The organism is Geodermatophilus sp. SYSU D00684 (assembly GCF_054050455.1).
Genome location: NZ_JBJGZI010000001.1, coordinates 225,843 through 283,513 on the forward strand (window position 1 = coordinate 225,843; position 57,671 = coordinate 283,513).

General features: G+C 75.4%; 49 protein-coding genes (1 of these 49 only partly in view). 18 read left to right on the forward strand and 31 right to left on the reverse strand.

All coding sequences use genetic code 11. From position 1 onward, the window contains the following. The 8 genes from sufU to ACI79L_RS01140 all read right to left on the reverse strand — a co-directional run. Positions 1–381: the 5' portion of a Fe-S cluster assembly sulfur transfer protein SufU gene (gene sufU, locus ACI79L_RS01105; protein WP_456929768.1), read on the reverse strand. 87 nt of this gene lie to the left of the window's left edge; the window shows 381 of its 468 coding nt (coding positions 1–381); the start codon lies at positions 379–381; the stop codon falls past the left edge of the window. Beyond that, on the reverse strand, positions 381–1,706 hold the full coding sequence (locus ACI79L_RS01110) for a cysteine desulfurase (protein ID WP_456934997.1): 1,326 nt from the start codon (positions 1,704–1,706) through the stop codon (positions 381–383). Before ACI79L_RS01110 ends, sufU begins: the two co-directional genes overlap by 1 nt. Beyond that, entirely contained in the window at positions 1,703–2,476 is a 774-nt protein-coding gene (sufC, locus tag ACI79L_RS01115) for a Fe-S cluster assembly ATPase SufC (protein WP_456934998.1), read from the reverse strand. Before sufC ends, ACI79L_RS01110 begins: the two co-directional genes overlap by 4 nt. A gap of 15 nt (positions 2,477–2,491) precedes the next feature. After that, positions 2,492–2,845, reverse strand: a complete 354-nt coding sequence (locus tag ACI79L_RS01120) for a non-heme iron oxygenase ferredoxin subunit (RefSeq protein WP_387992930.1) — start codon at positions 2,843–2,845, stop codon at positions 2,492–2,494. A gap of 3 nt (positions 2,846–2,848) precedes the next feature. Further along, entirely contained in the window at positions 2,849–4,168 is a 1,320-nt protein-coding gene (gene sufD, locus ACI79L_RS01125; RefSeq protein WP_456934999.1) for a Fe-S cluster assembly protein SufD, read from the reverse strand. After that, the gene (sufB, locus tag ACI79L_RS01130; RefSeq protein ID WP_456929773.1) at positions 4,168–5,610 is read right to left on the reverse strand and encodes a Fe-S cluster assembly protein SufB; all 1,443 of its coding nucleotides are present in this window, start codon (positions 5,608–5,610) and stop codon (positions 4,168–4,170) included. The genes sufD and sufB overlap by 1 nt, the downstream gene beginning before the upstream one ends. Continuing rightward, entirely contained in the window at positions 5,607–6,425 is an 819-nt protein-coding gene (locus ACI79L_RS01135) for a helix-turn-helix transcriptional regulator (RefSeq protein ID WP_456935000.1), read from the reverse strand. Before ACI79L_RS01135 ends, sufB begins: the two co-directional genes overlap by 4 nt. A 106-nt stretch (positions 6,426–6,531) precedes the next feature. Beyond that, complete coding sequence (locus tag ACI79L_RS01140; RefSeq protein ID WP_456935001.1) at positions 6,532–9,060, reverse strand: ATP-dependent Clp protease ATP-binding subunit; 2,529 nt, start codon at positions 9,058–9,060, stop codon at positions 6,532–6,534. Positions 9,061–9,271: 211 nt separating this feature from the next. Here ACI79L_RS01140 and ACI79L_RS01145 point away from each other — a divergent pair, with 211 nt between their 5' ends. Continuing rightward, positions 9,272–10,216 (forward strand): COX15/CtaA family protein, encoded by a 945-nt coding sequence (locus tag ACI79L_RS01145; protein ID WP_456935002.1) that lies wholly within the window; start codon positions 9,272–9,274, stop codon positions 10,214–10,216. Positions 10,217–10,453: 237 nt separating this feature from the next. Here the strand turns inward: ACI79L_RS01145 and ACI79L_RS01150 are convergent, their stop codons facing one another. Beyond that, on the reverse strand, positions 10,454–11,368 hold the full coding sequence (locus ACI79L_RS01150; protein ID WP_456935003.1) for a heme o synthase: 915 nt from the start codon (positions 11,366–11,368) through the stop codon (positions 10,454–10,456). Positions 11,369–11,696: 328 nt separating this feature from the next. Between ACI79L_RS01150 and tkt the strand changes: the two genes are divergently transcribed. From tkt to ACI79L_RS01195, 9 genes are read left to right on the forward strand one after another with little or no spacing between them, the layout of a single operon-like run. Continuing rightward, positions 11,697–13,922, forward strand: coding sequence for a transketolase (gene tkt / locus ACI79L_RS01155; RefSeq protein WP_456935004.1), 2,226 nt, complete (start codon positions 11,697–11,699; stop codon positions 13,920–13,922). 29 nt (positions 13,923–13,951) lie between these two features. Next, a complete protein-coding gene (gene tal / locus ACI79L_RS01160) occupies positions 13,952–15,055 on the forward strand; it encodes a transaldolase (RefSeq protein ID WP_456935005.1) in 1,104 nt (367 codons plus the stop codon). Beyond that, complete coding sequence (locus ACI79L_RS01165) at positions 15,052–16,662, forward strand: glucose-6-phosphate isomerase (protein ID WP_456935006.1); 1,611 nt, start codon at positions 15,052–15,054, stop codon at positions 16,660–16,662. The genes tal and ACI79L_RS01165 overlap by 4 nt, the downstream gene beginning before the upstream one ends. A gap of 24 nt (positions 16,663–16,686) precedes the next feature. Continuing rightward, a complete protein-coding gene (zwf, locus tag ACI79L_RS01170) occupies positions 16,687–18,204 on the forward strand; it encodes a glucose-6-phosphate dehydrogenase (RefSeq protein WP_456935007.1) in 1,518 nt (505 codons plus the stop codon). A 25-nt stretch (positions 18,205–18,229) separates the two neighbouring features. Beyond that, entirely contained in the window at positions 18,230–19,375 is a 1,146-nt protein-coding gene (locus ACI79L_RS01175) for a glucose-6-phosphate dehydrogenase assembly protein OpcA (protein WP_456935008.1), read from the forward strand. Next, entirely contained in the window at positions 19,372–20,232 is an 861-nt protein-coding gene (gene pgl / locus ACI79L_RS01180) for a 6-phosphogluconolactonase (RefSeq protein ID WP_456935009.1), read from the forward strand. The genes ACI79L_RS01175 and pgl overlap by 4 nt, the downstream gene beginning before the upstream one ends. A gap of 10 nt (positions 20,233–20,242) precedes the next feature. Continuing rightward, positions 20,243–23,335 carry a BTAD domain-containing putative transcriptional regulator gene (locus ACI79L_RS01185; protein ID WP_456935010.1) on the forward strand — a complete coding sequence of 1,031 codons (3,093 nt, stop codon included), beginning with the start codon at positions 20,243–20,245 and terminating at the stop codon, positions 23,333–23,335. After that, positions 23,332–24,183 (forward strand): PIG-L deacetylase family protein, encoded by an 852-nt coding sequence (locus tag ACI79L_RS01190; RefSeq protein WP_456935011.1) that lies wholly within the window; start codon positions 23,332–23,334, stop codon positions 24,181–24,183. The genes ACI79L_RS01185 and ACI79L_RS01190 overlap by 4 nt, the downstream gene beginning before the upstream one ends. Before the next feature lie 40 nt (positions 24,184–24,223). Further along, positions 24,224–24,646 (forward strand): HIT family protein, encoded by a 423-nt coding sequence (locus ACI79L_RS01195; RefSeq protein ID WP_456935012.1) that lies wholly within the window; start codon positions 24,224–24,226, stop codon positions 24,644–24,646. Here the strand turns inward: ACI79L_RS01195 and ACI79L_RS01200 are convergent. From ACI79L_RS01200 to uvrC, 11 genes are all read right to left on the reverse strand, one after another. Continuing rightward, positions 24,643–25,023 carry an RNA polymerase-binding protein RbpA gene (locus ACI79L_RS01200; RefSeq protein WP_456929787.1) on the reverse strand — a complete coding sequence of 127 codons (381 nt, stop codon included), beginning with the start codon at positions 25,021–25,023 and terminating at the stop codon, positions 24,643–24,645. The two genes, ACI79L_RS01195 and ACI79L_RS01200, sit on opposite strands and share 4 nt — an antisense overlap. A gap of 86 nt (positions 25,024–25,109) precedes the next feature. Continuing rightward, a complete protein-coding gene (gene secG / locus ACI79L_RS01205) occupies positions 25,110–25,343 on the reverse strand; it encodes a preprotein translocase subunit SecG (protein ID WP_387992967.1) in 234 nt (77 codons plus the stop codon). A gap of 35 nt (positions 25,344–25,378) precedes the next feature. Continuing rightward, the gene (locus ACI79L_RS01210) at positions 25,379–27,187 is read right to left on the reverse strand and encodes an ABC transporter substrate-binding protein (protein WP_456935013.1); all 1,809 of its coding nucleotides are present in this window, start codon (positions 27,185–27,187) and stop codon (positions 25,379–25,381) included. Between the two features lie 25 nt (positions 27,188–27,212). Next, on the reverse strand, positions 27,213–28,022 hold the full coding sequence (tpiA, locus tag ACI79L_RS01215; protein WP_456935014.1) for a triose-phosphate isomerase: 810 nt from the start codon (positions 28,020–28,022) through the stop codon (positions 27,213–27,215). 12 nt (positions 28,023–28,034) lie between these two features. Next, positions 28,035–29,228 carry a phosphoglycerate kinase gene (locus tag ACI79L_RS01220; RefSeq protein ID WP_456935015.1) on the reverse strand — a complete coding sequence of 398 codons (1,194 nt, stop codon included), beginning with the start codon at positions 29,226–29,228 and terminating at the stop codon, positions 28,035–28,037. Next, positions 29,228–30,235: a type I glyceraldehyde-3-phosphate dehydrogenase gene (gene gap / locus ACI79L_RS01225; RefSeq protein WP_456935016.1), complete on the reverse strand. Its 1,008-nt coding sequence runs from the start codon at positions 30,233–30,235 to the stop codon at positions 29,228–29,230. Before gap ends, ACI79L_RS01220 begins: the two co-directional genes overlap by 1 nt. Positions 30,236–30,348: 113 nt before the next feature. Further along, complete coding sequence (locus tag ACI79L_RS01230; RefSeq protein ID WP_456935017.1) at positions 30,349–32,034, reverse strand: diguanylate cyclase; 1,686 nt, start codon at positions 32,032–32,034, stop codon at positions 30,349–30,351. Between the two features lie 229 nt (positions 32,035–32,263). Continuing rightward, positions 32,264–33,238 carry a DNA-binding protein WhiA gene (gene whiA, locus ACI79L_RS01235; RefSeq protein ID WP_204263308.1) on the reverse strand — a complete coding sequence of 325 codons (975 nt, stop codon included), beginning with the start codon at positions 33,236–33,238 and terminating at the stop codon, positions 32,264–32,266. Between the two features lie 112 nt (positions 33,239–33,350). Further along, on the reverse strand, positions 33,351–34,316 hold the full coding sequence (locus ACI79L_RS01240; protein WP_456935018.1) for a gluconeogenesis factor YvcK family protein: 966 nt from the start codon (positions 34,314–34,316) through the stop codon (positions 33,351–33,353). Continuing rightward, complete coding sequence (rapZ, locus tag ACI79L_RS01245) at positions 34,316–35,281, reverse strand: RNase adapter RapZ (protein ID WP_456935019.1); 966 nt, start codon at positions 35,279–35,281, stop codon at positions 34,316–34,318. The genes ACI79L_RS01240 and rapZ overlap by 1 nt, the downstream gene beginning before the upstream one ends. Beyond that, on the reverse strand, positions 35,278–37,338 hold the full coding sequence (gene uvrC / locus ACI79L_RS01250; protein ID WP_456935020.1) for an excinuclease ABC subunit UvrC: 2,061 nt from the start codon (positions 37,336–37,338) through the stop codon (positions 35,278–35,280). The genes rapZ and uvrC overlap by 4 nt, the downstream gene beginning before the upstream one ends. 166 nt (positions 37,339–37,504) lie before the next feature. Here uvrC and ACI79L_RS01255 point away from each other — a divergent pair, with 166 nt between their 5' ends. Next, on the forward strand, positions 37,505–38,845 hold the full coding sequence (locus ACI79L_RS01255) for a hypothetical protein (RefSeq protein WP_456935021.1): 1,341 nt from the start codon (positions 37,505–37,507) through the stop codon (positions 38,843–38,845). A 13-nt stretch (positions 38,846–38,858) separates the two neighbouring features. Beyond that, complete coding sequence (locus ACI79L_RS01260; RefSeq protein WP_456935022.1) at positions 38,859–39,734, forward strand: alpha/beta fold hydrolase; 876 nt, start codon at positions 38,859–38,861, stop codon at positions 39,732–39,734. A 39-nt stretch (positions 39,735–39,773) separates the two neighbouring features. Here the strand turns inward: ACI79L_RS01260 and ACI79L_RS01265 are convergent, their stop codons facing one another. From ACI79L_RS01265 to ACI79L_RS01290, 6 genes are all read right to left on the reverse strand, one after another. After that, complete coding sequence (locus ACI79L_RS01265; RefSeq protein WP_456935023.1) at positions 39,774–40,709, reverse strand: alpha/beta fold hydrolase; 936 nt, start codon at positions 40,707–40,709, stop codon at positions 39,774–39,776. A gap of 71 nt (positions 40,710–40,780) precedes the next feature. Next, the gene (locus tag ACI79L_RS01270; protein WP_456935024.1) at positions 40,781–41,059 is read right to left on the reverse strand and encodes a hypothetical protein; all 279 of its coding nucleotides are present in this window, start codon (positions 41,057–41,059) and stop codon (positions 40,781–40,783) included. Positions 41,060–41,145: 86 nt separating this feature from the next. After that, complete coding sequence (locus ACI79L_RS01275) at positions 41,146–41,613, reverse strand: hypothetical protein (protein WP_456935025.1); 468 nt, start codon at positions 41,611–41,613, stop codon at positions 41,146–41,148. Between the two features lie 56 nt (positions 41,614–41,669). Continuing rightward, complete coding sequence (locus tag ACI79L_RS01280; RefSeq protein WP_387993008.1) at positions 41,670–42,092, reverse strand: VOC family protein; 423 nt, start codon at positions 42,090–42,092, stop codon at positions 41,670–41,672. Between the two features lie 10 nt (positions 42,093–42,102). Then, entirely contained in the window at positions 42,103–42,537 is a 435-nt protein-coding gene (locus ACI79L_RS01285) for a helix-turn-helix domain-containing protein (RefSeq protein ID WP_456935026.1), read from the reverse strand. 102 nt (positions 42,538–42,639) lie between these two features. Continuing rightward, a complete protein-coding gene (locus tag ACI79L_RS01290) occupies positions 42,640–42,786 on the reverse strand; it encodes a hypothetical protein (RefSeq protein ID WP_456935027.1) in 147 nt (48 codons plus the stop codon). A 215-nt stretch (positions 42,787–43,001) separates the two neighbouring features. Here ACI79L_RS01290 and ACI79L_RS01295 point away from each other — a divergent pair, with 215 nt between their 5' ends. The 3 genes from ACI79L_RS01295 (at position 43,002) to ACI79L_RS01305 (ending at position 46,067) form a co-directional block, all read left to right on the forward strand. Beyond that, positions 43,002–44,462: a hypothetical protein gene (locus tag ACI79L_RS01295; RefSeq protein WP_456935028.1), complete on the forward strand. Its 1,461-nt coding sequence runs from the start codon at positions 43,002–43,004 to the stop codon at positions 44,460–44,462. Positions 44,463–44,591: 129 nt separating this feature from the next. After that, positions 44,592–45,479: an alpha/beta fold hydrolase gene (locus ACI79L_RS01300; protein WP_456935029.1), complete on the forward strand. Its 888-nt coding sequence runs from the start codon at positions 44,592–44,594 to the stop codon at positions 45,477–45,479. Between the two features lie 18 nt (positions 45,480–45,497). Beyond that, positions 45,498–46,067 carry a copper resistance CopC family protein gene (locus ACI79L_RS01305; protein WP_456935030.1) on the forward strand — a complete coding sequence of 190 codons (570 nt, stop codon included), beginning with the start codon at positions 45,498–45,500 and terminating at the stop codon, positions 46,065–46,067. An 18-nt stretch (positions 46,068–46,085) separates the two neighbouring features. Here ACI79L_RS01305 and ACI79L_RS01310 read toward each other — a convergent pair whose 3' ends face one another. The 3 genes from ACI79L_RS01310 to ACI79L_RS01320 all read right to left on the reverse strand — a co-directional run bounded on the left by ACI79L_RS01310 (position 46,086) and on the right by ACI79L_RS01320 (position 51,358). After that, on the reverse strand, positions 46,086–46,892 hold the full coding sequence (locus ACI79L_RS01310) for an MBL fold metallo-hydrolase (protein WP_456935031.1): 807 nt from the start codon (positions 46,890–46,892) through the stop codon (positions 46,086–46,088). Positions 46,893–46,902: 10 nt separating this feature from the next. Next, positions 46,903–49,800 carry an excinuclease ABC subunit UvrA gene (uvrA, locus tag ACI79L_RS01315; RefSeq protein ID WP_456935032.1) on the reverse strand — a complete coding sequence of 966 codons (2,898 nt, stop codon included), beginning with the start codon at positions 49,798–49,800 and terminating at the stop codon, positions 46,903–46,905. A 136-nt stretch (positions 49,801–49,936) separates the two neighbouring features. After that, positions 49,937–51,358 (reverse strand): amidase, encoded by a 1,422-nt coding sequence (locus ACI79L_RS01320; RefSeq protein WP_456935033.1) that lies wholly within the window; start codon positions 51,356–51,358, stop codon positions 49,937–49,939. A 48-nt stretch (positions 51,359–51,406) separates the two neighbouring features. On the opposite strand from ACI79L_RS01320, the gene ACI79L_RS01325 reads away from it, so the two are divergent. Then, the gene (locus ACI79L_RS01325; protein WP_456935034.1) at positions 51,407–52,066 is read left to right on the forward strand and encodes an MBL fold metallo-hydrolase; all 660 of its coding nucleotides are present in this window, start codon (positions 51,407–51,409) and stop codon (positions 52,064–52,066) included. Between the two features lie 20 nt (positions 52,067–52,086). On the opposite strand, the gene ACI79L_RS01330 is transcribed toward ACI79L_RS01325, so the two are convergent. Further along, positions 52,087–52,710 (reverse strand): hypothetical protein, encoded by a 624-nt coding sequence (locus ACI79L_RS01330; RefSeq protein ID WP_456935035.1) that lies wholly within the window; start codon positions 52,708–52,710, stop codon positions 52,087–52,089. Positions 52,711–53,027: 317 nt separating this feature from the next. Between ACI79L_RS01330 and ACI79L_RS01335 the strand changes: the two genes are divergently transcribed. Continuing rightward, positions 53,028–53,270: a hypothetical protein gene (locus tag ACI79L_RS01335; RefSeq protein ID WP_456935036.1), complete on the forward strand. Its 243-nt coding sequence runs from the start codon at positions 53,028–53,030 to the stop codon at positions 53,268–53,270. Between the two features lie 58 nt (positions 53,271–53,328). Here the strand turns inward: ACI79L_RS01335 and ACI79L_RS01340 are convergent, their stop codons facing one another. Next, a complete protein-coding gene (locus tag ACI79L_RS01340; protein ID WP_456935037.1) occupies positions 53,329–54,339 on the reverse strand; it encodes a TerD family protein in 1,011 nt (336 codons plus the stop codon). Positions 54,340–54,435: 96 nt separating this feature from the next. On the opposite strand from ACI79L_RS01340, the gene ACI79L_RS01345 reads away from it, so the two are divergent. After that, a complete protein-coding gene (locus tag ACI79L_RS01345) occupies positions 54,436–56,142 on the forward strand; it encodes an Hsp70 family protein (RefSeq protein WP_456935038.1) in 1,707 nt (568 codons plus the stop codon). Positions 56,143–57,671 lie beyond the last annotated feature (1,529 nt).

Genomic DNA, 57,671 nt, shown 5'->3' on the forward strand with positions numbered 1-57,671 from the left:
GCGGGCGGGGTACTTCGACACCCCGGCGAAGGCGACGGCGTCCTCGAGCTCGTCCTCGAGCCGCTCGGCCACCGCCGCGTCGCCCTTGGACTGCATGAGCGTCATGAAGTGCTCGCCGGTCGCCAGCGCGTCGGTGACCGGGCGCCCGACGACGAGGTCGTACATCGCCGAGACCGACGCCTGGCTGATCGAGCAGCCCATGCCCTCGTAGGACACGTCGGCGATCGTCTCGCCGTCCAGGTGCACCCGCAGGGTCACCTCGTCCCCGCAGGTCGGGTTGACGTGGTGCACCTCCGCGTCGAACGGGTCGCGCAGGCCGCGGCCGTGGGGGTTGCGGTAGTGGTCCAGGATGATCTCCTGGTACATCGACTCGAGCTGCATCAGGCGGTTGCCTCCTCCGGCGTCACACCGAAGAAACGCTGCGCGGCCCGCACGCCTTCCACGAGCGCGTCGACGTCGTCGTACCCGGTGTGCACGTAGAAGGTGGCCCGGGTGGTCGCCGGGACGCCGTAGCGGCGGACCACCGGCCACGCGCAGTGGTGCCCCACCCGGACGGCGATGCCGAGGTCGTCGAGGACCTGGCCGACGTCGTGCGGGTGGATGCCCTCGACGGTGAAGGAGACCGCCCCGCCGCGGGCGACGGTGTCCGGCGGGCCGATCACGGTGACGCCGGGGACCGCCTGCAGCTGCTCGAGCGCGTAGGCGGTCAGCGCCTCCTCGTGCGCCTGCACGGTCGCCATGCCCAGCGCCTGCAGGTAGTCGACGGCGGCGCCGAGGCCGATGGCCTGCGCGGTCATCGGGACGCCGGCCTCGAACCGCTGCGGCGGCGGCATGAAGGTGCTGCCCTCCATCCGCACGACCTCGATCATCGAGCCGCCGGTGAGGAACGGCGGCAGCGCGTCGAGGACGTCGTAGCGGCCCCACAGCACGCCGATGCCGGTGGGCCCGAGCATCTTGTGGCCGGAGAACACCAGGAAGTCCGCGCCGAGCGCCGCGACGTCGACCGGCTGGTGCGGCACCGACTGCGCGCCGTCGACCAGCACCAGCGCGCCGACCTCCCGCGCCCGCGCCGTGATCGGCCCGAGCGGGTTGATCGTGCCCAGGATGTTGGACTGCTGGGTGACCGCGACGAGCCTCGTCCGCTCGTTCACCACGGTGTCCAGGTCGGACAGGTCCAGCCGGCCGTCGTCGGTGAGCCCGAGCCAGCGCAGGGTCGCGCCGGTGCGCTCGCACAGCTGCTGCCAGGGCACCAGGTTGGCGTGGTGCTCCATCTCGGTCACGACGATCTCGTCGCCCTGGCCGACGGCGTAGCGGCGGTGCGCCGGGTCCTTGGCGGTGACCGCGTTGGACAGCGAGTACGCCACGAGGTTGATCGCCTCGGTGGAGTTGCGGGTGAAGACGACCTCCTCGGCGGAGGCGCCGATGAAGGCCGCGATCCGCGCCCGCGCCGACTCGTACGCGCCGGTGGCCTCCTCGGCCAGCTGGTGCGCGCCGCGGTGCGGGGCGGCGTTGATCCGCTCGTAGAAGTCGCGCTCGGCGTCGAGGACGCTGCGCGGCTTCTGCGAGGTGGCGCCGGAGTCGAGGTAGACCAGCCGCTTCCCGTCGCGCACGGTGCGCGACAGGATCGGGAAGTCCGCCCGGATCGCCTCGACGTCCAGGGGCAGCGGGGCACGCGTCCCCGTGGGACGCGAGGCGGTCGAGGTCATGCCTTCGCGGTCTCCTTCGAGCCCTTGACGTAGGCGGCGTAGCCCTCCGCCTCGAGCTTGTCGGCCAGCTCCTGGCCGCCCTCGTCGACGACGCGGCCGGCGACGAACACGTGCACGAAGTCCGGCTTGATGTAGCGCAGGATCCGCGTGTAGTGGGTGATCAGCAGGACGCCGACCTCCCCCTCCTCGCGGGTGCGGTTGACGCCCTCGGAGACCACGCGCAGCGCGTCGACGTCGAGGCCGGAGTCGGTCTCGTCGAGGATCGCCATCTTCGGCTTGAGCAGCCGCATCTGCAGGATCTCGTGGCGCTTCTTCTCACCGCCGGAGAAGCCCTCGTTGACGTTGCGCTCGGCGAACGCCGGGTCCATCTCCAGCGCCGACATCTCGTCGCGGACGTCCTTGACCCAGGTGCGCAGCTTCGGGGCCTCGCCCTTGACCGCGGTGGCGGCGGTGCGCAGGAAGTTCGACACCGAGACGCCGGGGACCTCGACCGGGTACTGCATGGCGAGGAACAGGCCGGCGCGGGCGCGCTCGTCGACGCTCATCGCGAGGACGTCCTCGCCGTCGAGGGTCACCGTGCCGCCGGTGATCGTGTACTTCGGGTGCCCGGCGATCGAGTACGCCAGGGTCGACTTGCCCGAGCCGTTGGGGCCCATGATCGCGTGCGTCTCGCCCGACCGGACGGTCAGGTCGACGCCGCGGAGGATCTCCTTGGTCTCGTCGCCCTCACCGACCGTGACGTGCAGGTCGCGGATCTCCAGAACCGACACTTCTTCTCTCGCTCCTCAGTTGCCGGCCGCGAGCGGGAGGCGCCCGTCGGACTCGGTGTCGACGTAGACGTCATCCCCCTCCACGCGGACCGGGTAGACGTCGACCGGCTCGGTGGCCGGCAGGTTGGTGGGCTCGCCGGTGCGCAGGTCGAAGCACGACCCGTGCAGCCAGCACTCGATGGTGGGGGCGCCGTCGAACTCCTCGACGTCGCCCTCCGACAGCGGGACCTCGGCGTGCGAGCACACGTCCTGCACCGCGTAGACGTCGCCGTCGTACCGGACGACGGCGACGTCGACGTCGGCGAGCTCCACCCGCAGCGCCCCGTTCTCGGGGACGTCGGAGAGCCCGCAGACCCGCTCGAAGGCCATGGGTCAGGCCACCTCGACCGGCTGCTCGTCGAGGCCGGGGAGAGCGCCGAGGCGCGTCTCGATGGAGCGCATCAGGCGGTCCTGCAGCTCGTCGACCCCGATGTGCTGGACGACGTCGGCGAAGAAGCCGCGCACCACCAGGCGGCGGGCGGTCTCGGCGTCGATGCCGCGCGAGCACAGGTAGAACAGCTGCTCGTCGTCGAACCGGCCGGTGGCGCTGGCGTGGCCGGCGCCGACGATCTCGCCGGTCTCGATCTCCAGGTTGGGCACCGAGTCGGCGCGGGCGCCGTCGGTGAGCACCAGGTTGCGGTTGAGCTCGTAGGTGTCGGTGCCGGTGGCCTCCGGGCGGATGCGGACGTCGCCGATCCACACCGTGCGCGCGCCTTCGCCCTGCAGCGCGCCCTTGTAGAGCACGTTGCTGGTGCAGTTGGGCACCGCGTGGTCCACCCAGAGCCGGTGCTCCTGGTGCTGGGTCTCGTCGGAGAAGTAGACGCCGAACAGCTCCGCGGTGCCGCCGGGGCCGGCGTACTGCACGTTGCTGACCAGCCGGACGAGGTCGCCGCCGAGGGTGACCACGACCTGCTTGAAGGAGGCGTCCCGGCCGACGACGGCGTCGAGCTGCCCGCCGTGCACGGCGCCGGGCGCCCAGTCCTGCACCGAGACGACGGTGACCTGCGCGCCGTCGCCGACGAGCACGGCCACGCCGCCGGAGTACCGGGCGAGGCCCGCGTGGTCGAGGACGACGGTCGTCTCCGCGAACGCGCCGACCTCGATCACGAGCTGGCCCCACACGACGTCGTCCGAGCCGGTGCCCGACAGCCGCAGCGTGACCGGGCGGTCGGGCCGGGCCTCCGCGGGCACGCGGACGACGGCCGCGCCGCCGCTGCGCTGCCGGGTGAGCGCCGCCAGCCGGTCGACCGGCTCGGGCAGGCCCTTGAGCAGCGGGTCGTCGGCGTCGACGCGGGTCAGCTCGACGCCCCCGGGCAGGTCGGTGTCCCACTCCAGGTGCGCGTCCGAGGGGGCGCCGTCGAGCAGCGGGCGGATCCGGCGCATCGGGGTGAAGCGCCACATCTCCTCGCGGCCGGTGACCGTGCCGAAGGCCTCGGGGTCGGTCGAGGTGAACCGCTCGGCCGGCGAGCCGGTCGGCGTCGTCCCGCCGTGCGAGTGGGCGCCGGGCGCGGCCTGGCCGGCGGTGCCGGTGCCCGCCGCCGGGACGGCGGGCGGGCCGGCCTGGGTGCCGACGCCGTCGCCGAACAGCTCGCCGGCGAGGGTCGCGGACTCCGTGGTGAGGCCGGTGGTGCTGGGGGTGTTCTGCTCCGGCATCAGCCGACGGCACCTTCCATCTGCAGCTCGATCAGGCGGTTCAGCTCGAGGGCGTACTCCATGGGCAGCTCGCGGGCGATCGGCTCGACGAACCCGCGGACCACCATCGCCATGGCCTCGTCCTCGGACAGGCCGCGGCTCATCAGGTAGAAGAGCTGGTCCTCGCTGACCCGCGAGACGGTCGCCTCGTGGCCCATGGCGACGTCGTCCTCGCGGACGTCGACGTAGGGGTAGGTGTCCGACCGGCTGATCGTGTCGACCAGCAGGGCGTCGCACTTGACCGTCGACTTCGAGCCGGACGCGCCCTCGTCGATCTGCACCAGGCCGCGGTAGGACGTGCGGCCACCACCGCGGGCCACCGACTTCGACACGATGGTCGAGGAGGTGTTCGGGGCGGCGTGCACCATCTTGGCGCCGGCGTCCTGGTGCTGGCCCTCGCCCGCGAAGGCGATGGACAGGACCTCGCCCTTGGCGTGCTCGCCGGTCATCCAGACGGCCGGGTACTTCATCGTGACCTTGGAGCCGAGGTTGCCGTCGATCCACTCCATGGTCGCGCCCTCGTGGGCGATCGCCCGCTTGGTGACCAGGTTGTAGACGTTGTTCGACCAGTTCTGGATGGTCGTGTACCGGCAGCGCGCGTTCTTCTTGACGATGATCTCGACGACCGCGGAGTGCAGCGAGTCCGACTTGTAGATCGGCGCGGTGCAGCCCTCGACATAGTGCACGTAGGCGCCCTCGTCGACGATGATCAGCGTCCGCTCGAACTGGCCCATGTTCTCGGTGTTGATCCGGAAGTAGGCCTGCAGCGGGATCTCGACGTGCACGCCCTTCGGCACGTAGATGAACGAGCCGCCCGACCACACCGCGGTGTTCAGCGCGGCGAACTTGTTGTCGCCGGAGGGGATGACCGAGCCGAAGTACTCGCGGAACAGGTCCGGGTGCTCCTTGAGGGCGGTGTCGGTGTCGAGGAAGACGACGCCCTGCTCCTCGAGGTCCTCGCGGATCTTGTGGTAGACGACCTCGGACTCGTACTGGGCCGCGACGCCGGCGATCAGCCGCTGCTTCTCCGCCTCGGGGATGCCCAGCTTGTCGTAGGTGTTCTTGATGTCCTCGGGCAGCTCGTCCCACGAGGCCGCCTGGGCCTCGGTCGAGCGCACGAAGTACTTGATGTTCTGGAAGTCGATGCCGGAGAGGTCCGACCCCCAGTCGGGCATCGGCTTGCGCTCGAAGAGCTTGAGCGCCTTGAGGCGGCGCTCGAGCATCCACTCGGGCTCGCCCTTGCGCGCCGAGATGTCCCGGACGACGTCCTCGTCGAGGCCGCGGCGGGCGGAGGCCCCGGCGACGTCGGCGTCGGCCCAGCCGTACTGGTAGCGGCCGAGCTGCTCGATCTGCTCGTCCTGCGTCAGCGGCGTGCCGCTCACCGGCTGCTGGGTGCTGGTCATGCGGGCGTCCTCTCCCGGTCGCTCGTGGGGGTGCTGGTGGACGGTGCGGGGCCGGGTCGTGGGGGGACGACCCGCGCCGCTCGCTCACCGGGTACAGGGCGTGCGGGGGTGGTTCTGTTCCCCGCACCGGTGTGAGCCCGGGCGCGTGAGGGCCCGGGGATGTGGGTGGTGCAGACGCCGTCGCCGTGGGCGATCGTGGCCAGCCGCTGGACGTGGGTGCCCACCAGCCGGCCGATGACCGCCGTCTCGACCTCGCACAGCTGCGGGAACTCCGCCGCCACGTGGGCGACCGGGCAGTGGTGCTGGCACAGCTGCCCGCCGCTGGAGATCGCCGAGGCCGTGGCAGCGTAGCCCTCGGCCGTCAGCGCCTCGGCCAGCGCCCGGGCCCGCTCGACCGGCGCACCGTCCGCGCGGGCGACGGCGTCGGAGGCCCGCTGCTCGAGGCCGGCCAGCTGCGCCTCGGCGACGGCGCGGACGGCGTCGGGACCGCCCGAGGCCGCGACGTACCGCAGCGCGGTGAGCGCCAGGTCGTCGTAGGCGTGGGCGAACCCGGACCGGCCGGCGTCGGTGAGGTGGAAGTGCCGGGCGGGCCGGCCCCTCCCCCGGTGCGCGCCCGCGGCGGCCCGCTCCTCGACCCGCCCCTGGGCGGCCAGGGCGTCGAGGTGGCGCCGGACGGCGGCGGGGCTGACGCCCAGCCGGCCGGCCAGCTCGCTGGCGGTCTGCGGACCGTGCTCGAGCAGCAGCGCGAGCACGCGGTCACGGGTGCGGACGTCGTCGACCCGCACCGTCCCCGCCTGCGTCGCGCTGCTTTCCACAACACGATTGTGTCCTATTTCGGGAGCCCCGCAAGCAAGGGCCCCCTAAGTCACCCGGCCCCCGACCGCGCAGGTCAGGGGCCGGGTGGCGCAGGTCACGGCGGGCTCAGGCCTGGACGGCCGCCGCCGGCTCGCGGTCCTCGACGCGCAGGTCGAGGGCGCCGTCCCGGACGTCGGCGACGACGTGCCGGCCGGCCCCGACGCGGCCGTCGAGCAGCAGCCGGGCCAGCGGGTTGTCGACCTCCCGCTGGATCGCCCGGCGCAGCGGGCGCGCCCCGAACGCCGGCTCGAAGCCCCGCTCGGCGATCCAGGCGACCGCCTCGTCGGTGAAGGTCACCTCGATGCCCTGCGCCGACAGCCGCCGGCGGGTCTCGTCGAGCAGCAGCCGGGTGATCTGCTGCAGCTGCTCGCTCTCCAGCTGCTGGAACACCACGATCTCGTCGATCCGGTTGAGGAACTCCGGCCGGAACGACTCGCGCAGCCGCCGCATGAGCCGGTCCCGCAGGCCGGCGTCGGCCGCGGCGCCGTCGCCGGCGCCGAAGCCGAGCGGGGTGTTGCGCCCCTGGATGAGCTCCGACCCCAGGTTGCTGGTCATGATCAGCACGGTGTTGGTGAAGTCGACCGTGCGGCCCTGCGAGTCCGTGAGCCGGCCGTCGTCGAGCACCTGCAGCAGCGTGTTGAACACGTCGGGGTGCGCCTTCTCGATCTCGTCGAGCAGCACCACCGAGTACGGCCGGCGGCGCACCGCCTCGGTCAGCTGCCCGGCGTCCTCGTACCCGACGTACCCGGGCGGGGAGCCGACCAGGCGGCTGACGGTGTGCCGCTCCTGGAACTCGCTCATGTCCAGCCGGACCATCCGGTCGGAGTCGCCGAACATGGCCTCGGCCAGGGCCCGGGCCAGCTCGGTCTTGCCGACGCCGGTCGGGCCGAGGAACAGGAAGCTGCCGATCGGCCGGTCCGGATCGCCCAGGCCCACGCGGGACCGGCGGATGGCCTCGGAGACCACGCGGACGGCGTCGTCCTGGCCGACCACCCGCTCGTGCAGGCGCTGCTCGAGGCCGAGCAGCCGCGCCATCTCCTCCTGGGTCAGCTGGGCCACCGGGATGCCGGTGGCCCGGGACACCACCTCGGCGATGTCCTCGACGCCGACCTCGGGCACCCCGGGCTGGCCGCCGCCGGTGCGGGCCTCCTCCAGCCGCCGCTGGGCCTCGGCCACCTGGTCGCGCAGCTGGGAGGCGCGCTCGTACTGCTCGGCGGCGACCGCCTGGTCCTTCTCCCGCTGCAGCCGCTCGACCTCCTGCTCCAGGCCGCGCAGGTCCGTCGGCGGGGTCTTCACCCGGCGGCGCACCCGGGCCCCGGCCTGGTCGATGAGGTCGATCGCCTTGTCCGGCAGGTGCCGGTCGGCGATGTAGCGGTCGGAGAGCTCCACGGCCGCGACGACGGCCTCGTCGGTGAACCGGACCTGGTGGTGGGCCTCGTAGCGGTCGCGCAGGCCGCAGAGGATCTGCACGGTGTCCTCGACGCTCGGCTCGGTCACCAGGATCGGCTGGAACCGGCGCTCCAGCGCCGCGTCCTTCTCGATGTTGCGGCGGTACTCCTCCAGCGTGGTGGCGCCGACGATGTGCAGCTCGCCGCGGGCCAGGGCCGGCTTGAGCATGTTGCCCGCCCCGCCGGAACCCTCGGACGCGCCCGCGCCGACGACGGTGTGCAGCTCGTCGATGAAGACGATCACCTCGTCGGAGTGCTCGCGGATCTCCTCGATGACCTTCTTCAGCCGCTCCTCGAAGTCCCCGCGGTAGCGGGTGCCGGCCACCAGGCCGGTGAGGTCGAGCTCGACCAGGCGCTTGCCGCGCAGCGTCTCCGGGACGTCGCCCTCGACGATCTGCGCGGCGATGCCCTCGACGATCGCGGTCTTGCCGACGCCGGCCTCCCCGATCAGCACCGGGTTGTTCTTGCGCCGCCGGGACAGCACCTCGACGGTCTGCTCGATCTCGGACTCCCGGCCGATGACCGGGTCGATCCGGCCGTTGCGGGCCAGCTCGGTGAGGTCCCGGCCGAACTCGTCGAGCGTCGGGGTGCTCGAGGCCGGCTGCCCGGGGCGGCCGCCGCCGGGGGTGCCGCCGCCGGTGGCCGCCTGCTGCAGCGCCTCGGGGGTGACCCCGTGCTCGCGCAGCACCCGCCCGCCCGGCGACTCGGCGTCGACGGCGAGGGCGAACAGCAGGTGCTCGGGGCCGATGTAGGTGGAGCCCAGGGCCCGCGACACCTGGTGGGCGTCGAGCAGGACCCGCTTGGCGGCGGGGGTCAGGGCCGCCCGCTCGGCCTGCGGCGTCCCCTGCGGCATCCGCGCCTCCAGCTCGGTGCGCAGCCGGTCGGGGTCGGTGCCCGTGCGGGACAGGAAGGCGCGGGCGGTCTCGTCGCCGGTCATCGCCCACAGCAGGTGCTCGGTGTCGAGGTCGGCGCTGCCGGTGGCCAGCGCCTGCCCGGCCGCGGCGTTGACCAGCTCGCGGGCCTGCTGGCTGAGGAACTGCATCGGGCTCACCCGCTGCCGCGGCGTGCGCTGCTCGCCGCCCAGGTAGCGGGCGAAGAAGTCGTCGAACGGGCTCCCGTAGGGGCCCGGGAAGAAGGGGCTGGTCATACCTCACGTCCAAGGGGAAGTCGGGGCGTCGGCGCGGCTCGCTCGGAGGGCTCCCGGGTGGGGCTCCCGTACCCGGGAGTGCGCACCGACACCAGGTCGGCGCGTCGGCCGCCTGCGCCTCCTACAGCGCGGCCGGGCACCCCGTCCTTCCCCGTCCGTGATCGCCCTGGGCGAACCGGGGGAGGTGGCCGGCCGCGACTAGCATCGGGCCGTGCCGGTCCTGCCCACCGCCTTCTCCCCCGCCGTCATCACGCGCCTGGCGCTGGCCAACGTGGTCGCCAACGGCGCCATCGTGGTCACCGGCGGCGTGGTCCGGCTGACCGGCTCGGGCCTGGGCTGTCCCACCTGGCCTCGGTGCACCGCCGACAGCTTCGTGACGACGCCGGAGATGGCCGGGCACGGCCTCATCGAGTTCGGCAACCGGCTGCTCACCTTCGTGCTCACCGCGGTGGCCATCGCGGTGCTGGTGGCGGTCTGGCGCTCCCCGCGCCGGGACCTGCGGCCGCTGGCGGTGCTGACGTTCCTCGGCATCCCGGTGCAGGCGGCGATCGGCGGCGTCACCGTGCTCACCGGCCTCAACCCGTGGACCGTGGCCGTCCACTTCCTCGTCTCCACGCTGCTGGTCGCCGTCTCGACCGTGCTGTGGCTGCGGTCCCGCGAGCCGGGGGTCGGCCGGCCGGTGGTCCGCCGTCCGCTCGCGCTGCTGGCCGGCGGGATCGCCGCGGTCACCGCGGTGGTGCTCGCGCTGGGCACGGTCGTCACCGGCAGCGGCCCGCACAGCGGCGACCTCGACGACGCCGGCGTCCCCACCGGCGACCGCATGGGCTTCGACCCCGAGACGGTGAGCCAGCTGCACGCCGACGCGGTGTTCCTCCTCGTGGGCCTGACGATCGCGCTGCTCGTGGCGCTGTACGCCACCGACGCCCCCGGCCGCGTCCGCCGGGCCGCGCGCGACGTGCTCGTCGTCCAGCTGCTGCAGGGCGTCGTCGGGTTCGTCCAGTACTTCACGCACCTGCCGGTCGTGCTGGTGCTGCTGCACATGCTCGGCGCGGTGCTGGTGACCGCCTACACCGCGCGGCTGGTGTGGTCGGTCCGCGGCCCGGCGACCGGGCAGCCCCTCGACGCCCCCGCCGTCCCCGCGACCGCCGCCCGCTGACCCACCGGGGTCCGTCGGGGCCCCGCCGCCGACTGGTCACAGGGCGGGTCACCGCGCGTCGACGACCCCTGCAGCTGCTCACTCGGCGCCCCTGCCCCGACCGCCCGGTGTCGACCTGCGGCTGCCTCGGCAGCCCTGAGGCAGCGGCAGGTCGACACCCGGCGCACGGGAGCCAGGCCCCCGAACGGCGCGAGCCCGGACCCAGGCGGGTCCGGGCTCGCGGCGGAGCGGGGCGGGTCAGACGAGGACGTCGATGGCGATGGCGATCGACAGCAGCGTCATGTGCGTGATCGACACCGAGAACAGCTTCATCGGCCGGTCGGGCACGCCGGTGCGGATGCGGTCCAGCCACTGGTGGGTCTCGGCGACGTACCAGGCGCCGAGCAGCCCACCGCCGATGGCGAAGGCCCAGTTCAGCACCGGGGTGATCGACCCCATCAGCAGGGTGGCGCCCAGCGTCGCCCACGCCCAGGCGACCGACTGCCGGCCGACGCTCTCCGGGCCCGCGACGACGGTGAGCATGGGGACGTTCGCGCGGGCGTAGTCGTCGCGGTAGCGGCTGGCCAGCGCCCAGAAGTGCGGCATCTGCCAGCAGAAGACGACGGCGAAGAAGGCGAGCGCCGGCCAGTCGAGCGAGCCGGTCACCGCCGCCCACCCGATGAGCACCGGCGCCGCCCCCGGGAACGCCCCGAAGACCGTGTTGTGCCGGGTCCGGCGCTTGAGCACCATCGTGTAGACGACGGAGTAGGCCAGGATCGCGAGCGCCGCCAGCGCGGTGGCCAGCGGCGTGGTCTCGAACCACAGGATCGCCAGCGACGCCGCGGCGAGGGCCCCACCGAAGACCAGGGCCGCCCGCGGGGACACCACCCCGGAGGGGATCGGCCGGTTGCGCGTGCGGGACATCAGCCGGTCGATGTCGCGGTCGTACCAGCAGTTGAACACGTTGGCCGCGCCGGCGGCGAACATCCCGCCGACCATGGTGGCGGCCACCAGCCGCCAGGACGGCCACCCGTCGGCGGCCATCATCATCGCCGGCAGCGTCGTCACGAGCAGCAGCTCGACGAGCTTCGGCTTGGTCAGCGCGACGTACGCCCCGACCACGCCTGACAGCCGGCGGGCCGGGACGGCGGGCCGCTGGGTGAGCGCCGTCACCGGGCGACCTCTGCCGCGCGCACGCACGGACGGCAGGGAGCCACCGGGCACGAAGACAGCACGATGGTCCCTTCGAACCGGGGATGGAACGGGCCCACTGTAGCCCTCGGCCACCCCGCCCACCGGTGCGGATGACTAGGGTTGATCACGTTGACGCCGCGGGAACTGCGGGTAGGGCCGTCGCCGACGACGGTGGGTCACGGGTCGAGGGAGACCAGGGACACGGCCGATCCGCTGCCCCGCACCCGACGTCGTCCGCCCGGGAGCACCGGACCACCGCTCCCCGGACGGCCCCACGCACGGCCGACCTCGAGGAGTTCCGCCCGACATGACCCAGGCTGACGACACGAAGAGCACGGAGTCCGAGGCCCCCGCCGAGGCCGCGACCGACTCCCCCACCGGATCGCCGCGGCAGCCGCACCCCACGCTGCCGGAGGACTTCGGCGACCTCGACCGCCGCGCCATCGACACCGCCCGCGTGCTGGCGATGGACGCCGTCCAGAAGGTCGGCAACGGCCACCCCGGCACCGCGATGAGCATGGCGCCCACGGCCTACCTGCTGTTCCACAAGTGGCTGCGGCACGACCCCACGGACCCGAACTGGGTGGCCCGCGACCGCTTCGTCCTGTCGATGGGCCACTCGAGCCTGACGCTGTACGTCCAGCTCTACCTGTCCGGCTACGGGCTGGAGCTCGAGGACCTGCAGGCGCTGCGCACCTGGGGCTCGAAGACCCCCGGCCACCCCGAGGTCAACCACACCCCCGGGGTGGAGACGACGACCGGCCCGCTCGGCCAGGGCGTCGGCAACGCCGTCGGCATGGCGATGGCCGCCCGCCGCGAGCGCGGCCTGCTCGACCCCGACGCCCCCGAGGGCGAGAGCCTGTTCGACCACACCGTCTGGTGCTTCGCCTCCGACGGCGACCTGGAGGAGGGCGTCAGCGGCGAGGCGTCGTCGCTGGCCGGCACCCAGCAGCTGGGCAACCTGGTCCTCGTCTACGACGACAACCGGATCTCCATCGAGGACGACACGAACGTCGCCTTCACCGAGGACGTCGGCAAGCGCTACGAGGCCTACGGCTGGCACGTGCAGCACGTCGACGACGGCGAGGACCTGGCCGCCGTCGACGCCGCCTTCGCCGCCGCCAAGGCCGAGACCCGCCGCCCATCGATCGTGGTGCTGCGGACGATCATCGCCTGGCCCGCACCGAACAAGCAGAACACCGGCGCCGCGCACGGCTCGGCGCTGGGCGACGACGAGGTCCGCGCCACCAAGGAGCTCCTGGGCTTCGACCCGGGGAAGACCTTCGAGGTCGACGACGAGGTGCTCGCGCACGCCCGCTCGGTGGTCGACGCCGGCGAGAAGGCCCACGCCCAGTGGCAGGAGCGCTTCGACGCCTGGGCGCGGGAGAACCCCGAGCGCGCCGCCCTGCTGGAGCGGATGCGCGAGCGCCGGCTGCCCGAGGGCTTCGCCGACGGCCTGCCGACCTTCGACGCCGACCCCAAGGGCGTGGCCACCCGCAAGGCGTCGGGGAAGGTCCTCGCCGCCCTCTACCCGGCGCTGCCCGAGCTGTGGGGCGGGTCGGCCGACCTCGCGGAGAGCAACAACACCGCCGTCGAGGGCGAACCGTCCTTCCTGCCGGCCGACCGCCAGACGAAGATGTGGAGCGGTGGCCCCTACGGCCGCACGCTGCACTTCGGCGTCCGCGAGCACGGCATGGGCGCGGTCATGAACGGCATCGCGCTGCACGGCGGCACCCGCGTCTACGGCGGCACGTTCCTCACGTTCTCCGACTACATGCGCGGGGCGGTCCGGCTGGCCGCGCTGATGCAGCTGCCGGTCACCTACGTGTGGACGCACGACTCGATCGGCCTGGGCGAGGACGGCCCCACGCACCAGCCGATCGAGCACTTCGCCGCGCTGCGGGCCATCCCCGGCCTCGACGTCGTCCGCCCGGCCGACGCCAACGAGGTCACCGTCGCCTGGCGCACGATCCTCGAGCACAACGACCGCCCGGCCGGCCTGCTGCTGTCCCGGCAGAACCTGCCGGTGTTCGACCGCTCGGAGTTCGGCTCCGCCGAGGGCGTCGCGCGCGGCGCCTACGTGCTGGCCGACGCCTCGAACGGGCAGCCCGAGGTGATCCTGCTGGGCACCGGCTCGGAGGTGCAGATCGCCGTCGCCGCCCGCGAGCGGCTGGAGGCCGACGGCGTCCCGACCCGCGTGGTGTCGGTGCCCTGCGTCGAGTGGTTCGCCGACCAGGACCAGGCCTACAAGGACGAGGTGCTGCCGCCCTCGGTCCGCGCGCGGGTCAGCGTCGAGGCCGGCGTGCCCATGGGCTGGCGCGAGTTCGTCGGCGACGCCGGCCGGATCGTGGGGCTCACCCACTACGGCGCGAGCGCCGCCTACTCGGTGCTCTACGAGGAGTTCGGGCTGACCGACGAGGCCGTCGTCGCCGCCGCCCGCGAGTCGATCGAGGCGGCCGCCGCGGGGAACGCCGTCCCGGCCGGCCCGGTTGCAGCCACCGGGGGCCTCCCCCACCCCACCGGCGACCGCTGAGCCGTCGGACCCACCGGAAGGGCAGAGACATGGCACAGAACGAGAAGCTGGCCGAGCTGTCGCAGGCGGGCGTCGCCGTCTGGCTCGACGACCTGTCGCGGGACCGCATCCGCAGCGGCAACCTGCAGTCGCTGGTCGACGAGTACTCCGTCGTCGGCGTCACCACCAACCCGACGATCTTCGCCGCGGCGATCAGCGGGTCGGACTCCTACGACGACCAGCTGCACGCCCTCGCGGTGCGGAAGGTGAGCGTCGAGGAGGCGCTGCGCACCATCACCGCCTCCGACGTGCGCGACGCCTGCGACCTGCTGGCCCCGGTGGCCGAGCGGCAGCCCGGCGACGGCCGGGTGTCGCTGGAGGTCGCGCCGGGCCTGGCGCACGACACCGACGCCACGGCCGCCGAGGCCGCGCACCTGTGGTGGCTGGTGGACCGGCCGAACCTCTACATCAAGATCCCGGCCACCGTGGAGGGCCTGCCGGCGATCACGACGTCGATCGCCCGCGGGATCAGCGTCAACGTCACGCTGATCTTCAGCCTCGAGCGGTACCGCGCCGTCATGGACGCCTACCTGTCCGGGCTGGAGCAGCGCCTCGAGCAGGACCCCGACGCCGACCTGAGCGGCATCGCCTCGGTCGCCTCGTTCTTCGTGTCCCGCGTGGACACCGAGATCGACAAGCGGCTGGAGAAGGCCGGCGCCGACCAGCTCAAGGGCAAGGCCGCGCTGGCCAACGCCCAGCTGGCCTACCAGGCCTACGAGGAGGTCTTCTCCTCCGACCGCTGGAAGGCGCTGGAGGCCAAGGGCGCCCGGCCGCAGCGGCCGCTGTGGGCCTCGACCGGGGTGAAGAACCCCGAGTACTCCGACACCCTCTACGTCAGCGAGCTCATCGCCCCCGGCACCGTGAACACGATGCCGGAGAAGACGCTGCAGGCCTACGCCGACCACGGCGCGGCGGGCACCCCGGTGCAGAAGACCTACGACGACGCCGCGGCGACCATGCAGGCCATCGCCGACGCCGGCGTCGACCTCGACGACGTCTTCCGCGTCCTCGAGGAGGAGGGCGTGCAGAAGTTCGTCGACTCGTGGGACGAGCTCACCGACTCCGTGCGGGGCCAGCTCGAGGACAAGGCATGACCCTGGAGTTCTCCTGCTCCGGCCTCGACGTCCCGGAGGTCGTCCGCACCCAGCTCGCCGACGACGACGTCGCCGCGCGGCTGGTGGCCAAGGACGCCACCCTCTGGGGCCCCGAGGCCGAGAGCGAGGCCTCGATCCGGCTCGGCTGGCTGGACCTGCCCGCGTCCTCGCGCGAGCTGGTGTCCCGGCTGGCCGAGCTGCGGGCCGAGCTCGCCGGCGAGGGGATCGACCGCGTCGTCCTGTGCGGCATGGGCGGCTCCTCGCTGGCGCCGGAGGTCATCTGCCGCACCGCGGGCGCGCCGCTGGTGGTCCTCGACACCACCGACCCCGGCCAGGTCCTCGCGGCGATGACCGACCTCGACCGCACCGTGGTCGTGGTCAGCTCCAAGTCCGGCGGCACGATCGAGACCGACAGCCACCGGCGGGCCTTCGTCGCCGCGTTCGCCGAGGCCGGGCTGGACGAGAAGGAGGTCGGCCGGCGGTTCGTCGTCGTCACCGACCCCGGCTCGCCGCTGGCCGACACCGCCGCCGCCATGGGCGCCCGCGCGGTGTTCCTCGCCGACCCGAACGTCGGCGGCCGCTACAGCGCCCTGTCGGCGTTCGGGCTGGTGCCCGCGGCACTGGCCGGGGTCGACGTCGGCGCGCTGCTGGACGAGGCCACCGACCTCGCCGAGCACCTGGCCGAGCCGGGCAACCCCGCGCTGGAGCTCGGCGTCGCCATGGGCGCGGGCTTCCGCACCGGCCGGGACAAGGTCGCCCTCGCCGAGGGCACCGGTGGCAGCGGCCCGCGCATCGAGGGCTTCGGCGACTGGGCCGAGCAGCTCATCGCCGAGTCCACCGGCAAGGAGGGCCGCGGACTGCTGCCCGTCGTCCTGGAGTCGGTGGACGCGCCGGGCGCCCAGGCGCCGGACGCGCTGCTCGCCGTCGTCGACGGCGACCCGGTCGACGGCCGGCCCTCGGTCGGCGTCACCGGCCCGCTGGGCGCGCAGTTCCTCGGCTGGGAGTACGCGACCGCGGTGGCCGGGCGGGTGCTGGGGATCAACCCCTTCGACCAGCCCAACGTCACCGAGTCCAAGCAGAACACCTCGCGGATCCTCGAGTCCGGCCTGCCCGAGGAGCAGCCGGTCGCCACGATCGGCGCGGTGGAGGTGTACGCCTCCGGCGGCGTGCTCGACGGCGTCGACCTCGCGCAGTCCGACGGGCTGCGGCTGGCGCTGGACGCGCTGCTGGGCGCCGTCCCGCCGCGCGGCTACCTCGCCGTCATGGCCTACCTCGACCGCGAGGCCGACGCCCGGGCCGGGGAGCTGCGCGCCGCGCTGGCCCGCCGCACGGAGCACGCGGTGACCTTCGGGTGGGGCCCGCGCTTCCTGCACTCGACCGGCCAGTACCACAAGGGCGGTCCGCAGGTCGGCGCGTTCCTGCAGCTCACCGGCGCGGTGACGCAGGACCTCCCGGTGCCCGACCGGCCGTACTCCTTCGGCACGCTGCAGGCCGCCCAGGCCGCCGGCGACCGGCAGGCGCTGGCCGACCGGCACCGGCCGCTGCTGCACCTGCACCTGACCGACCGGGCCGCCGGCATCGGCCAGGTCCTCGCTGCCCTCGACTGACACCGCACCCCTCGAGGAGGGCACGTGATCCCCAACCCGCTGCGCGACCCGCGGGACCGGCGGCTGCCGCGGGTCCCCGAGCCCTGCGCCCTGGTCGTCTTCGGCATCACCGGTGACCTGGCCCGCAAGAAGCTGCTGCCGGCCGTGTACGACCTGGCCAACCGCGGGCTGCTGCCGACCAACTTCGCGCTGCTGGGCTTCGCCCGGCGGGACTGGGGTGACCAGGACTTCGCCGAGCTGGCCCGGGACGCGGCCCGCAACGCGGCCCGCACGCCGTGGCGGGAGGAGGTGTGGGAGCGGCTGGCCAACAGCGTCCGGTTCGTCCAGGGCTCCTTCGACGACGACAACGCCTTCGACGAGCTCGCGCACGCCCTCGCCGACCTGGAGAGCAGCCACGGCATCGGCGGCAACGCCGCGTTCTACCTGTCGATCCCGCCGGCGATGTTCCCGGTCGTGCTCAAGCAGATGCAGCGCACCGGCATGGCCGAGAGCACGCCGGACCGGTGGCGGCGGGTCGTCGTCGAGAAGCCCTTCGGCACCGACCTGGCCTCCAGCCGGGAGCTCAACGAGCTGGTCGACTCGGTGTTCAGCGCCGAGGACGTCTTCCGCATCGACCACTACCTGGGCAAGGAGACCGTCCAGAACCTCATGGCGCTGCGGTTCGCCAACGAGCTGTTCGAGCCGGTCTGGAACGGCCACCACGTGGACTCGGTGCAGATCACCATGGCCGAGGACGTCGGCATCGGCGGCCGGGCGGGGTTCTACGAGAAGACCGGCGCGGCCCGCGACGTGCTGCAGAACCACCTGCTGCAGCTGCTCGCGCTCACCGCGATGGAGGAGCCGGTCGAGTTCTCGGCCGACGAGATCCGCACCGAGAAGCTCAAGGTGCTGCGCGCCATCTCGCTGCCCGAGGACCTGCGCACCTTCGCCGTCCGCGGCCAGTACGAGCAGGGCTGGCTGGCCGGCCAGCGGGCCAAGGGCTACCGGCAGGAGGACGGCGTCGACGCGCACTCGACGACCGAGACCTACGCCGCGGTCCGGCTCGGGGTGGAGACCCGCCGCTGGGCCGGCGTGCCGTTCTACCTGCGCACCGGCAAGCGGCTGCCGCGGCGGGTCACCGAGATCGCGCTGGTGTTCAACCGGGCGCCGCACCTGCCCTTCGCCGACACCGACACCGAGGAGCTGGGCAACAACCAGCTGGTGGTGCGCGTGCAGCCCGACGAGGGGGTCACCCTCAAGTTCGGGTCGAAGGTGCCCGGCAGCGTCATGGAGGTCCGGGACGTGTCCATGGACTTCCTCTACGGCGAGCAGTTCACCGAGGCCAGCCCCGAGGCCTACGAGCGGCTGCTGCTCGACGTGCTGCTCGGCGACGCCACGCTGTTCCCGCGCAACGCCGAGGTCGAGGCCTCCTGGGCGGTCATCGACCCGCTCGAGGAGTTCTGGGCCGGCAGCACGCCGCACGCCTACCGGGCCGGCGAGTGGGGGCCGCGCGCCGCCGACGAGATGCTGGCCGCCGAGGGCCGCCGGTGGCGGCGTCCGTGAGGCGCCCCCGCGGAGAGGAGACGCGATGACGACGCTCTGGGACACCACCGGCTCGGCCGTGGTCAAGGAGCTCGCCGCCCAGCGGCGGACCGGCGGCGCGGTGTTGTCGGGGGTGGCGCTGACCCTGGTGGTCGTCGCCGACGAGGGCCGGGTGGCCGAGGCCGAGGAGGCCGCGACGACGGCCGCCGAGCAGCACCCCTGCCGCATCCTCCTCGTCGTCCGCCGGCAGATCGAGGCCCCGGTGCCGCGGCTGGACGCCGAGGTGTCCATCGGCGGGCGGCTCGGCCCCGGCGAGGCGGTCGTCATGCGCATGTACGGGCGCCTGGCGCTGCACGCGGAGTCGGTCGTGCTGCCGCTGCTGGCCGCCGACGCGCCGGTGGTCACCTGGTGGCACACCGAGCCGCCGCGGCAGCTGAGCACCGACGCGCTCGCGGTCATCGCCGACCGGCGGATCACCGACAGCGCGTCGGCGTCGGACCAGCTGGCCTCGCTGCGCATCCGGGCGCACGACTACTCCCCCGGCGACACCGACCTGGCCTGGACCCGCGCCACCGGCTGGCGGGCGACGCTCACCTCCGCGCTGGACTCGGTGTCCGGCCGCCGCGGGGACGCGGTCAAGGTGCTCGGCGCCCGCGTCGAGGGCGACCCCGGGGCGGCCACCGCGCAGCTGCTGCGCGGCTGGCTCGCGTCCCGCACCGGCAGCGCGGTCGAGGTCGTGCAGGCCACCCGGCACCCCGGGCCCAGCGGCATCGACTCGGTGCTGCTGTCCCTGGACCAGGACGAGGAGGTGCGGGTGCACGCCGACCGCCGCGGCGGCGCGGTGATCAGCCAGCCGTACCGGCCCGACGCCACGATGGCGCTGCCCGACCGCACGCTCGGCGACCTGCTCGGCGAGGAGCTGCGCCGGCTGGACCCCGACGAGCCCTACGCCGAGGCGCTGGAGGCCACCACCGGGGTGACCGGCCTGGCCGGCCGGGCGCCGGTGCGCGCGCACGTGTGGGTGGACCCGGCCGAGCAGGCCGGCGCGCCGTTCGCGAAGGACGACGTCGGCGTGGACAGCCCGCACGGTGAGGCGCCGACGGTGCCGCCGGACTCCGAGGGCACCGACGAGGTGGCCGAGCACGGCGAGCACGACACCCCGGACCCGACGGCGCCCGAGGCCGTCCGGTGACGCTGCCCCCCGGGGACCGGATCGCGGAGGCGCTCGCGGAGCGGATCGAGGGCCCTCCGCCCGCGATCGTCGTCGAGCCCGACGCGGAGCTGCTGGCGCGGGCGGTGGCGTCCGCGCTGGCCGCGCGGCTGGCCGCCGCCCAGGCGGTGCACGGGACGGCGTCGGTGGTGCTCACCGGCGGCGGGATCGGGACGGCGGTGCTGCGGCACGCCGCGGAGCTGGCCGAGGAGCCGGCGCCCGGCCAGGCGGTCGACTGGACCGCGGTCGACGTCTGGTGGGGCGACGAGCGGTTCGTCCCCGCCGACGACGACGAGCGCAACGAGAAGGGCGCCCGCGCGGCGCTGCTGGACCGGGTCGGGGCGCCGCCGGAACGGGTGCACGCGATCCCGGCGTCCGACGCCGGCTTCGACACACCCGAGGAGGCCGCGGACTGGTACTCCGGGACGCTGGCCGACGCCGCCCGCGACGCGGGGACCGGGGGTCCGCTCCCCCGGCTCGACGTCCTGCTGCTCGGGATGGGCGCCGAGGGCCACGTGGCGTCCATCTTCCCGGACTCCCCCGCGGTGACCGACGAGCGGACCGTGGTGCCGGTGCGGGACTGCCCGAAGCCGCCGCCGACGCGGGTGAGCCTCGGCTTCGCCGCGATCACCGCCGCCGAGGAGGTCTGGCTGCTGGTGTCCGGAGAGGGCAAGGCCGAGGCCGTGGCGCGGGCGCTGGGCGGCGCCGACCGCACCGAGGTCCCGGCCGCCGGGGCCCGCGGCCGCCGCGCGACCCGCTGGCTGCTCGACGCGGCCGCCGCGAGCCGCCTGCCGGGCGCCGAGGACGAGGGGGCCGGGCGCGCGGGCGCCGCCGGCTGAGGAGCCGGGGGTGCTGGGGATCGGGGTCCTGGGCCCGCTGGAGGTCCGCCGGGACGACGTCCCCGTCCCGATCGGCGCCCGCCTGCAGCGCGCCGTGCTCTCGGTGCTCGTCCTCGAGGCCGGCCGCCTGGTCCCCGCCGACCGGCTCGTGGACCTGGTGTGGAGCGGCGACCCGCCGCCGCGGGCCATCGCCTCCCTGCACAGCTCCATCGCGCACCTGCGCCGCGCGCTCGAGCCCGGCCGGGCGCCGCGGTCCAGCGGCTCGGTGCTCCTCACCGCCCCGCCGGGCTACCGGCTGGCGCAGGAGGCGGTCGAGGTCGACGCCGCCCGCTTCGAGCGCCTCCTCGCCGAGGCGCGCGGGCTGCCGCCGTCCGGCGCCGGGCGGGCGGTCGCGCTGCTCGACGAGGCGCTGGCGCTGTGGCGCGGCCCGGCGCTGGCGGAGTTCGCCGACGAGCCCTTCGCCCGCGCCGCGGCCGACCGCTGGGAGACGCTCCGGCAGGAGGCGGTCGAGCTGCGGGCCGGCGCCCTGCTCGCGCTCGGCGACCCCGGCCGCGCCGTCGCCGAGCTGCAGGCCCACGTCGCCGCGCACCCGCTGCGCGAGCAGGCGCGCGAGTCCCTCGCGCGGGCGCTGTACCGCTCGGGCCGGTCCGCCGAGGCGCTGGCCGTGCTCGCCGAGGGCCGGCGGCTGCTGCGCGACGAGCTCGGCCTCGACCCCGGGCCCGGGCTGCGCCGGCTGGAGGCGCAGATCCTCGACCACGACCCGGGGCTGCAGCCCGCTCCCCCGCCCGCACCGGCACCGGCACGCTTGGCAGCGGCGGCGCCGCTGCGCGGCCGGGAGGGCGAGTGCGCGCTGCTCACCCGGGTGCTCGCCGACGCCGCGGCCGGCGCGGGATCGGTGGTCCTGCTCACCGGCGACGCCGGGATGGGCAAGACCGCGCTGCTGCGGTGGCTCGGCGACGCCGCGGCCTCGGCGGGGGGCGCTCACCACACCGGCACCTGCCGCGACGGGCTCGCCGCACCCCCGTACTGGCCCGTCCTCGCCGTCCTGCGCTCGGCCCTGCCCGGCCTCGGGCCTGCCGCGCAGGCGGAGCTCGCCCGGGTGCTCGGCCCGCTGCGGGACGTGCTCCCGGGCCTGGGCGGCCCCGGCTCCGCCGACGGCGGCATCGACCCGGCCATGGTGCTCGTCCACCTCACCGACGCCCTCCGCGCCCTGCTGACCGCCGGGGGCCGTCCGGCCGTCCTCGCCCTCGACGACCTGCACGCCGCCGACCCGGCCACGCTGCGGCTGGTCGCCGGCCTGGCCGAGGAGGTGCCGGGCACGCCGGTCGTGCTCGCGCTGGCCCTGCGCAGCGGCGAGGCCGGCCCGCCGGCCCTGCTCGACACCTTGGCCGCCCTGGGCCGGTCCCCCCGCCTGACGCGGCTGGACCTCGAGCCGCTGGCCGACGGCGCGGTCACCGACCTCGTCCGCGACGTCGCCGGGTCCGCGCTCGGCGACGCGGAGGTGCGGGACGTCGTCACCCGCGCCGACGGCAACCCGTTCTTCGCCCTCGAGCTGGCCCGCGCGTCGGCGGCCGCGGACGCCGCCGTCCCGTCCGGGCGCGGCCGGCCCGTCGGCGGGGTGCCCGCGGCGGTGCACGACGTCCTCCGCCAGCGGGTGCTGCGCCGGCCGGCGCCGGTGCCGGAGCTGCTGGCCGCGGCGGCGGTCGCGGGCGGCCCGGCGTCGGCCGAGGACCTCGCCGCGGTCACCGGCGTCCCCGTCGACGACGCGCTGGAGGCGCTCGAGACCGCCGTCGGCGCCCGGCTCGCCGTCGACGCCGGCGGGGGCACCTTCGCCGTGGCGCACGCGCTGCTCGGCGAGGTGCTGCGCGGCGGGCTGTCCAGCGCCCGCACCGCGCGGCTGCACCGTGCGCTCGGCGAGCGGCTGGCCGCTCGCGCCGGCGAGGACCCGGAGCAGGCGTCGCGGATCGCCGCGCACCTGCTCGCCGCCCGGGCCCTGGACGGCGGGGCCGCGGCGGTCCCCTGGCTGGAGCGGGCCACCGACCACGCGGTGCGGGTGTCGGCCCTCGACCAGCTGCGCGAGCTCGGGGGGCACCTGCTGGGCGCGGCCGCCGCCCTGCCCGCCGGCCCCGACCGGCGGCGGCGCGAGCTGCGCGCGCTCAGCCGCACCGCCTACGCCGACGCCTGGTCGGCCGGGTACGACAGCCCGAGCATCCGCGAGTACGGGCGGCTGGTGGCCGCCTGGGAGGTGCCCGACCCGGCCTCGCCCGACGACGTCGAGCTGCTGTGGGTCGCCACGCTGTTCCAGTGCCAGGTGGGTCGGCTCGACGACGCCGGCACCACCGTGGCCCGCATGGCGGAGCTGGCCGCCGCGCTCGGCGACCCGACCGCCGCGTACCTGACCGAGGACATCACCGCCGTCGTGCGCTGGATGCAGGACCGCCCCGCGGACGGGCTGGCCGCGGCCGGCCGCGCGGAGGCGCTGGTGGCCGGCGGTGGGGTGGACCTGCGGCGGTCGCTGGCTTTCTCCCCGCCCACCCGCATCGCCGTCGTCCGTGCGCTGTGCCAGTGGCTGCTGGGCCGGCGGGAGGAGTCGCTCGCCTCCTCCGACGCCGCGCTCGCGGCCGCGGAGCGGGCCGGGCTCGGGGCGGCCGGGTTCGCCCGCCGCTGGGCGCTGGTCCTCGCGCTGCTGGACGGCGACGCCGCGCGGGTGCGCCGGCTGGTGGCGCTGCCCCTGCACGAGCCGGCGTGGGAGCGCTACCGCTACCCGTCGGCGGTGGTCCGCTTCGCGGAGGGCTGGCTGCGCGCCCGCGACGACCCGCGGGCGGGCCTCGCGGAGATGCGCGCGGCGCACGCCGTGCTGGCCGACCAGGGGCTGGCCGCCGGCCGCTCGGTGTTCCTCGGGCTGCTGGCCGCGACCGCCCTGGCCGCCGGGGAGCCGGCCGCGGCGGTCGCGATGTGCGACGCCGGCCTCGCCGTCGCCGAGCGCGGCGAGCGGTTCCGCGTGCGCGAGCTCACCCGGCTGCGGGCCGCCGCCCTGGACGGCGCCGGCACCAGAGGACCGCAAGAGCCCGTCCAGACGCGGCCGTCAGTGTCCGGTCCATGACCGCTGCGACCGTCCTCCCCGCCCCTCCCGTCCGCGACCCCGTCGTCGACGTGCGTCCCGGCGACCGCTGGCTGGTCGTCGTCGCGCACCCCGACGACGAGTCCTTCGGCTGCGGCTCCACCGTGGCCCGCGCCGCCGCCCTCGGCGCCCGGGTGACCGTCGCCTGCGCCACCCGCGGCGAGGCCGGCGAGCCCGGGCCGGGGCTGCCCGACGCGGCCGACCTCGGCGCCGTGCGCGAGGCGGAGCTGTACCGCGCCGCGGAGCAGCTCGGCGTCGCCCGCGTGGAGCTCCTCGGTTACCGGGACTCCGGCTTCGACGGCCCGGCGCCGCGCGGCTCGCTGTGCGCGGCGCCCCGCGCCGACGTGGCCGGCGTCGTCGGCCGGCTGGTGGCCGACGTCCGGCCGCACGTGGTGCTCGTCCTCGACGGGAGCGACGGGCACCGCGACCACCTGCACGTCCGCGCGGCGGTGGCCGCGGCGCTGCGGGACGCGCCGGGGCCGCTGCTCGTCGAACACTGCCTGCCGAACGCCCTGATGCGGCGCTGGCTCGAGGAGATGCGCACACTGCGGCCGGACACCGCCTACCACGCGATCGACCCGGCGGTCCTCGGCCGGCCCGACGCGGAGGTCACCGACGTCCTGGACGTCACGGCCGTGCTCGACCGGCGAGAGGCGGCCATCGCCGAGCACCGCTCGCAGGCCTCGCCGTTCGACGGGCTGAGCGCCGGCCTGCGGCGGGCCTTCCTCGGCGCGGACCACCTGGCCCGGGTGGCCTACCGGCCCGTGCGGCGGGACCGCTGGTGGGACCACCGCCGCGCCGCGTGGGTGCCCTGCCCGGGCGGGCGGTGACCGCCTGGCGCGACGGGGGCCGCGGCGCGATGCTGCGGCCGTGACCCCCGAGCCGTGCCTGCTGTGCGACGTCGGGGAGGCCGACGCGTTCTTCTCCCGCACGCGGGTGTGGGAGGACGACCTGTGGCGGCTGTCGGTCGTGCTCCGCGGGGCGCTGCCGGGGTTCTGCCACCTGGAGACCCGGCGGCACGTCCCGTCGGTGACCGACCTCGACGGTGACGAGGCGACGACGTTCGGCCCCGTGCTGGCGCGCAGCACGCGCACAGTGCGGGACGCGACGGGCGCGGACCGGGTGTACGCCTACGTCTTCGGCGACCGCGTCCCGCACTTCCACGTCAACCTGGCGCCGCACCGCGAGGGCGGGCCGCTGGTCGGCGGCCGCGGGCTGCTGGCGCCCGGCACGCCGGACGCCTCGGCGGAGGCCCACGAGGCCGCCGCCGAGGCGATCAGACGGGGGTTCTAGGCGCCGCGGCGGGCCCGGAGCTTGGCGAGGGCCTCCTCGAGGAGGGCGTCGCCGTCGGCGTCGCTGCGCCGCTCGCGCACGTAGGCGAGGTGCGTCTTGTACGGCTCGGTCCGCGGCGCCGGCGGGGGCGCCTGCGGGTCCTGGCCGGCGGGGAGACCGCAGCGCGGGCAGTCCCAGGTCTCGGGGACCTCCGCGTCGGTGGCGAAGGCCACCCGCGTCTCGTGTCCCGAGCTGCACCAGTAGCCGACGCGGTGCCGCGGGGCCGCCTCTCCGCGCTCGGCCTCACCCATCGGACCCGCGCCGACCCGGGTCCCCCGGATCGCGTTGCCACCAGCCACGAGCGCCCCCTCGTTCCGACCTGCCTGCTGGATCGTCACGGCGCGTGACCACGCCGCGCGGGCAGTCTAGGGCCTGGAGGTGTCTCCCCGGTCACGATTTCGCCGCGCCCAGGGGCAGCGAGGAGTCAGACCTTCAGCAGGATGCCCAGCGCCACGATGCACACCGTCCAGATCAGGCCGGTGAACACGGTGAGCCGGTTGAGGTTCTTCTCGACGACCGAGGAGCCGGACAGCTGGGAGGAGACCGCGCCGCCGAACATCGAGGACAGGCCACCGCCCTTGCCCCGGTGCAGCAGGATCAGCACCACGAGCAGCACGCTGGTGAGGACCAGCAGCACGTTGAGGACGAGCTCGACCATGGCCCCAGGGTAACCGGTGCCCGCAGGCGCCCCGGTCAGCGCACGCCCGCGGTGGCCAGGTCGTGCCCCGCATAGGGCTCCATGACCAGCCCGTTGCGCAGCCGCTGCCCGGCCAGGAGTTGCACCCGCGTCTCCACCAGCGGCACGTAGGCACCGGTCCCGCCGGCCGCCGCCGCGACCTCCCGCCAGGCGCCGCGCGAGGCCTCCGGGTCGGCGGCGGCGCGGGCGGCGTCGACCAGCCCGGAGATCGCCGGGTCGGTGAGCCGGGCGTAGTTCGTGTTGCCGACCAGGCTCACCGAGCGGCCGTCGACCAGCGGCACGAGGAACGAGCCCGGCGTCGGGAAGTCAGCGGTCCAGGTGGCCAGGACGATGCCGAAGCCGTTGCGCGCCACGTTGTCCGGGCTGCCGACGTCGGTGGCGTAGAAGCTGGTCGCCGGCAGCGGGCGCAGCTCCGCCTCGATCCCGACCTCGGCGAGCTGGGCGACGACCTCCTCGGCCACCGCGACGCTGGCCTGGGCGTCGGGCACGGCGAGCACCGTGCGGAACCCGTCGGGCTGCCCGCAGGCGGCCAGCGCCTCCCGGGCGGCGTCGGGGTCGGGGCCCGGGTCGGGGTCCTCCGGCCCGCCGCCCAGGGACCGCGGCCACAGCTGCGAGGTGCGGACGGCGTTGTCCGCGCCGCCGACGACCTCCTGGACGGCGCCGCGGTCGATCGCGGCGGCCACCGCGGCCCGGCAGTGCGGGTCGTTCATCGGCGCGACGTCGGTGGGCAGCGCCAGCAGCCGCACCGCGCCGGTGGTCAGGTCGTCGACCCGGTCGGTCAGCGGCACCTCGCCCCCGGCGCCCTCGGCCAGCCGGGCGGCGGTGGCCGCGTGCAGGCCGGCGCCGGAGACGTCGACGTCGGCCGAGCCGGCGAGCAGCTGCTGGTCGCGCTCCAGGGTGGCCAGCCCGGTGCGGACGACGACGCGGTCGGGCAGCGCCGTCCGGACCTCGTCGGTGGCCGGGTCCCACTGCGGGTTCCGGTCGAGGACGATCCCGGTCGCGGCGTCGACGGTGGTGACCGCGTAGGGGCCGGAGGACACCGGGTCGCTGCCGTAGCCGGCGCCGGTGTCGTTCTCGATCGGCACGGGGCTGCTCGAGGGCAGCGCCAGCACGTAGGGGAAGTCGGGCTGGGCCGAGCGCAGCCGGAAGGTGATCGTGGCGTCGTCGGGCGTCTCGATCGCGGCCAGCCCCCGCCTGCCCGGGGTCTCGTCCTGGTACGGCCCGGCGTAGGGGTTCCCGGGGTCGTCGAGCAGGTCCACGACGTAGGTGGGCCCGCCGACGACGACGTCGGAGGCGAAGGACCGCTCGATGCCGTACTTGACGTCGCGGGAGGTGATCGCCCGGCCGTTCTCGAACCGGACACCCTGCTTGAGGGTAAACGTCCAGCTCACGCCGCCGTCGGGGGTGGTGCCGAGGTCGGTGGCGAGGTCGGGGACCAGCTCGCCGGTGCGGCCGGGCTCGCTGGCGTAGGTGACCAGCGTGCGGGTGTAGAGCCGCATGAGGTTCCACACGCCGGGCTGGTAGGAGCGCTGGGGGTCGAGGCTGTCGACCTCGCTGGTGACCACGCGCAGCGTGCCGCCGGTCGCGTCCGAGGGCGCTCGGACGCCGTCGACGCCGGCGTCGGGCCCGTCGCCGAGCACCGGGACGCCGCTGTCGCCGTCCCTGCCGCCGCCGCAGCTCACGGCCACCGCGACGACGAGCAGGACGACGAGGGCGAGCCCGAGGACGCGCCCGGGTGTGCCGCGCAGCCACTCGGGGAGGCGGCGGCCCCGGGAGCGGGCGGGTCCCTGCAGCGTGCTGTCCACCCACCCGCTCCCGTGCGGCCGCGGGCTAGCTGCCGCCTGCGGCGATCCGACAGATCTGCGCGAACTCGTCGGCGTCCAGGCTCGCGCCCCCGACCAGTGCACCGTCGACGTCCGGCCCGGCCAGGATCCCGGCCGTGTTCGCGGCCTTCACCGACCCGCCGTAGAGGATACGGACCGCCGCGGCCGTCTCCGGGCCGAAACGCCCGTCGAGGCGGGACCGGAGTGCGCCGCACACCTCCTGGGCGTCCTCGGGGGTGGCCACCTCGCCGGTGCCGATCGCCCACACCGGCTCGTAGGCCAACACGACCGCGCGCACCTGGTCGGCGCTCAGGCCCTCCAGGGCGGCGTCGAGCTGGTCGGTGCAGTGCGGGACGTGCCGCCCGGCGCGGCGGACGTCGAGGCCCTCGCCCACGCACAGGATCGGCGTGAGCCCGTGCCGCAGCGCGGCCTGCACCTTGGCGGCCACCGTGGCGTCGTCCTCGCCGTGCAGCGCGCGCCGCTCGGAGTGGCCGACGACGACGAAGCCGCAGGCGAGCGCCGCGAGCATCGCGCCGCTGACCTCACCGGTGTAGGCGCCGGAGTCGTGCGCCGACAGGTCCTGCGCGCCGTAGCCGACCGGCAGCTTGTCGCCGGTGACCAGCGTCTGCACGCTGCGCAGCGCGGTGAACGGCGGGAGCACCACGACCTCGGCGTCGTCGAGCTCGCGCTCCTTGAGGCTGAAGACCAGCTTCTGCACTAGGCCGATGGCCTCCAGGTGCGTCATGTGCATCTTCCAGTTGCCCGCGATCAGCGGGCGGCGGCCCTCGCGCGGGGCGCGCGGCTGCGTGCGTGCCATCCCCGGCCCCTCTCAGTCCGCGAGCACCGCGAGGCCCGGCAGCTCCCGGCCCTCGAGGTACTCCAGCGACGCGCCGCCGCCGGTGCTGACGTGCCCGTAGGCGGCCTCGTCGAGGCCGAGCTGGCGGACCGCGGCCGCGGAGTCGCCGCCGCCGACCACCGACAGCCCGTCGACGGCGGCCACGGCCTCGGCCACGCCGCGGGTGCCGGCCTGGAAGGGCGCCAGCTCGAACACGCCCATCGGACCGTTCCAGAACACCGTGCGGGCGCCGGCCAGCTCGCGGCCGAACGCCTCGACGGTGCGCGGGCCGACGTCGAGGCCCATCTGCCCGTCGGGGATCTGCTCGGCCGCGACGACGGCGGTGTCCACGTCGGCGCTGAACTCCGGCGCGACGACGACGTCGAGCGGCAGCACGATCCGCTCCCCCGCCTCGGCCAGCAGCCGGCGGCAGGTGTCGACCTGGTCGGCCTCGAGCAGGGACTTCCCGACGCCGTGGCCCTGCGCGGCGAGGAAGGTGAAGCACATCCCACCGCCGACCAGCAGCCGGTCCACCTTGGGCAGCAGCGCCTCGATGACGGCGAGCTTGTCGCTGACCTTCGAGCCGCCGAGCACCACGACGTAGGGCCGGTCGGGGTCGGTGGTCAGCCGCTGCAGCACGTCGAGCTCGGTGGCCACCAGCCGGCCGGCCACGTGCGGCAGCCGCTGCGCGACGTCGAACACCGACGCGTGCTTGCGGTGCACGGCGCCGAACGCGTCGTCGACGTAGACGTCGGCCAGCGCGGCGAGCCGGTCGGCCAGCCGGCCGCGCTCGGCGTCGTCCTTGCTGGTCTCGGCGGCCTCGAAGCGGACGTTCTCCAGCAGCAGGACGTCGCCGTCGCCGAGCGCGTCGGCCCTGGCGCGGGCGTCCTCGCCGGCGACGTCGGCGGCCAGGGGGACCTCGGCGCCGAGCAGCTCACCGAGCCGCGCGGCGACCGGGGCCAGCGAGTACTGCGGGTCGGGCGCGCCCTTGGGCCGGCCCAGGTGCGCCGCGACGACGACGCGGGCGCCGGCGTCGCGCAGCGCCTCGATCGTCGGCAGGCTCGCCCGGATCCGGCCGTCGTCGGTGATGGCCCGGGTCTGCTTGTCGAGGGGGACGTTCAGGTCGGCGCGCAGCAGCACGCGCCGGCCCGACACCCCCTCGGCGAGCAGGTCGTCGAGGGACCGCATCAGAGCGAGTTGCCGACGAGCTCGACGGAGTCGACCAGCCGGTTGGAGTAACCCCACTCGTTGTCGTACCAGCCGAGGACCTTGGCCATCGGGCCGAAGACCTTGGTCAGCTTGGCGTCGTAGATGCACGAGGCCGGGTCGGTGACGATGTCGGAGGAGACGATCGGCGCCGACGTGTACTTGAGGATCCCGGCCAGCGGCCCGGACTCGGCGGCCTCGCGGTAGGCGGCGTCGATGTCGTCGGCCGAGGCCTCGCGGGTCAGCTGGACGGTGAGGTCGGTGGCCGAGCCGGTGGGCACCGGGACGCGGACGGCGTAGCCGTCGAGCTTGCCCTGCAGCTCCGGCAGCACCAGGCCGATCGCCTTGGCGGCGCCGGTCGAGGTGGGGACCATGTTGAGCGCGGCGGCGCGGGCGCGGCGCAGGTCCTTGTGCGGGCCGTCCTGCAGGTTCTGGTCGGCGGTGTAGGCGTGGATCGTCGTCATCAGGCCGCGCTCGATGCCGAAGGCGTCGTTGAGCACCTTGGCGAGCGGGGCCAGGCAGTTCGTGGTGCAGGACGCGTTGCTGATGATCGTCTGGGTGCCGTCGTACCTGTCGTGGTTGACGCCCATGACGATGGTCAGGTCGTCGCCGGTGGCCGGCGCCGAGATGACGACCTTCTTCGCGCCGCCCTTGTCCACGTGCTTGCGGGCGTCGTCGGCCTTGGTGAAGAAGCCGGTGGACTCGACGACGACGTCGACGCCCAGGTCGCCCCACGGCAGCGCGGCCGGGTCGCGCTCGGACAGGACCTGCATCGTCTTGCCGGCGATGTCGATGCCGCCGTCGGAGGCGGCGACGTCCTCGCCCAGCACCCCCAGGATGCTGTCGTACTTGAGCAGGTGGGCCAGGACCTCGGGGCTGGTCAGGTCGTTGACCGCCACGATCTCGATGTCCTTGCCGCTGGCCGCGGCGGCGCGCCAGAAGTTGCGCCCGATCCGGCCGAACCCGTTGATGCCCACGCGTACGGTCACGACTGACCTCCATGTGTCCCCGGCGACGCCCGTCGCCCCGGTCGGCCGCACGGCGCGCGGCCTCGATCGGCGACGACCCTATCGGCACCGGGGCGGGGCCCGTCCGGGTGAGGTCAGGCCCCGGCCACGAGCTCCGGGAGGTCACCGGGCGGGGCCGGCACGGGCAGCACCGGGCCGGCGGCCGGCACAGCGGCCGGCACGGCGGCGACCACGCGGTCGCGGCCGGTCGCCTTGGCGGTGTACAGGGCGCGGTCGGCGGCCTCGAGCAGCGCGGCCGCCGAGGTGCCGTCGGCCGGGCAGACGGCGACACCGACGCTCACCGTGACGCCGACGTCCTCGCCGTCGAGCAGGTGGCGGGTGGCGGCGATCTCGCGGCGGACCTGCTCGGCGCGGGCCAGCGCCTGCTCCCGCCCGGCGCCGGGCAGGACCACGACGAACTCCTCGCCGCCCAGCCGCGCGGCCGTGTCGCCCTCGCGGACGGCGGCGGCGAGCGTCCCGGCGACGCCGAGGAGCACCCGGTCGCCGGAGGCGTGGCCGAAGCGGTCGTTGACGGCCTTGAAGTGGTCGACGTCGACGACGAGCAGCGACAGCTGCCCGGTGCGCGGCCGGCGGGCCAGGTCGGCCTCCAGGGCGCGGTCGAGGTGCCGGCGGTTGTGCAGGCCGGTGAGCGGGTCGCGGACGGCCTCCTCGGCGAGGACCGCGCGCAGCCGCTCGATGACCTCGACCTGCTCGGCCAGCTGCCGGTTGAGCCGCTCGACGGCGAGCTGCCGCCGCTGCTGCTCGCTCACGTCGCGGACGACGAGGATGCGGCCCAGCGCGCGGCCGCGGGGGTCGGCGACGGCGGAGTCGCGCACGTCCAGCCACACGCCGGGCCGGACCTCGGCGACGCGGTGGCCGTCGCGGCGCTCGGTGTTGAGCAGGACCCCGACCGCCCGGGGGCCGGCCACGTCGTGGAGGGGCCGGCCGACCAGGTCGCCGTCGAGGTGGGGGCGCAGCTCCCGCAGCATCCGGGTGGCGGCGGGGTTGCAGTCGATGAGGACGCCGTCGGGGTCGACGACCAGCACGGCGTCGGGGACGGTCTCCACGACCTGCTCGCGGGCGACCGGGACCAGCCGCAGCAGGCCGCCCCGGAAGATGGCCCAGCAGTCGAGCAGCCCGGTGAGCAGGAAGAACAGCGGGGTGACGTCAGTGCCGTGCCCGTCGAGCTGGGAACCGACGGCGACCACGTTGCCGACCGTGGACAGGCACGCCGAGCCGAGCAGGATGCCGATCTGGCGGCGGAAGACGCCGGCGACGCGCAGCCAGCGGCGGGCGAGGACGGCGTAGGCCACGCCGATGAGCGCGTAGGAGTAGGCGGTGTGGGCCAGGAACAGCGGCCCGAACGTCACCCGGGACTCGGCGCCGGCGGTGCCGGTGACCATGTCGGCCATCACCAGGTCGCGGGTGGCCGGCAGGGCCCCGGTCAGGACCAGCAGGACCGGCTCGACCGCCAGCAGCGCCGCGGCGCGCGGCGAGAGCCGCCACGAGGGGTCGGCGACGGTGCGGGCCAGGACCCAGGTGCCCACGACCACCAGCCCGACGGCGGCCATGAGCAGGGGGACGTAGACGCGCTGCACCGGCTCGCTGCCGGCCAGGTAGACGGCCCCGTCGGCGGCCGACCAGGTGGCGACGCCGGCCATGGTGACCGCGAGCGCGGTGGCCGCGGGGGTCCGCCGCCGCCGCTGCCACGCCAGGACGGCGGTGCCGACGGCGACCAACGCGGCACAGCCGAAGACGACGGCCCAGCTCCCCGCGGTCATGCCGCCTCCGCTCCGCACCGGGGCGGGCCGGGACGGCCGCCTCTCCCCCGCGCCATCGGCGGCACCGGGCGCGGGGTACAGCGGCCCGGCCGGGCGCTCACCCCCAGGGGGGACGACGACGGGGCGCCCCCCGCGTGAGCGGAGGGCGCCCCGGATGGTGACGTGCTGGAACGGCCGCCCTTCCGGGTCCCGCGCGGAGCGTGCGAGGCGTGGGGGAAGGGTGGTCCTTCTACTGGGCCAGCATGTCCTCGGTGACCACCGACTCGGTGTCGGGGATGCCGAGGTCCTTGGCCCGCTTGTCGGCCATCGCCAGGAGACGCCGTATGCGGCCGGCGACGGCGTCCTTGGTCATCGGCGGGTCGGCGCGCTGGCCGAGCTCCTCGAGCGACGCCTGGCCGTGCTCCAGGCGCAGCCGGCCGGCGACGAGCAGGTGCTCGGGGGCGTCGTCCGCGAGGATCTCCAGCGCCCGCTCGACGCGCGCGCTGGCCGCGACCGCGGCGCGGGCCGAGCGGCGCAGGTTGGCGTCGTCGAAGTTGGCTAGCCGGTTGGCGGTGGCCCGGACCTCGCGGCGCATCCGCCGCTCCTCCCAGGCCAGGACCGCGTCGTGGGCGCCCATGCGGGTGAGCAGCGCGCTGATCGCGTCGCCGTCGCGGACGACGACCCGGTCGGCGCCGCGGACCTCGCGGGCCTTGGCGGCGATGCCCAGCCGGCGGGCCGCGCCGACCAGGGCCATGGCCGCCTCCGGCCCGGGGCAGGTCACCTCGAGTGACGAGGAGCGGCCGGGCTCGGTGAGCGAGCCGTGCGCGAGGAAGGCGCCCCGCCAGGCGGCCTCGGCGTCGTTGATGCTGCCGGAGACCACCGACGGCGGCAGGCCGCGCACCGGGCGCCCGCGCTGGTCGACCAGCCCGGTCTGGCGGGCCAGGCCCTCGCCGTGCTTGGCGATCCGGACGAGGTAGCGCACGCCGCGGCGGATGTTGCCGCCGGCGAGCACGCTGACCCCGCTCGTGTAGCCGTAGACCTCGCTGATGTCCCGGCGCAGCCGGCGCGCGACCGAGCCGGTGTCCAGCTCGGCCTCGATGACCACCCGGCCGCCCACGATGTGCAGGCCGCCGGAGAAGCGCAGCAGCGCCGTCACCTCGGCCTTGCGCTCGGAGGTGCGCGTGCACTCCACCCGGGACAGCTCGTCCTTGACCATGGCGGTCATCGCCACGACGACCACCCCCTGCTCTGCTGCGGCGCCATTCTCGGCGTCACCTCTCCCCCTCGTACCGTCCGGGCTCCCCCGCTCCCGGTGCTCCGGCTGGGACCGTTCCCGCTCACCGCGCCCCGACCACCGAGCTCAGCGCGGCCGCCAGCCGCGCGGGGTCGTGGCGCGGTGATCCGTCGGGCGCGGCGACCGGAGCCAGGACCAGCTCGGCGCCACACTCGCGCACCGCTGACAGGAGACCACAGCGGTCAACAACCGATTCCGCATCCGCGACCACGGTGTGCAGCGCCACACCGCCCAGGTGCGCCTGCAGCACGCGGAGGTGCTCCTCCGGCGAGAAGCCGTCGGTCTCCCCCGGCTGCGGCTCCAGGTTGAGGACGACGACGACCCGGGCGCGGGTGGCGGCCAGCGCGGCGCGCAGCCGCGGCACCAGCAGGTGCGGCAGCACCGACGTGTACCAGGAGCCGGGGCCCAGCGACACGACGTCGGCCGTGGCGATCGCCTCGAGGACGTCGGGGTGCACCGGCGGGTCCGGCGGCGAGACGAGGATGTCGCGCACCCGCCCCGGGGTGGACGCGATGGCGACCTGCCCGCGGATGGTGCGGGTGCGCGCCGGGTCGTCGGGGTCGACGGTCTCCACCCGGGCGACGAGGTCCAGCGGCACGTCGGCCATCGGCAGCACCCGGCCGCACGCGCCGACCAGCTCGCAGACCGCGTCGAGGGCGCGGACGGTGTCGCCGCCGTGCAGCTCGACCAGCCCGGTGAGCAGCAGGTTGCCGACGGGGTGCCCGGCCAGCACGCCGGTGCCGCCGAGGCGGTGCTGCAGCAGCCGGGCCATCTCCTGCCGGCCGTGGTCCTCGCCGGCCAGCGCGGCCAGCGCCATCCGCAGGTCACCGGGCGGCAGGACCGGCATCTCCCGGCGGATGCGGCCGGACGAGCCGCCGTCGTCGGCGACCGTGACGACGGCGGTGAGGTCGGACGTGATCCGCCGCCAGGCGCCGAGCGCCGCCGCGAGCCCGTGGCCGCCGCCGAGGGCGACGACCCGCAGCGCGGCGCCCCGGGGTGGGGTGGCCACTACTCGCGGCCCAGGTCGCGGTGGCGCGCGACCGCGTCGGTGCCCTCGGCGCGCAGCCGGCGGGCGAACTCCTCGGCGATGGCGACGCTGCGGTGCTTGCCGCCGGTGCAGCCGACCGCCAGCGTCAGGTAGCGCTTGCCCTCCCGCCGGTAGCCGGGGATGAGCAGCCGCAGGACCTCGGTGTACCGGTCGAGGAACGGCCCGGCGTCGGCCTGGCCGAGCACGTAGTCGCGGACGTCGGCGTCCTGCCCGGTGTGCGGGCGCAGCTCGGGCAGCCAGTGCGGGTTGGGCAGGAACCGCGCGTCGACGACGAGGTCGGCGTCCAGCGGCAGCCCGTACTTGAAGCCGAAGCTGAGCACGGTCGCCGTCAGCGGCGGCGTGCGGCCCTCGCGGGCGAAGGCGTTCTCCAGCGTGGCGCGCAGCTGGTGGACGTTGAGGTCGCTGGTGTCCACCCACAGGTCGGCCTCGCCGGCGATGCCGGTCAGCAGCGTCCGCTCGGCGGTGATGCCGTCGAGCGGACGCCCGGAGCCCTGCAGCGGGTGCTCCCGCCGGTTGGACTCGTAGCGGCGCACCAGCACCTCGTCGCGGGCGTGCACGAACACCACCCGGGGGCGGTGGCCGGCCTCGGCGAGCACCCGGATGGCCTCCTGCAGGTCGCTGGAGAAAGCCCGGCTGCGGACGTCGACGACGGCGGCGAAGCGGCGCACGTCGCCGCGGGCGCCGAGCTCCACCATCGGCAGCAGCAGCGCCGGCGGCAGGTTCTCCACGACGTACCAGCCGAGGTCCTCGAGCACCCGGCCGGCGGTGTTCTTGCCCGCGCCGGACAGCCCGGTGACGACGACGACCTCGACCGGCGGGGTCTCGGTGCTCGCCGGGTCCAGCCCGGCGGGGACGTCGGCGTGCGGCCCGTGCTGGCCCTCCGGGGACGGCACCGGCGCCGTCCCCGCGTCCTGCCCGGCGCTCACGAGGCGACCCGGCCGACCTCGGCGGTCTCCCCGGCCCCGGGGCGGGGGGTGCCCCGCTCCGCCGGCCCGCTGGGTGCCGTGGTGCTCTCCACGACGGTCTCCGCGCCGGTCTCCGTGGCCGCGTCCTCCTCCGCGGGACGGTCGGCGGCGGGCTCGGCGACGGCGGCCATGACCGCCTCCGCCGTCCGGCGGCCGATGCCGGGGACGGCCGTGAGCTCCTCCACCGTGGCCGCGCGCAGCCGCTTGAGGGACCCGAACTGCTTCATCAGCGCCTTCCGCCGCGTCTCCCCGAGACCGGGGACGTCGTCCAACAGGGAGACCAGCATGCTGACCGAACGCTTCTGCCGGTGGTAGGTGATCGCGAACCGGTGGGCCTCGTCCCGCACCCGCTGCAGCAGGTACAGCGCCTCGGAGGTGCGCGGCAGGATCACCGGGTCGCTCTCCCCGGGCAGCCACACCTCCTCCATGCGCTTGGCCAGCCCGCAGACGGCGACGTCGACGATGCCCAGCTCGTCCAGCGACCGCGCCGCCGCCGCCACCTGCGGGGCGCCGCCGTCGACGACCAGCAGGTTCGGCGGGTAGGCGAACCGGCGCGGCCGGCCCTCCTCCGCGGCGACGCCCTGCTCGTCGCGCCGGTCGGCCTCCTCCTTGAGGTGCCGGGCGAAGCGGCGGCGGACCACCTCGGCCATCGCCGCGGTGTCGTCGGTGCCCTCGTGCACGGCGAAGCGCCGGTAGTCCGACTTCTTCGCCAGCCCGTCCTCGAACACCACCATCGAGGCGACGACGTTGGTCTGCTGCACGTGGCTGATGTCGATGCACTCGATGCGCAGCGGTGCCTCGGGCAGCTCGAGCGCCTCCTGCAGCTCCGCCAGCGCCAGGGAGCGGGCGGTGAGGTCGCTGGAGCGCTTGACCCGGTGCCGGGCGAAGGCCTCCTTGGCGTTGCGCTCGACGGTCTCCAGCAGGCTGCGCTTGTCGCCGCGCTGCGGCACCCGCAGCGACACCCTCGACCCGCGCAGCTCGCTGAGCAGCTCCTCGTAGACGTCGGCATCGGCGGGCAGCTCGGGGACGAGCACCTCCTTGGGCACCGACTCGCCCGCCTCGAACGACCCGGTCTGCTCGTCGACGCCGCCGTAGACCTGCAGGAGGAACTGCTCCACCAGCTCGCCGGTGGTGACCTCCTCGACCTTGTCGATGATCCAGCCGCGCTGGCCGCGCACCCGGCCGCCGCGGACGTGGAAGACCTGGACGGCGGCCTCGAGCTCGTCCTGCGCGAACGCGACGACGTCGGCGTCGGTGCCGTCGCCGAGGACGACGGCCTGCTTCTCCATCGCCCGCCGCAGCGCACCGAGGTCGTCGCGCAGCCGGGCGGCCTTCTCGTACTCCATCGCCTCGGCGGCCTCGGCCATCTCGCGCTCGAGGCGCTTGACCATGAGGTCGGTGCGGCCGGCCATGAAGTCGCAGAAGTCGTCGACGATCGCCCGGTGCTCCTCGGCGCTGACCCGGCCCACGCAGGGCGCGGCGCACTTGCCGATGTAGCCGAGCAGGCAGGGCCGGCCGATCTGCCCGGCGCGCTTGAACACGCCGTTGGAGCAGGTGCGGGCCGGGAAGACGCGGGTGAGCGTGTCGAGGGTCTCGCGGATGGCCCAGGCGTGCGCGTAGGGGCCGAAGTAGCGGACGCCCTTCTTCTTCGGTCCGCGCATCACCTGCAGCCGCGGGTACTCCTCGTTGAGCGTCACGGCCAGCGACGGGTAGCTCTTGTCGTCGCGGTACCGGACGTTGAACCGCGGGTCGAACTCCTTGATCCAGTTGTACTCGAGCTGGAGGGCCTCGACCTCGGTGCCGACGACGGTCCACTCGACGCTCGCCGCGGTCGTGACCATCTGCCGGGTGCGCGGGTGCAGGCCCGCGACGTCGGCGAAGTAGCTGTTCAGCCGCTGGCGCAGGCTCTTGGCCTTGCCGACGTAGATGACGCGGCCCGTGGGGTCGCGGAACTTGTAGACCCCCGGCGACTCGGGGATGGAGCCGACCGCCGGGCGGTACGTGGACGGGTCGGGCACGCACCCACAGTAGGTGGCGCGGCCGACGATCCGCCGTCCGCGTGGCGTGGACGTGGCCATGGGAACGACACCGGTGGGATTCCCGGGGGACCTCCGCCTCTGTCCCGCACCCGGGGACCGGGTCAGCCTCGGGCGGTCAGTCGTCCGCCCCCGGAGGGGTGCGCCCATGAGCTCGACGCAGGACCCGACGACCCGGACCGGCACGGCGGCGGTCCCGGAGCCCCGGACGGCGCCGCCGGCCCTCACCGACCCGCTGGCCGACCTCGCGACCTTCCCCCTCGTCGAGGCCCTGTTCGGGCGGCGCTCCCGGCGGTTCGCCCTGGGCGACGAGATCCCGGACGGCCCGCTCGCCTACCGGTCCCGGCACGAGCCGGTGCCGCTGACCGAGCTCGAGCGGATGCTGGTCCTCGCCGCCATGGGCGGGACCACGGGCTGGCACCACTCGATCACCCGCAACGCCCGCTACGCGCCCCACCCGGCGAACTACGCCGGCGGCGCGGCCGGGCGCACCTTCCCTTCGGCGGCCGGCTTCCACACGGCCGAGCTGTTCTTCACCGACGACTCCGGCGTGTACTTCTTCCCGACCCGCGACGCCGGCGCCCTGGTCGACCCGGCCACCGAGGAGGTCACCGCCGAGCTGCTGGTGGAGCGGCACCGGGGGCGGGTGCGGCAGCTCTCCGACCGGCGGCTGCACCTGCCGCGCGAGGAGCCCCACCTGGAGGGGCACAACACCTGGTGCGTCAACGTGCCCGGCTCGCTCCTGGTCGTCCCGGTCGCCGACATCGCCCAGCACCTGCTGGCGATCCTCTGCTTCTTCACGCAGAACGGGTACGGGATCTTCGACGACGTCAACGGGCGCGAGATCCCCGGGCTGGAGCGGTTCCGCCACCTGGTGGACGTCGACGCGCCCTACCCGCTGACCTTCACCGAGCAGTACGCGCTGACCGAGGCCACCGCCGAGCTGGCCACCAGCTGCTACGCCGGGGTGCTCGTGCTGCAGGCGATGGGGCTGGGCGGGTGGATGTTCGACGGGATCGACCGGTTCTCGGTGCTGGGGGCCTCGGGGGACGCCGCCGTCCCCGGGCTGGGCTTCCGCTACGACTCGGACGAGCGCTGGGCGGTGCCCAACCCGACCGGGCTGCCGGGCGTCTTCGAGGCGTTCTGCCCGCCGCACCACGCGGACATGGCCGCGGCGGTCGAGGCGTTCGCCGAGCGCAAGTTCGGCGAGGGCGGCCCGTTCCACCCCCGCACGCCCGGCCCGTGGACCGACAGCCCCGGGTTCCGGGGCAGCGCGCAGGTCCACGACGCGGAGTTCAAGGCGTGCGTGGCGCTGCAGGCCCAGTACGTCCTGGACACCTTCGGCAAGTTCCCCGGCACCGTGCCGACGGTGTTCGTCCTCAACTACGTGCAGGCGCACCACCTCGACCTGGAGTTCTACGACCGCTTCTTCCGGCCCGGCTCCTACCTGCGGACGCACGCCGAGCACCTGCAGCGGTGGCACCCCTGAGAGGAGCGCGGCGATGGGCGGGCACGTCCGCGTGGCGAGCCTCGACGTCTGGACCGAGCAGGTCGGCCGCGGTCCCGACGTCCTGCTGATCGGCGGCCTGGGCGACACCGTCGAGTCCTGGCGGTTCCAGCTCGACGGGCTGGCCGGCCGCTACCGCCTGACCGCCGTCGACAACCGCGGCGCCGGCCGGACGGCGATGCCGGAGGAGGGCGCGACCGTGGCGGCGATGGCCGACGACGCGGCCGGTGTCCTGCGCGCCCTCGGTGTCCGGTCGGCGCACGTCGCGGGTTTCTCGGGTGGCAGCCTGATCGGCCAGGAGCTGGCGCTGCGGCACCCCGACGTGGTCCGCAGCCTGGTGCTGCAGAGCACCTGGGCGGCGCTCGACCCGTTCTTCTCCGCGTGGGGGCGCTTCGTCGAGTGGCTGGTCGACACCGCCCCGGACGAGCGGTCGTTCCTGGAGTCCTTCTTCCTGTGGATCTACACACCGCGGGCCCACAACGACGGCACGGTCACCGCGTTCATCGACGAGGTGGTCGCCTTCCCGCACAAGCAGTCGGCAGAGGACGTGCACCGCTTCCTCGCCGACATCTGGCAGTACGACAGCACCGAGCGGCTGCCGCGCATCACCGCGCCGACGCTGGTGCTGGCGGGAGGCAGGGACCCCACTGCCCGACCACACCTGGGACGGGCGGTGGCCGAGGCGATCCCCGGCGCCGTCTTCGAGGTCCTGGAGGAGGAGTCCCACCAGCCCTTCCAGGAGGTGCCGGACCGGTGGAACGCCCGGGTCGACGCCTTCTGGCAGGACGTCGAGGCACGCCTCGCCGCCCCGAGCCCCCGGGCGGTGCCCGAGGGCGAACGACTCCGGGCCGTCGGCCGACCGCCGTCCTGAGCGGGGCCGCCCGGCCGGTGGCGGCGACGGGTCGGGGAGTCAGCCGCCGATCCGGGCGTCCAGCCAGGCGAGCAGGTCGGCGGTCACCTCGTCCCGGTTGGTCTCGTTGAACACCTCGTGGCGGGCGTCGGGGTAGACGCGCTGCTCCACGGGCAGGCCGCGGTCGCGCAGCAAGCCGGCGAGGGCGGTCACCTGGGCGGCGTCCTCGCCGCCGACGGGGTCCCGCTGCCCGGACAGCAGGAGCACCGGCAGGCCGTCCGGCAGCCCGGCGACGGCCTCGGGGGTCGCGGCGCGGGCGCCGAGGGCGAACATGCCGGCGCCGTAGCGGTGGGTGGGCGGGACGTCGTCGCCGCACAGCGGGTCGGCGAGGTAGGCGTCGACCTCGGCGGGGTCGCGGGTCAGCCAGTCGTAGGGCGTGCGGGCGGGCTCGAACGGCGCGTTGAAGGCGGCGAGGGCCTCCATCGGCTGGTCGCCCGCTCCTTCGGCGACCGCGGCCTCGAGCTGCTGCGCCGTCGCGGCGAGGTGCGGCGCCACGCCGATCGGGCCGGACAGCACCAGCCCGGCCAGCCCGTCGCCGTCCCGCTCGGCCGAGGCCAGCGCGACCGCCGAGCCGAGCGAGTGGCCGAGCAGCACGTAGGGGACGCCGGGGTGGTCGGCGGCCAGCCGGCGGCCGAGCTCGCGGACGTCGTCGAGGACGGCGTCGCTGCCCGCGGCGTGTCCGGCGGCAGGGTCGCCGAACCGGCCGGAGCCGGTGGACTCCGCCGTCCGGCCGTGGCCGCGCTGGTCCTGCGCGGCGACGGCGAACCCGCGGGCGGTGAGCGCGGCGGCCAGGCGTGCGTAGCGCCCGGCGTGCTCGGAGAGCCCGTGCACGACCTGCACGACCGCGCGGACCTCGCCGTCGGGGGTCCAGCGGCGCTCGGCCAGCCGCGCGCCGTCGGCGGCGGGGACGAAGGTGGGCTCGGCGGGCAGGGTCATGGGACTGGCCTCCTCGGACGTCGTCGTCGGAGGTCAGCCTGCCGGTCCGCGCGGCGGGCCGCGCGGGGTGGTCAGCCGGCCGGGCGGGAGCGGTGCAGCGCGGGCAGGTGCACCGCCGCGACGGCGCGCCGGCCCAGGCGGACGGCGCGGCTGCCCAGCAGGAGCGCCGCGACCAGCCCGACACCGCCGGCGACGACCGCGACCGCACCCGGGACGGCCTCGCCGGTGACGGCGAGGGCCGCGACGGTCACGAGCGCGACGAGCACCAGCGTGGAGCGGATCCCGTCACTGGGCCGGGGCTGACCGCAGTGCGCCAGGTCGGGATCGCAGTCGGGCGTGAGCGCGCTCATGGGCGACTCCTCGGTCGGGGACCCGTCACGCCGTCCGACGGCGTGACGTCCGTCACACAGACGATAAGCGCAGTGACGCCCGGCGTTCAAGCCGTCGCCGCGGGCGGCCCCTTCACGGTGAGGATCGGGCAGTCCACGGTGAGCAGGATCCGCTGCGCCGCGCTGCCCATGAGCAGCTTGCCGACGGCGACGATCAGCTCGGTCCCGCCGACGAGGCGGGCGATGGGGGTGACGTCGGAGAGCCGGGTGGCGGAGTCGTTGGTGTCGACGGCGCCGACCATGACCAGGCCCATCATCACGAGCAGCGCGTCGTCGGTCTCCCGGGCGAGCGGACCGGGGCCGATGGTGCCGCCGGCGCCCTCGACGTCGAAGACCTGCACGTTGCGGGCCAGGCCGCCGGCCTGGACGACCCGCTGGGAGACGCGCGCGGTGGTGTCCCACCCGCCGCCGGGGCCGGCCGGCGCCATGAGCCGCAGCCGGGAGAGGTCGCCGGGCTGGACGACCGTGCCGGCGCACCCGGACGTGCGGGTTCCGCGGTCGACCCCTGCCGGCACCGTGACGGCCGGGCCCGGGGACCTCGACGGCGTCCCGGCGGGCCCGGCCGGCGGGGTCAGGCCGAGGGCGGCGGGGTCATCTGGGCGATGCGGACGGAGTTGCCGAACGGGTCGCGGAAGCCGAAGTCGATGCCGTAGGGCTGCACCACCGGCTCCTCGGGCAGGTCGACGCCCTTCTCCTTGAGCGCGGCGTGGGTCTTGTGCGCGTCGTCGGTGGTGAGGAACAGGTGGCCGCCGCCGGCGCCCTTGGTGACCAGGTCGCGCACCGTGTCGGCGATCTCCGGGCTCACCGACGGCGGGGCGGGCCGCTCCAGCAGCACCGCGTGGCCGGGGTCGCTGGGCAGGACGACGGTGAGGAAGCGCATCGGCCCGAACTGCTGGTCGGTCTGGACCTCGAAGCCCAGCTTGCCGACGTAGAAGTCCAGCGCCTGGTCCTGGTCGAGGACGTAGAGGGAGGTGATCGAGATGGAGGTCAACATGCCGACGACGCTAGGGGCGGGCATCGGCGGCGGGCTTCTCCGGAACTGCTGTCTTCTCGCTGGGCCGCAGCCAGCGCATGCCGAAGCAGGAGGGCACCGGCGCCAGCGGCCCGCGCCGCCGGTAGACGCTCGGCGGCTCCCCCACGACCTCGGCGAACACCCGGCTGAACGTGCCGAGGCTGGAGAAGCCGACGGCCATGCAGACGTCGGTGACCGTGCGGTCGGTGCTGCGCAGCAGGAACATCGCCCGCTCCACCCGCCGGCGCTGCAGGTACCGGTGCGGCGTCTCGCCGAAGGTCTCCTTGAAGGTGCGGATGAAGTGCGCCTCGGAGACGTGCGCGATGCGGGCGAGCGCCGGGACGTCCAGCGGTTCCCCGTAGGAGCGGTCCATCTCGTCCCGCGCCCGCAGCATGCGCCGGTTGGAGTCCTCGCTGGCCCGGCTCACCCGGGCAGCATCCCAGGGTCTCGACGGGATCCTGACCCACGACGGCGGCACGTCACTCCGCGGAGGGCGGTCCCGGGACGCCGGGAGGGTCGGGCTACCCGTTCACCCCGCGAGCCGGCGGCACCGCGGGCACGGGTCGTCCGCCGCGCGCCAGGGGGCGTCGAGCACCTGCACGATCGCGCCGCAGAGCGCGACCTCGTTCTCCCCCGTCAGCTCCTCCGCGCTGCGGTGCACCTCTACGGCGTGCACGAGCCCCGTCTCCCCGCCCGGGCTCATCCGCGGGGGCCAGCAGGACCGCGGCCGGCCGCACAGGAGGCTCGCGCCGGCCGCACTGACTGTTCGGTCAGTAATCACGTCCCCAGCGTGCCCCGGATCACATCCGGGCGCGCCTCGGACGATGCCGTCTCGTTACCGTGGTGCTGTTCTCGCAGATCAGCGGCTCGTGCCCCTCGTCCTTCTGATCTATGACCGGAGCCGTGGACGTCGTGCTGACCGCTCCAGCGCCTCTGGTGCCGCCGGTCGGGCTGTCGTCCGGGCCGCTGGGTGCGGTGCAGGCCGCGGACCGGGAGATCGCCCGGCAGACCGCGCTGCGGGCGCGGGCGGTGGCGGCGTTCGCGGCGGCGCTGGTCGAGGCGCTCGGCGTGTACGCGGACGCGCTGCCCGACGACGGTCGCACGCGGGGGCAGAGGATGGCCGACTGCCTGCTGGACCTGGTGCTGCGGCCGGGGGAGCACGGGCTGCCGCCGGTGCAGGTGCGCCTGGACGTCGTCGCGCCGCTGGGCGCGCTGCTGGGCGGCGACCAGCCGTGTGAGATCGACGGCCAGGTGGTGCCCGCGGAGGTGGCCCGCGCCCTGCTCACCGCGCTCACCGGCGCCCCGCTGGTCAGCACCGTCGACAGCGATCCCGCCGGCAGGGCGCCCGGTGACACCTCTTCAGCCGGCACCTCTGCAGCCGGCACCACCGCGGCCGACACCGCGCCCACCGGTTCCGCCAGTTCCGCCGGCCCGATCGACGCCGAGACCGAGGCTGCACCGATAGCGCAGGCGCCTCCGCCGGCCAGGGACACCGGGGACGGGCGGCCTGATCCGGACTTCGTGCAGTGGTGGACCGACACGGTGCGCCGGGTACTGGTCGAGGAGCTGGCCGGCGGGCAACCAGCCCTGGTCGGCCTCGCCGAGGTGCAGGCGCGGTGGGCCGCCGAGGAAGGACCGCCCGAGCCCGGTCCGCCGCCGGACGACCGGTCCGCGCCGGGCGAGGCGCCCGACGGGTGGTGGGCGCGGGCCGACCGCGCCGTCGACGACGCCGGCGATGCGCTGCTCACCGCCGAACGGGCGCTCGGCCATGCCCGGCGGATGGTGGCCGCCGCCGAGCGCGCCGCCACCGCCGACGAGGCGGCCTGGGGCGCCGGTCCCGCCGGCCGGGTCACCGCCGCCGGGGACGCGCTCACCGCGCTCGCCGCCGCCACCGACACCGCGCGCGAGGCACTGGCCGGGCTGCTGCGGCGCACCGCCGGCGGCGGGCTGGCCGACCGGCCCCGCCTGGTGCTCACCGACGCCCTCACCGGCGCGCTGCTCACCCTCACCGACCTGCCCGCCCTGCACCGGGCGAACGAGGTCGGCACCGGCCCCGGCGTGCCCGGACCGTCCGCCGGCTACCACCCCGACGCGGCGCTGGACCGGCACGGCCACGCCCGGGACCGGCGCTGCCGGTTCCCCGGCTGCCGCCGCCGCACCGGCCACCTCGACCAGCACACGCCCTGGCCGACCGGGCCCACCGCCGCGCCCGACCTGGCCGGCTACTGCGCCGGCCACCACCGCGGCAAGCACCAGGTCCCCGGCCGGCGGCACCACCTGGCCCCCGACGGCACCCTCACCGTCACCACCCCCGCCGGCCTCACCGCGACGACCACCCCACCGCCCTGCTGAAGCGGGACCCGGGGCGGAGCGCGGACGCGACCCGGGGCGTTGACCGGTCCCGGACCCCGCGGACACGATGACGGCGCACGCCCTGCATGGCCGACCTGCCGTGCGCCGGCCCGAGCGACGGGAGCGACCATGGCGGACACGGAGACGATCACGGTGCCCCACCTCGGCACCTCGACCATCGGCTACCGGTTCGGCAGGCCCTACGACCCCTCGCTCCCGACGCTGGTCCTGGTCAACTCCTTCAGCACGTCCGCCGACCTCTACCGGCCCCAGTTCGCCGACGAGGAACTCGCCGCCACCGCCAACCTGCTCGCGCTCGAGCCCTACGGCCACGGCCGCACCCGTGCCTCGTACGAGCAGTTCACCTACTGGGACTCGGCGATCGCCGACCTGCAGGTCCTCGACGCGCTCGGCATCCCCGAGGCCTTCGTCCTGGGCACGTCACAGGGCGGGTGGGTGGCGGCCCGGATGGCCGTGCTGGCACCGCGCGTCGTGAAGGGCATCGTCCCCCTGGGCACCTCGATGGACCACGAGAGCCCGCGCAGCCGCGACCTGGGCTGCTGGGACGGCGTCGCCTTCTGCACCCCGGCCATCGACGCGCTCGCCGAGGAGGTCGGCGACGACTGGGTCATCCCGCTGGAACTGGTCGACGCCGTCCTCGCCGAGGGGCTCGGCGAGGACGTGTCACCGGCCGAGCGCTCGTTCTGGCACGAGACGCACCAGCGGAACTACAGCGGAGACGACGGCCGCCGCCGTCTCCGGCTCTCCAGCATCAACCTGCGCGACCGCGACGGCCTGCACGGCCGCCTGGACGACGTGCGGTGCCCGGTCCTGTGGATGCACGGCACCGAGGACCCGGTCTACTCCGTCGCGAACGCGGAGCAGGAGATCGCGCTCTTCACGAACAGCGCTGGTGCCGAGCTGCGCGTCGTCGACGGCGGCCGGCACTTCCTGAGCGCCTCGCACCCCGCCGAGGTCGACCACGCCACGATCGACTTCATCCGACGCTGGACGTAGCGACGCCCCGAGGCCCTCGTGCCGACCGTCCGCGGACCCACGACACCGCCGCACCTGCTCCTCACGGCGCTGCTGGTCCTCGGCCTCGCGCTGGCCGCACCCGGCACCGCCTCGGCGCACCCGCTGCTGCTCGCCACCGAACCGGTGGCCGACAGCACCGTGATGACGACCCCGCAGGCGGTCACCCTGACCTTCGCGGCCCGGCCGGCGGGCGGCGAGGTCGCGGTCACCGGGCCGGACGGCGCGTCCGTCGGCGCCGGCCCGGTGGTGCTCGACGGCGCCGTGATGGCCGCACCCGTCGCCCTCACCGCAGCGGGCCGGCACGCCGTCACCTGGTCGGCGGTCTCCGACGACGGTCACCGGCAGCGCGGCGACTTCGTCTTCTACCACGCACCCACGCCGTCGCCGTCCCCGCCGCGGCCGGCCGGGAGCACCCCGCTGCCCACCGCCGGGGAACCCACCCGCACCGACACGGCGTCCACCCCCGACGACGGCGGCGCGCCGGCCCGGGCACTGGCCGTCCTCGTGGCCCTGGGACTCACGACCGTCCTGGCCGCCGGGCTCCTCGCACGGCGCGGACGCCGCTGAGGCGCGGCGGGACCGGCCTCAGTCCGCCTGCTCCCAGCGCCCGCCCGAGCGGGTCACCCGGCCACGCGCCAGCTGCGGGAAGTGGGCGCCCACGCCGGACGTCCCCTGCTCCCCCAGCTCCCGCCACAGCCGCCGGCGGGTGCGGTCGGCGAGGGCGGCGTCGACGTCGCCCATCGACCGCCAGCCCGGTTCGGTCAGCTGCACCGGGCAGGTGACGGCGTCGCCGAGCAGCACCAGGCGCTCGCCGCCGGAGGTCACCGACACGGCCAGGTGCCCCGGCGTGTGCCCGGGCGTCAGCACGGCGTCGACCCCGGGCGTCACGGTGGCGTCCTCCGCGAGCGGACGCAGCCGCGCGGTCCCGGCCCAGCGGAGGAAGCCGGTGCGGACGTGCGCGGCCATCTCCCCCGGCCCGTCCACGAAGTGGGCGCCGTCGGCGGCGCCGAACCAGATCGTCGCGCCGGGGAACACCGGCTCGCCGTCGGGCCCGAAGAGCCAGCCGACGTGGTCGGCGTGCAGGTGCGTGCACACGACGTCGGTCACGTCGTCCGGGTGCACGCCGAGCGCCCGCAGGCCGGTCGGCAGCTGCCCGCCGACGAGCAGCATCCGGTCCGGCAGCGTCTGCGCCTCGGGCCCCATCCCGGCGTCGACCAGGACGACCCGGCCGCCGGTGCGGACGACGAAGCAGCCGATCGGCAGCCAGGCCGCGTCGTCCCGGTCGAACAGCTCCGGGTGCGCGCCGGGCGGGACGTCCCCGCCGAAGTAGCTCCGGCGGGCGACGAACGTCCCGTCCGCGACGGCGTCGACCCGCACGTCCCCGACGCGCACCCGGTCCTGCTCAGCTCGCGCGCTTGCGGGTGGCCCGCTTCTTCGGGCCGGCGGCCGCGGCCTCGATCGCGGCGGCGTCGAGCAGCGGCACCAGGTACCGGCCGGTGTGCGACTCGGGCACCGACGCGACGAACTCCGGCGGCCCCTCGGCCACGACCGTGCCGCCGCGGAACCCGCCCTCGGGCCCCATGTCGATCAGCCAGTCGGCGCTCTTGATCACGTCGAGGTTGTGCTCGATGACGATGACCGAGTTGCCCTTCTCGACCAGGCCCTGGAGCACCTGCAGCAGCTTGCGGATGTCCTCGAAGTGCAGGCCGGTGGTCGGCTCGTCGAGGACGTACACGCTGCGGCCGTTGGACCGCTTCTGCAGCTCGCTGGCCAGCTTGACCCGCTGCGCCTCGCCGCCGGACAGCGTCGTCGCCGGCTGGCCGAGCCGCACGTAGCCCAGGCCGACGTCGGTCAGCGTGCGCAGGTACCGCGAGATCGAGGGGATCGCGGCGAAGAAGTCCGCGGCCTCCTCGATCGGCATGTCGAGGACCTCGGCGACCGTCTTGCCCTTGTAGTGGACCTCGAGCGTCTCCCGGTTGAACCGGGCGCCCTTGCACACCTCGCACGGGACGTAGACGTCCGGCAGGAAGTTCATCTCGATCTTGAGGGTGCCGTCGCCGGAGCACGCCTCGCAGCGCCCGCCCTTGACGTTGAAGGAGAACCGCCCCGGCTGGTAGCCGCGGATCTTCGCCTCCGACGTCTGCGCGAACAGCTTGCGGACCTGGTCCCACACGCCGGTGTACGTGGCCGGGTTGGACCGCGGGGTCCGCCCGATCGGCGACTGGTCGACGTGCACCACCTTGTCCAGGTGCTCGAGCCCGGTGACCGTCCGGTGCCGGCCCGGCACCATCCGCGCCCGGTTCAGCTCGTTGGCCAGGACCGTGTAGAGGATGTCGTTGACCAGGCTGGACTTGCCCGAGCCGGACACCCCGGTGACGCCCACGAGCATGCCCAGCGGGAACGTGACGTCGACGCCCTTGAGGTTGTGCTCCCGGGCGCCCTTGACCACCAGCTCGCGACCGGGCTGCGGCTGCCGCCGCACCTTCGGCACGGTGATCTCCTTGCGGCCCGACAGGTACTGCCCGGTCAGCGACTTCTCGCTGGCGAGCAGCTCCGCGACGGTGCCGCTGACGATCACCTCGCCGCCGTGCTCGCCGGCGCCCGGGCCGATGTCGACCACCCAGTCGGCGGTCTTGATCGTGTCCTCGTCGTGCTCGACGACGATGAGCGTGTTGCCCATGTCGCGCAGCCGGACCAGCGTCTCGATCAGCCGGGTGTTGTCCCGCTGGTGCAGCCCGATCGACGGCTCGTCGAGCACGTACAGGACGCCCACCAGGCCGGAGCCGATCTGCGTGGCCAGCCGGATCCGCTGCGCCTCGCCACCGGCCAGCGTCGCCGCCGGCCGGTCGAGGGACAGGTAGTCCAGGCCGACGTCGACGAGGAACGACAGCCGCGCCTGGATCTCCTTGAGCACGCGGTCGGCGATCGCCCGCTCGCGCTCGCCCAGCTCCAGGGCGCCCAGCCAGTCGGCGGCCTCGCCGATCGACAGGCCGGTCACCTCGGCGATCGAGCGGCCGTTGAGCTTGACCGCGAGGATCTCCGGCTTGAGCCGGGTGCCGTGGCAGACGGGACAGGGCACGTCGCGCATGTAGCCCTCGTACTTGTCCCGCATGTAGTCGCTGTCGGTGTCCTCGTGCCGGCGCTCGAGGAACGGCAGCACGCCCTCGAACGCGGCGTAGTAGCTGCGCTCGCGGCCGTAGCGGTTCCTGTAGCGGACGTGCACCTGGTCCGGGGAGCCGTGCAGGACGGCCTTCTGCACCTTGGCCGGGAGCTCCTCCCACGGGGTGTCCATGGAGAAGCCGAGCTGGTCGGCCAGCCCGGACAGCAGCCGCTGGAAGTACTCGTTGCTCATCGAGCCGGCCCACGGGGCGATCGCGCCCTGCGCCAGGCTCTTCTCCGGGTCGGGGACGACGAGGTCGGGGTCGACCTCCTTGCGCGTCCCGATGCCGGTGCACTCCGGGCAGGCGCCGAAGGGCGAGTTGAAGGAGAACGAGCGCGGCTCGAGCGCCTCGAACGACAGGCCGTCGTCGACGCAGGCCAGGTGCTCGGAGAAGGTCCGCTCGCGCTCCGGGTCGTCCTCGGGCAGGTCGACGAAATCGAGGACGACGAGGCCGCCGGCGAGGCCGAGCGCGGTCTCGACCGAGTCGGTGAGGCGGCGCTTGGCGCTCTCCTTCACCGTCAGCCGGTCGACGATCACCTCGATCGTGTGCTTCTCCTGCTTCTTGAGCTTCGGCGGCTCGGTCAGCGGGTGCACCACGCCGTCGACCCGGACGCGGGAGAAGCCCTGCGTCTGCAGCGAGCTGAACAGGTCGACGTACTCGCCCTTGCGCGCCCGCACGACCGGGGCGAGCACCTGGAAGCGGGTGCCCTCCTCCATGGCGAGCACCTGGTCGACGATCTGCTGGGGCGTCTGCCGGGCGATCGGCTTGCCGCAGTTGGGGCAGTGCGGCTGGCCGGCGCGGGCGTAGAGCAGCCGCAGGTAGTCGTAGACCTCGGTGATGGTGCCGACGGTCGACCGCGGGTTGCGGTTGGTCGACTTCTGGTCGATCGACACCGCGGGCGACAGGCCCTCGATGAAGTCGACGTCGGGCTTGTCCATCTGGCCGAGGAACTGGCGGGCGTAGGCCGACAGCGACTCGACGTAGCGCCGCTGGCCCTCGGCGAAGATCGTGTCGAAGGCCAGGCTCGACTTGCCCGACCCGGACAGCCCGGTGAAGACGATCAGGGCGTCGCGGGGCAGGTCGATGTGGACGTCCTTGAGGTTGTGCTCACGGGCGCCGCGGACGACGAGACGGTCCAAAGTGATCCCTGTCGGTCAGCCGGGCCGGCCGGTCTCGCCGGGCCGCGGAGGGTGTGTCGAGATGTCGATACGGACAACGCCGTCACTGCCCGCGCGCAATCCGTGACGACGGCGACGTTGCCGCCGGTGGGGGTGCTCAGACGGGAGCCGGGGACGGCGCTCCGGCGGGGTCGAACACCGGGGCGTGACGGCGCCAGGGCGCGCGTCGCTCCAGCTCTCCGGCCAGCCAGAGTAGTCGCGTCTCGCTGCCCGGGGGGCCGACCAGCTGGACCGCCAGCGGCACCCCCTCCTCGCGCGTCCCGACGGGCAGCACGACCGCCGGGACCCCGGCCAGGTTCCACGGCCAGGCCCACGGGGCCCACCGGTTGTTGGCGTCGAAGTTCGCCAGGAACCCGCGCTCGTGCCACGGCCGCGCCGGGAGCGGCGGGCCGTTGGTGATCGGGGTCAGCAGCACGTCGAGGTCGTTCCCGGCGAAGAACTCCGCCGTCCGCTCCCGGAACCGCTCGGCGGTCGCCGGCCGGACGAGGCCGGCCCGGCGGGCCAGCCGGCCGAGCCGGGCGTGGGCGCGGCTGCGCGGCTGCAGCGCCGCCCGGTCCAGCCCGAGCGCCGCGGCGTCGTCCTCCGCGCCGGCCAGCCAGCGGGCGGTGGCGCCGAAGGCGGCTCCCCACGGGACCACCGGGGCGTGCTCGACGACGACGTGCCCCGCGCCGCGCAGCAGCCGCGCCGTCCGCTCGACCGCACCCAGGGCCGCGGCGTCCGGCCGGGCCCACGGCACCGGGGAGCGCCGGCCGACGGCGATCCGCAGCGGCCGGCCCGGGTCGGGCGCCGACCGGTCCAGGCCGGGGTCCTCCCCCGCCAGGACGGCGGTGCCCAGCGCGACGTCCTCGACGGTGGTCGCCAGCACGCCGTTGACCGCCATGCCCGACCAGTCGTCGGCGCCGATGCCGCCGGGCAGCACGCCGCGTCCGGGCTTGAGGGTGACCAGGCCGCACGCGGCGGCCGGCAGCCGCAGCGAGCCCATCCCGTCGTTGCCGTGCGCCAGCGGGACCGCGCCCGCGGCGACCGCGGCGGCGCTGCCGCCGGAGCTCCCGGCCGGGGAGAGCGCGGTGTCCCAGGGGTTGCGGGTGACCGTGCCCGGTCCGTCGGTCGCGGCGTAGAGGCACAGCTCGGGGACGCGGGTGATCCCGACGACGACGGCGCCCGCGGCGCGCAGCCGGGCGACGACCTCGTGGTCGGCGTCGGCGAGGGAGGCCGCGGAGCAGCCGTCGGTCACGGTCTCCCCGGCGACGCCGACGTTGTCCTTCACCGCCACCGGGACGCCGGCCAGCGGCAGCGCGGCCCGCCGCGGGTCGGCGTCGACCGCCGCCGCCTCGGCCAGTGCCGCCTCGGCGCGGACCACGCGGAACGCGCCGATCCGGGGCTCGACGTCGGCGAGGTGGGCCAGGTGCGCGCGCACCACCTCGACCGCGGACACCTCGCCCGCGCGCACGCGCGCGGCGAGGACGGAGGCGGGCAGGCCGACGAGCCGGGCGCCGCCCGGAGCTCCGCTAGCGTCCATGCGGGCGACCGTAACCGCGGTCGCCGACAGTTCTCGAACGGAGGCCCGATGACCTACACCGGCGACGTCGAGGTGGGCGGCCCGGCCGACGTGCGGCAGCTGCCCGGGCTCACGATCAGCAAGGTCGCCGTCAGCGAGATGGCGAACAACGCCTACCTGCTGCGGGACACCGCGACCGGGCAGGCGCTGCTCGTCGACGCGGCCGCCGAACCCGAGACGCTGCGCGCCCTCATCGGCGACGCCGACCTGCGCACCGTCGTCACCACGCACGGGCACTGGGACCACCACCGCGCCCTGCCCGACGTCGTCGCGGCCACCGGGGCGCAGACGGTGGCGCACGCCGCCGACGCCGGCGACCTGCCCGTCCCCGTCGACCGGACGGTCGCGCACGGCGACACCGTCGCCGTCGGCGAGCAGGTGCTGGAGGTGGTGCACCTGCGCGGGCACACGCCGGGCAGCGTCGCGCTGGTCTGGCGGGGGCCGGAGGGCGCCGGCACGCACGTCTTCACCGGCGACAGCCTCTTCCCCGGCGGCGTCGGGAACACGCAGCAGGACCCGGAGCGGTTCGCCAGCCTGATCGACGACGTCGAGCAGCGGCTGTTCGCCGTCCTCCCGGACGACACGTGGGTCTACCCCGGCCACGGGAAGGACACGACGCTGGGCGCCGAGCGCCCGTCGCTGCCGGAGTGGCGCGCCCGCGGCTGGTGACCCGGGGGCCCGGCCGGTGCTCAGCGCCGGCCCGGCTCCACCACGATCGTCGTCACGTTCCTGAAGTCCCCGAGGAAGGTGCCCGTACCCGTGATCACGATCTGGTGCGTCCCCGGCGGCAGGGGGTGCACGAGAGCGACGAAGCCGGCACCGACCGAGAGCGCCCGCTGAGGTGGCACCCCGAGGATGTTGTCCTCCGGGAGGTCGAGCGCCAGAAGCGGCGTCTCCACCAGGCTCAGCGGGAAGGGCCTCCCGTCGACGGTGACGGCGAGGGTGCCCCCCGACGCGTCCACGGCTCGCGCGCACTTGCGCAGCTCGGCCTCGTTGCCGCCGAAGAAGGGCGGGGGCTCCACGGTGCTGCACTCGATGGTCACGGCCGGGACGAAGATCCGGGTGCCCGGCTCCACGGTGCACGTCGGCGGGACGGCGGGATCCAGCGTGAACGGCGCGACCACGCGACCGCCCAGGTCGATGCACCAGGGGTCCCCCGCGGCCAGCGGGTTCTCGGGCACGGGCGTCTCGAGAACCGTCTCCCAGAGCTCCCCGAGCAGGGTCCGCAGCTGACGGTCCGGTGCCGCGGACGCCGCCGGGGCGGTGACGACGACGGCCACCAACGCGGCCAGCAGGATGCGGATGACGCGCATGATCGGATCCCCCTCCCCGACGTCCGGCGCCGACCGGGTGGACGGTGCCGGTCACTCGCGCCTGCACGGTCCCCAGCCCCGCGGCGGGCGTCCACGTCCCGGAGCACCGGGCGCCACCTCGACGACCGGTCGCCGCGCGGCTGTCGTCCTCCTGCGAGGTCGTGCTCGCGCTGTGTAGCGGGGCTGGTCACAGGTGCCCCGGAGGGTCGCCCGGTGCGACCATCTGTCCCTGCGCCGGCGACCGTCGGCAGCTCCCGGAGGTCGGGGAGCCGGCGTGTAGGCCAGGACGGCCGGCGGCGGGTCACGAGGAGGCTCCGATGCACTCCCAGGCGAAGCAAGAAGCGCAGGAAGCCCTGTTCACCGCGATCAGGGACCAGGCCGAGAAGAACATGCGGTCCGCGATGCGGCCCGCCGAGAAGGCCGCGCTCCTGCGCCGGCTGGCGGAGGCCTACCGGCTCACCGCCGGCGGCCCGATGCCCGAGACCCCCTCCCGCCGGACGGCGCCCGCGCCGCGGAAGGCCGCGGACGACGGGGCGCCCCCGCGGACACGCACCGCCTGAGCACCGTCGGCCGGCGCGCCCGGGATCGCGGGACCCCGGGCGCGCGGGCCTCAGCGGCTCACTTGCGGCCGGGCGTCCAGTCCATGCCCCAGCCGTAGGTGCGGTCGAGCACGTCCTGGCCGCCGTGCACGTAGCGCACCTCGCGGTTGACGACGAGCTGCCCGCCCTGGTTCTGGATCATCGCGATCGCGCAGATGCGGGCACGCGGGTCGTGCTCGTCCAGGCGCACCTCGATCTGCGGCCCGTTCGCCGGGAACATCGTGACGACGGCGTCGGCCTGGCCCCAGTTCGGCACGCCCTCGTAGATGAGCGCGAACACGAGGATCCGGCGGATCAGCTGCGTGTGCTGCAGGTCGATCATCAGGTTCTCGCCACCGCTGTTGGCGCCCGACCGGTCGTCGCCGTCCAGCCACACGATCGACCCGCCGTTGCCCAGCGTGTGCTGCCCGCGGAACGCGTTGCCCAGCGCCTGGATGACGCCCTTGGAGCCGTCGGCGTACTCGTAGAGGCAGCCGAGGTCGAGGTCGATCGCCCCGCCGCCGGCGGCCGCGGCCAGCCGCTTGAGGAAGCCGCCGCCCCCGCCGCCGCCACCGGGACGGGAGTTCCAGTTCAGGTTGACCCGCAGGACGCCGGTGGTGCCGGCCGTCTTCGTCAGCGAGACCGACGGCGCCGACTTCGTCAGCGACACCTTCTCCAGGTTCACCCCGCCCTGCTGCGGCGGGGCCGGCGGCTGCTGGCCGTACTGCTGGCCGTACGGGTCCTGCTGCGGCGGCTGCCCGTAGGGGGGCTGGCCCTGCGGCGGGTAGGGCGGCTGGCCCTGCGGCGGGTACGGGGGCTGCCCCTGGTACGGCGGCTGCCCGTACGGCTGACCCGGCGGGGGGTACGGCGGCTGCCCGGGCGGCGGGTACTGGCCCGGCGGCGGGTAGGGCGGCTGCCCCTGGTGCGGCGGCTGGCCGTAGGGCTGCCCCGGCGGCGGCTGCGGGGGCTGGTACGGCGGCGGCTGCGGCGGGGCCGGAGGGGTCTCCGGCTGCGGCGGCGGGGACTTCGGGCGCTTCGTGTAGTCGACCAAGGGGGCCTCCCCGCAGGTCGCCCGACCGGGCCGACCCGCGCTCTGAGCGGCGGACACGTCCCCCCGACCCTATGTGCCGCCGCTACCCTCCGGCCCATGCCGCGCGGTGCCCCCTCGCCCTCCCCTGCCGTGTACGGGATCGACCTGGGCACCACGTACAGCTGCCTGGCGCAGGTCGACGACGACGGCGCCGCGCGGGTCGTCCCCCTCCTCGACGGCGCCCCGACGCTGCCCAGCGTCGTCCTGTTCGTCGGCCCCGACGACTACGTCACCGGCGAGCGCGCCCGCGTCCTGGCCCGCGCCCGGCCCGACGACGTCTGCACGCTGGTCAAGCGGCGCATGGGCGACAGCACGTGGCGGTTCGTCAGCCACGGCCGGTCCTGGTCGGCGCCCGCGGTCAGCAGCCTGGTGCTCAAGGCGCTGGTCAGCGAGACGAGCTTCTCCACGCAGGGCCCGGTGCAGGACGTCGTCATCACCGTGCCCGCCTACTTCGGCGACGAGGAGCGGCGGGCCACCCGGCTGGCCGGCGAGTACGCGGGCCTCACCGTCCTCGACGTCATCAACGAGCCGACGGCGGCCGCGCTGGCCTACGGCTTCGCCCGCCTCGACGGCGGCGGACCGGCCGGGCACCTCGAGGAGGTCGCGCTCGTCTACGACCTCGGCGGCGGCACCGTCGACGTCGCGGTCGTGGAGCTGGCCGACCGGCGGCTGGCCGTCGTCGCCACCGACGGCGACCACGAGCTCGGCGGCGCGGACTGGGACGAGAAGCTCGCCGTCCACCTGTCGCACGCCTTCCTCGCCGCCCACCCCGACGCCGAGGACCCGCTCGACGACGGCGCCGGCGGCCAGGCGCTGGTGCTCGCCGCCGAGCGGGCCAAGCGCGGGCTCAGCGTCCGGGAGTCCGTCGTCGTGCCGGTCGAGCACGACGGCCGCCGGGTGGACGTGCCGGTGACCCGCGCCGAGTTCGAGCGGCTCACCGCGGGCCTGCTCGACCGCACGGTGGAGCTGACCCGCGCGGCGGTGGCGGCGGCCCGCGCCCGCGGCGTGGACCGGATCGACCGGGTGCTGCTGGTCGGCGGCTCGACCCGGATGCCCGCCGTCGCGCGGCGGCTGACCGCCGAGCTCGGCGTGCCGGCCGAGGTGCACGACCCCGACCTCGCCGTCGCCAGGGGCGCCGCGGTCTACGGCCGCAAGAAGCAGCTGGAGCGGCTGCTCACCGCCGACCTGGTCACCCGGGGGCAGCTGCGCGACGGCACGCCGCTGGAGTACGCCGCCCCCGCCGACGTCGACGCCGCCTGCGCCCGCCTCGGCGACGCCGTGGGCCTGTCCGCGGCGCAGGTGCGGCGCACGGTGGAGGTCCAGGTCCTCAACACCGTCTCCCGGGGCTTCGGCGTCCTCGCGCTGGACCGGTTCGGCGAGCCGTCGGCGGTCTTCCTGGTGCACCGCGACGACCGGCTGCCGGTCGCCGTCCGCCGCTCGTTCGGCACCGTGCACGACGACCAGCGGGTGGTCACCATCCGGGTGGTCGAGCAGGGCGGCGGCGCCGAGTCCGCCCGGCCCGAGGACGCCAAGCTGCTCGCCGAGGCCTCCATCGAGGACATCCCGCCCGGGTACCCCGCCGGCACCGAGATCCAGGTCGTGCTGCGGATGGGCTTCGACGGCATCCTCGAGCTGACCGCGCTGCACGAGGGGCTGGCCGACCGCCCGCTGACCGTGCGGGTGGAGACCGGCGCGGCGCTGAGCCAGGCCGACGTCGCCCGCGAGCGCGCGCAGGTCGGCCGGGTCCGCCGCCGGCAGGACTGAGCCGATGACGCTGCCGCCGTTCGACGGCAACGGCTACCGCAAGCGGGTCCTCGCCGCGATCGAGCGCCGCGGCGGCCCCGACGCCACCGACCCCTTCGAGGTCTACGACCTCCCGCTGGAGGCCGCGGCGTCGCTGACCGACGACGAGGTCGCCCGCCGGGTCGACGAGGTCTGGGCGTTCTGGCAGAAGCAGCGCGACCACCCCAAGTACCGCGGGCTGGTGACCGCGCTGCTGCGGTCCCACGACGCCCTCGCCGCTCAGCTGGGCACCCCCGGCGGGCGGCAGTGGCTGGCCGGGCAGACCCGCGCGGAGCGGGAGCGGCGGGAGGCGGCCCGGTTCGCCGGGCTCGACGCCGCCCTGGAGCGGCTGGCCGAGCGCTTCGGCGGCGTGCCGGCGGACAAGGTCGACGGGCTGCGCGCCCTGGCCGCCGCCGCGGGCGTCGGGGACGCCGAGTTCGAGGCCCGGCTGCGCCGCCACCGGCGGCTCGGCGCCGCCCCGGCCGCCGACGACGCCGTCCTGCGGCAGGTCCGCGACGGGCTGGAGGAGCTCGGCCGGATCGAGGGCACCCCGGTGCCGGGCCTGCACGCGTTCCTCGAGCTGCCTCCGACGGCGGACCGGGAGACCGTGCGCCGCCGCCGCGACGCGCTGCTGGTCCTCAACCGGCAGCGCCGCCCCGACCGGCGCCGCGCGCTCGTCGACGACCTGCTGGCCGCCGTGGGCGCGCTGCTGGTCGACGGCGACCCGGACCGCTACCTCGACGCCCTGGCCGCCGACGTCCGCGAGGCGCTGCGCCCGCGGGTGGCCGCCGCGGTGCTCGTCGAGGACCGGCTCACCCCCGCCGACGCGCACGTCCTCGTGCAGGAGGCGATGGCCGCCGGGCTCGACCCGCGGCGCGCCGCCGCCGTCGTCACCGAGCTGGCCGCCGCGGCCGGCACCGCGGTCGAGCCGGTCCCGCCACCGCCCGTGCCCGGCCGGGGCGACTGGCAGGCGGAGGTGTCCGCGGCCCGGGCGGCGCTGCGGGCCGGGCGGCCGGTCGCCGCGCGCCGGCACGCCGCCGCCGCGCTGGCCGCGGCCGGCGGCATGCAGCCGCCGGTCCGCGCGGTGCAGGACGAGGCGGCGGAGGCGGTCGCGCGGGCGGAGGCGGCCTGGCGCGGCGTGGGCCCCGCCGTCGCCGCCCGGCGCCACGCGGCGGCCGCCGCCGCGCTCGAGCAGCTGGTCGCCACGGCCGCCGACGTCCCCGGCCCGGACGGGGAGGACGCCGCCGAGCTGCTCCGGCGGTCGCGGGAGGCGCTGGCGCTGGCCGACGCGGTCCTCGCCCCGCCCAGCACCGGCCGGGACCGCGAGGACGCGCTGCTGGCCGCCCTCGACGCCGTCGCCGACCACCCCGCCGCCCGGGCCGAGCTCGCCGCGCTGGCCGTCGCGCCCGCCAGCGACGTCGTCGTCGCCCCGGCGCCCGGCGGCGCCCGCGAGGTGCGCTGGACGGCGTCGGCGTCGGCGGGCCCGGTCGAGTACCGGGTGCTGCGGGTGC

Coding starts and splice junctions, on each gene's coding strand:
- ACI79L_RS01320 (WP_456935033.1), bottom strand. CDS start 51,358: ATGGACGCTAGCGGAGCTCCGGGCGGCGCCCGGCTCGTCGGCCTGCCC.
- ACI79L_RS01110 (WP_456934997.1), bottom strand. CDS start 1,706: ATGACCTCGACCGCCTCGCGTCCCACGGGGACGCGTGCCCCGCTGCCC.
- sufB (WP_456929773.1), bottom strand. CDS start 5,610: ATGACCAGCACCCAGCAGCCGGTGAGCGGCACGCCGCTGACGCAGGAC.
- ACI79L_RS01175 (WP_456935008.1), top strand. CDS start 18,230: ATGACGACGCTCTGGGACACCACCGGCTCGGCCGTGGTCAAGGAGCTC.
- ACI79L_RS01190 (WP_456935011.1), top strand. CDS start 23,332: ATGACCGCTGCGACCGTCCTCCCCGCCCCTCCCGTCCGCGACCCCGTC.
- ACI79L_RS01325 (WP_456935034.1), top strand. CDS start 51,407: ATGACCTACACCGGCGACGTCGAGGTGGGCGGCCCGGCCGACGTGCGG.
- ACI79L_RS01330 (WP_456935035.1), bottom strand. CDS start 52,710: ATGCGCGTCATCCGCATCCTGCTGGCCGCGTTGGTGGCCGTCGTCGTC.
- whiA (WP_204263308.1), bottom strand. CDS start 33,238: ATGACCGCCATGGTCAAGGACGAGCTGTCCCGGGTGGAGTGCACGCGC.
- ACI79L_RS01300 (WP_456935029.1), top strand. CDS start 44,592: ATGGCGGACACGGAGACGATCACGGTGCCCCACCTCGGCACCTCGACC.
- ACI79L_RS01280 (WP_387993008.1), bottom strand. CDS start 42,092: ATGTTGACCTCCATCTCGATCACCTCCCTCTACGTCCTCGACCAGGAC.
- ACI79L_RS01295 (WP_456935028.1), top strand. CDS start 43,002: ATGACCGGAGCCGTGGACGTCGTGCTGACCGCTCCAGCGCCTCTGGTG.
- ACI79L_RS01260 (WP_456935022.1), top strand. CDS start 38,859: ATGGGCGGGCACGTCCGCGTGGCGAGCCTCGACGTCTGGACCGAGCAG.
- secG (WP_387992967.1), bottom strand. CDS start 25,343: ATGGTCGAGCTCGTCCTCAACGTGCTGCTGGTCCTCACCAGCGTGCTG.
- ACI79L_RS01335 (WP_456935036.1), top strand. CDS start 53,028: ATGCACTCCCAGGCGAAGCAAGAAGCGCAGGAAGCCCTGTTCACCGCG.
- ACI79L_RS01220 (WP_456935015.1), bottom strand. CDS start 29,228: ATGCGGTCCCTCGACGACCTGCTCGCCGAGGGGGTGTCGGGCCGGCGC.
- tpiA (WP_456935014.1), bottom strand. CDS start 28,022: ATGGCACGCACGCAGCCGCGCGCCCCGCGCGAGGGCCGCCGCCCGCTG.
- ACI79L_RS01120 (WP_387992930.1), bottom strand. CDS start 2,845: ATGGCCTTCGAGCGGGTCTGCGGGCTCTCCGACGTCCCCGAGAACGGG.
- ACI79L_RS01265 (WP_456935023.1), bottom strand. CDS start 40,709: ATGACCCTGCCCGCCGAGCCCACCTTCGTCCCCGCCGCCGACGGCGCG.
- ACI79L_RS01345 (WP_456935038.1), top strand. CDS start 54,436: ATGCCGCGCGGTGCCCCCTCGCCCTCCCCTGCCGTGTACGGGATCGAC.
- ACI79L_RS01165 (WP_456935006.1), top strand. CDS start 15,052: ATGACCCTGGAGTTCTCCTGCTCCGGCCTCGACGTCCCGGAGGTCGTC.
- tkt (WP_456935004.1), top strand. CDS start 11,697: ATGACCCAGGCTGACGACACGAAGAGCACGGAGTCCGAGGCCCCCGCC.
- ACI79L_RS01270 (WP_456935024.1), bottom strand. CDS start 41,059: ATGAGCGCGCTCACGCCCGACTGCGATCCCGACCTGGCGCACTGCGGT.
- tal (WP_456935005.1), top strand. CDS start 13,952: ATGGCACAGAACGAGAAGCTGGCCGAGCTGTCGCAGGCGGGCGTCGCC.
- ACI79L_RS01230 (WP_456935017.1), bottom strand. CDS start 32,034: ATGACCGCGGGGAGCTGGGCCGTCGTCTTCGGCTGTGCCGCGTTGGTC.
- sufD (WP_456934999.1), bottom strand. CDS start 4,168: ATGCCGGAGCAGAACACCCCCAGCACCACCGGCCTCACCACGGAGTCC.
- ACI79L_RS01140 (WP_456935001.1), bottom strand. CDS start 9,060: ATGACCAGCCCCTTCTTCCCGGGCCCCTACGGGAGCCCGTTCGACGAC.
- ACI79L_RS01255 (WP_456935021.1), top strand. CDS start 37,505: ATGAGCTCGACGCAGGACCCGACGACCCGGACCGGCACGGCGGCGGTC.